Source organism: Rahnella sp. R3(2024) (genome assembly GCF_042920125.1).
In the GTDB taxonomy this organism is placed as follows: Bacteria; Pseudomonadota; Gammaproteobacteria; order Enterobacterales; family Enterobacteriaceae; genus Rahnella; species Rahnella rivi.
This window is the reverse complement of the sequence record NZ_JBHGBU010000002.1, coordinates 514,985-572,655: the sequence shown is the minus strand read 5'-3', so window position 1 is coordinate 572,655 and position 57,671 is coordinate 514,985. Positions and strand designations below refer to the sequence as shown.

At 53.8% G+C, this 57,671-nt stretch carries 49 protein-coding genes and 2 pseudogenes (1 of these 51 cut by a window edge); 19 read left to right on the top strand and 32 right to left on the bottom strand.

Annotated elements, in window-relative coordinates:
* Both ABSH60_RS23050 and ABSH60_RS23045 read left to right on the top strand, forming a co-directional pair.
* Nucleotides 1-5,785, top strand: partial view of a sacsin N-terminal ATP-binding-like domain-containing protein gene (locus ABSH60_RS23050; RefSeq protein WP_390976393.1) — the 3' portion only. The gene continues 1,715 nt to the left of window position 1, outside the view; 5,785 of the gene's 7,500 nt are visible here — the last part of the coding sequence; its start codon lies off the left edge, out of view; its stop codon occupies nucleotides 5,783-5,785.
* The gene (locus tag ABSH60_RS23045; protein ID WP_390976391.1) at nucleotides 5,775-8,483 is read left to right on the top strand and encodes an SNF2-related protein; all 2,709 of its coding nucleotides are present in this window, start codon (nucleotides 5,775-5,777) and stop codon (nucleotides 8,481-8,483) included. The genes ABSH60_RS23050 and ABSH60_RS23045 overlap by 11 nt, the downstream gene beginning before the upstream one ends.
* 379 nt (nucleotides 8,484-8,862) lie before the next feature.
* On the opposite strand, the gene ABSH60_RS23040 is transcribed toward ABSH60_RS23045, so the two are convergent.
* The 15 genes and pseudogenes from ABSH60_RS23040 to ABSH60_RS22970 form a co-directional block, all read right to left on the bottom strand.
* Entirely contained in the window at nucleotides 8,863-9,651 is a 789-nt protein-coding gene (locus ABSH60_RS23040; RefSeq protein ID WP_390976478.1) for a hypothetical protein, read from the bottom strand.
* A gap of 779 nt (nucleotides 9,652-10,430) precedes the next feature.
* A pseudogene (locus ABSH60_RS23035) lies at nucleotides 10,431-10,606 on the bottom strand (IS3 family transposase); the annotation flags it as partial.
* Between the two features lie 138 nt (nucleotides 10,607-10,744).
* Nucleotides 10,745-11,002, bottom strand: a complete 258-nt coding sequence (locus tag ABSH60_RS23030; RefSeq protein WP_369794810.1) for a cupin domain-containing protein — start codon at nucleotides 11,000-11,002, stop codon at nucleotides 10,745-10,747.
* Nucleotides 11,003-11,007: 5 nt separating this feature from the next.
* A complete protein-coding gene (locus ABSH60_RS23025) occupies nucleotides 11,008-11,304 on the bottom strand; it encodes an alpha/beta fold hydrolase (protein WP_390976389.1) in 297 nt (98 codons plus the stop codon).
* Between the two features lie 103 nt (nucleotides 11,305-11,407).
* The gene (gene grxB / locus ABSH60_RS23020; RefSeq protein ID WP_390976387.1) at nucleotides 11,408-12,055 is read right to left on the bottom strand and encodes a glutaredoxin 2; all 648 of its coding nucleotides are present in this window, start codon (nucleotides 12,053-12,055) and stop codon (nucleotides 11,408-11,410) included.
* A gap of 33 nt (nucleotides 12,056-12,088) precedes the next feature.
* Entirely contained in the window at nucleotides 12,089-12,442 is a 354-nt protein-coding gene (locus ABSH60_RS23015) for a putative quinol monooxygenase (protein ID WP_217203726.1), read from the bottom strand.
* 123 nt (nucleotides 12,443-12,565) lie between these two features.
* Nucleotides 12,566-12,763 carry a 4-oxalocrotonate tautomerase family protein gene (locus tag ABSH60_RS23010; protein WP_217203727.1) on the bottom strand — a complete coding sequence of 66 codons (198 nt, stop codon included), beginning with the start codon at nucleotides 12,761-12,763 and terminating at the stop codon, nucleotides 12,566-12,568.
* Between the two features lie 122 nt (nucleotides 12,764-12,885).
* Nucleotides 12,886-13,806, bottom strand: a complete 921-nt coding sequence (locus ABSH60_RS23005) for a LysR substrate-binding domain-containing protein (RefSeq protein ID WP_390976384.1) — start codon at nucleotides 13,804-13,806, stop codon at nucleotides 12,886-12,888.
* 269 nt (nucleotides 13,807-14,075) lie between these two features.
* Nucleotides 14,076-14,810, bottom strand: coding sequence for a hypothetical protein (locus tag ABSH60_RS23000; protein ID WP_217203729.1), 735 nt, complete (start codon nucleotides 14,808-14,810; stop codon nucleotides 14,076-14,078).
* 213 nt (nucleotides 14,811-15,023) lie between these two features.
* Nucleotides 15,024-16,151: a M20/M25/M40 family metallo-hydrolase gene (locus ABSH60_RS22995; RefSeq protein ID WP_390976382.1), complete on the bottom strand. Its 1,128-nt coding sequence runs from the start codon at nucleotides 16,149-16,151 to the stop codon at nucleotides 15,024-15,026.
* A complete protein-coding gene (locus ABSH60_RS22990; RefSeq protein ID WP_390976380.1) occupies nucleotides 16,151-16,906 on the bottom strand; it encodes a glutamine amidotransferase in 756 nt (251 codons plus the stop codon). The genes ABSH60_RS22995 and ABSH60_RS22990 overlap by 1 nt, the downstream gene beginning before the upstream one ends.
* A 10-nt stretch (nucleotides 16,907-16,916) precedes the next feature.
* A complete protein-coding gene (locus ABSH60_RS22985) occupies nucleotides 16,917-17,999 on the bottom strand; it encodes a phosphotriesterase (RefSeq protein ID WP_390976378.1) in 1,083 nt (360 codons plus the stop codon).
* 3 nt (nucleotides 18,000-18,002) lie between these two features.
* Nucleotides 18,003-19,004, bottom strand: coding sequence for an ABC transporter permease (locus ABSH60_RS22980; RefSeq protein WP_162997907.1), 1,002 nt, complete (start codon nucleotides 19,002-19,004; stop codon nucleotides 18,003-18,005).
* A 19-nt stretch (nucleotides 19,005-19,023) separates the two neighbouring features.
* Nucleotides 19,024-19,770, bottom strand: coding sequence for an ATP-binding cassette domain-containing protein (locus ABSH60_RS22975; RefSeq protein ID WP_162237796.1), 747 nt, complete (start codon nucleotides 19,768-19,770; stop codon nucleotides 19,024-19,026).
* A 355-nt stretch (nucleotides 19,771-20,125) separates the two neighbouring features.
* Complete coding sequence (locus ABSH60_RS22970; RefSeq protein ID WP_390976376.1) at nucleotides 20,126-21,184, bottom strand: substrate-binding domain-containing protein; 1,059 nt, start codon at nucleotides 21,182-21,184, stop codon at nucleotides 20,126-20,128.
* Nucleotides 21,185-21,511: 327 nt separating this feature from the next.
* Between ABSH60_RS22970 and ABSH60_RS22965 the strand changes: the two genes are divergently transcribed.
* Nucleotides 21,512-22,462 (top strand): substrate-binding domain-containing protein, encoded by a 951-nt coding sequence (locus ABSH60_RS22965; RefSeq protein WP_056772435.1) that lies wholly within the window; start codon nucleotides 21,512-21,514, stop codon nucleotides 22,460-22,462.
* A gap of 42 nt (nucleotides 22,463-22,504) precedes the next feature.
* Here ABSH60_RS22965 and ABSH60_RS22960 read toward each other — a convergent pair whose 3' ends face one another.
* Nucleotides 22,505-23,371, bottom strand: a complete 867-nt coding sequence (locus tag ABSH60_RS22960; RefSeq protein ID WP_390976374.1) for a PfkB family carbohydrate kinase — start codon at nucleotides 23,369-23,371, stop codon at nucleotides 22,505-22,507.
* Nucleotides 23,372-23,398: 27 nt separating this feature from the next.
* On the opposite strand from ABSH60_RS22960, the gene ABSH60_RS22955 reads away from it, so the two are divergent.
* Together ABSH60_RS22955 and ABSH60_RS22950 are read left to right on the top strand one after the other, a co-directional pair.
* Nucleotides 23,399-24,244 carry a BtpA/SgcQ family protein gene (locus tag ABSH60_RS22955; protein WP_390976372.1) on the top strand — a complete coding sequence of 282 codons (846 nt, stop codon included), beginning with the start codon at nucleotides 23,399-23,401 and terminating at the stop codon, nucleotides 24,242-24,244.
* Complete coding sequence (locus ABSH60_RS22950) at nucleotides 24,244-24,900, top strand: TenA family protein (protein ID WP_390976370.1); 657 nt, start codon at nucleotides 24,244-24,246, stop codon at nucleotides 24,898-24,900. The genes ABSH60_RS22955 and ABSH60_RS22950 overlap by 1 nt, the downstream gene beginning before the upstream one ends.
* A 58-nt stretch (nucleotides 24,901-24,958) precedes the next feature.
* Here ABSH60_RS22950 and ABSH60_RS22945 read toward each other — a convergent pair.
* Nucleotides 24,959-25,060: pseudogene (locus tag ABSH60_RS22945) on the bottom strand (LysR family transcriptional regulator); the annotation flags it as partial.
* Between the two features lie 207 nt (nucleotides 25,061-25,267).
* Between ABSH60_RS22945 and ABSH60_RS22940 the strand changes: the two are divergent.
* Nucleotides 25,268-25,786 (top strand): hypothetical protein, encoded by a 519-nt coding sequence (locus ABSH60_RS22940; RefSeq protein WP_390976368.1) that lies wholly within the window; start codon nucleotides 25,268-25,270, stop codon nucleotides 25,784-25,786.
* A gap of 95 nt (nucleotides 25,787-25,881) precedes the next feature.
* On the opposite strand, the gene ABSH60_RS22935 is transcribed toward ABSH60_RS22940, so the two are convergent.
* From ABSH60_RS22935 to ABSH60_RS22925, 3 genes are all read right to left on the bottom strand, one after another.
* Complete coding sequence (locus tag ABSH60_RS22935; RefSeq protein WP_217203736.1) at nucleotides 25,882-27,435, bottom strand: peptide MFS transporter; 1,554 nt, start codon at nucleotides 27,433-27,435, stop codon at nucleotides 25,882-25,884.
* Between the two features lie 326 nt (nucleotides 27,436-27,761).
* Nucleotides 27,762-28,046 (bottom strand): hypothetical protein, encoded by a 285-nt coding sequence (locus ABSH60_RS22930; protein ID WP_122096656.1) that lies wholly within the window; start codon nucleotides 28,044-28,046, stop codon nucleotides 27,762-27,764.
* On the bottom strand, nucleotides 28,043-28,537 hold the full coding sequence (locus ABSH60_RS22925; protein ID WP_235533420.1) for a MarR family winged helix-turn-helix transcriptional regulator: 495 nt from the start codon (nucleotides 28,535-28,537) through the stop codon (nucleotides 28,043-28,045). The genes ABSH60_RS22930 and ABSH60_RS22925 overlap by 4 nt, the downstream gene beginning before the upstream one ends.
* Nucleotides 28,538-28,593: 56 nt before the next feature.
* Between ABSH60_RS22925 and ABSH60_RS22920 the strand changes: the two genes are divergently transcribed.
* The gene (locus ABSH60_RS22920) at nucleotides 28,594-30,099 is read left to right on the top strand and encodes an FAD-dependent monooxygenase (protein WP_390976366.1); all 1,506 of its coding nucleotides are present in this window, start codon (nucleotides 28,594-28,596) and stop codon (nucleotides 30,097-30,099) included.
* Between the two features lie 123 nt (nucleotides 30,100-30,222).
* Complete coding sequence (locus ABSH60_RS22915; RefSeq protein WP_390976364.1) at nucleotides 30,223-31,464, top strand: EAL domain-containing protein; 1,242 nt, start codon at nucleotides 30,223-30,225, stop codon at nucleotides 31,462-31,464.
* A gap of 62 nt (nucleotides 31,465-31,526) precedes the next feature.
* Here the strand turns inward: ABSH60_RS22915 and ABSH60_RS22910 are convergent, their stop codons facing one another.
* The 5 genes from ABSH60_RS22910 to ABSH60_RS22890 form a co-directional block, all read right to left on the bottom strand.
* Entirely contained in the window at nucleotides 31,527-31,784 is a 258-nt protein-coding gene (locus ABSH60_RS22910) for a biofilm development regulator YmgB/AriR family protein (protein ID WP_056773983.1), read from the bottom strand.
* 27 nt (nucleotides 31,785-31,811) lie between these two features.
* A complete protein-coding gene (locus ABSH60_RS22905) occupies nucleotides 31,812-32,111 on the bottom strand; it encodes a biofilm/acid-resistance regulator YmgB/AriR (protein ID WP_371414322.1) in 300 nt (99 codons plus the stop codon).
* Between the two features lie 16 nt (nucleotides 32,112-32,127).
* On the bottom strand, nucleotides 32,128-32,451 hold the full coding sequence (locus tag ABSH60_RS22900) for a hypothetical protein (RefSeq protein WP_235533417.1): 324 nt from the start codon (nucleotides 32,449-32,451) through the stop codon (nucleotides 32,128-32,130).
* A 154-nt stretch (nucleotides 32,452-32,605) separates the two neighbouring features.
* Nucleotides 32,606-32,845 (bottom strand): regulatory protein YcgZ, encoded by a 240-nt coding sequence (gene ycgZ / locus ABSH60_RS22895; protein WP_056773978.1) that lies wholly within the window; start codon nucleotides 32,843-32,845, stop codon nucleotides 32,606-32,608.
* Nucleotides 32,846-33,077: 232 nt separating this feature from the next.
* Nucleotides 33,078-33,731 carry a DUF1028 domain-containing protein gene (locus ABSH60_RS22890; RefSeq protein WP_390976361.1) on the bottom strand — a complete coding sequence of 218 codons (654 nt, stop codon included), beginning with the start codon at nucleotides 33,729-33,731 and terminating at the stop codon, nucleotides 33,078-33,080.
* A 143-nt stretch (nucleotides 33,732-33,874) separates the two neighbouring features.
* Between ABSH60_RS22890 and ABSH60_RS22885 the strand changes: the two genes are divergently transcribed.
* From ABSH60_RS22885 to ABSH60_RS22865, 5 genes are read left to right on the top strand one after another with little or no spacing between them, the layout of a single operon-like run.
* Complete coding sequence (locus ABSH60_RS22885; protein ID WP_136376374.1) at nucleotides 33,875-35,449, top strand: ABC transporter substrate-binding protein; 1,575 nt, start codon at nucleotides 33,875-33,877, stop codon at nucleotides 35,447-35,449.
* Between the two features lie 12 nt (nucleotides 35,450-35,461).
* A complete protein-coding gene (locus ABSH60_RS22880) occupies nucleotides 35,462-36,409 on the top strand; it encodes an ABC transporter permease (protein ID WP_122096661.1) in 948 nt (315 codons plus the stop codon).
* Complete coding sequence (locus tag ABSH60_RS22875; protein WP_390976359.1) at nucleotides 36,406-38,202, top strand: ABC transporter permease subunit; 1,797 nt, start codon at nucleotides 36,406-36,408, stop codon at nucleotides 38,200-38,202. The genes ABSH60_RS22880 and ABSH60_RS22875 overlap by 4 nt, the downstream gene beginning before the upstream one ends.
* Entirely contained in the window at nucleotides 38,199-38,984 is a 786-nt protein-coding gene (locus tag ABSH60_RS22870; RefSeq protein WP_122096663.1) for an ATP-binding cassette domain-containing protein, read from the top strand. Before ABSH60_RS22875 ends, ABSH60_RS22870 begins: the two co-directional genes overlap by 4 nt.
* 16 nt (nucleotides 38,985-39,000) lie before the next feature.
* Nucleotides 39,001-39,768: a FadR/GntR family transcriptional regulator gene (locus ABSH60_RS22865; RefSeq protein ID WP_183849100.1), complete on the top strand. Its 768-nt coding sequence runs from the start codon at nucleotides 39,001-39,003 to the stop codon at nucleotides 39,766-39,768.
* A gap of 102 nt (nucleotides 39,769-39,870) precedes the next feature.
* Here ABSH60_RS22865 and ABSH60_RS22860 read toward each other — a convergent pair whose 3' ends face one another.
* The 3 genes from ABSH60_RS22860 to ABSH60_RS22850 form a co-directional block, all read right to left on the bottom strand.
* Nucleotides 39,871-41,343 (bottom strand): pyridoxal-dependent decarboxylase, encoded by a 1,473-nt coding sequence (locus ABSH60_RS22860; protein WP_390976356.1) that lies wholly within the window; start codon nucleotides 41,341-41,343, stop codon nucleotides 39,871-39,873.
* An 18-nt stretch (nucleotides 41,344-41,361) separates the two neighbouring features.
* Nucleotides 41,362-42,747 (bottom strand): diaminobutyrate--2-oxoglutarate transaminase, encoded by a 1,386-nt coding sequence (locus tag ABSH60_RS22855; protein ID WP_056773953.1) that lies wholly within the window; start codon nucleotides 42,745-42,747, stop codon nucleotides 41,362-41,364.
* Between the two features lie 422 nt (nucleotides 42,748-43,169).
* Nucleotides 43,170-43,958 (bottom strand): MipA/OmpV family protein, encoded by a 789-nt coding sequence (locus ABSH60_RS22850; RefSeq protein ID WP_390976354.1) that lies wholly within the window; start codon nucleotides 43,956-43,958, stop codon nucleotides 43,170-43,172.
* A gap of 126 nt (nucleotides 43,959-44,084) precedes the next feature.
* On the opposite strand from ABSH60_RS22850, the gene ABSH60_RS22845 reads away from it, so the two are divergent.
* The 4 genes from ABSH60_RS22845 (at nucleotide 44,085) to ABSH60_RS22830 (ending at nucleotide 50,264) form a co-directional block, all read left to right on the top strand.
* Nucleotides 44,085-44,780 carry a response regulator gene (locus ABSH60_RS22845; RefSeq protein WP_056773946.1) on the top strand — a complete coding sequence of 232 codons (696 nt, stop codon included), beginning with the start codon at nucleotides 44,085-44,087 and terminating at the stop codon, nucleotides 44,778-44,780.
* Nucleotides 44,777-45,946 carry an ATP-binding protein gene (locus tag ABSH60_RS22840; protein ID WP_390976352.1) on the top strand — a complete coding sequence of 390 codons (1,170 nt, stop codon included), beginning with the start codon at nucleotides 44,777-44,779 and terminating at the stop codon, nucleotides 45,944-45,946. Before ABSH60_RS22845 ends, ABSH60_RS22840 begins: the two co-directional genes overlap by 4 nt.
* A 119-nt stretch (nucleotides 45,947-46,065) precedes the next feature.
* Complete coding sequence (locus ABSH60_RS22835; RefSeq protein ID WP_390976350.1) at nucleotides 46,066-47,202, top strand: efflux RND transporter periplasmic adaptor subunit; 1,137 nt, start codon at nucleotides 46,066-46,068, stop codon at nucleotides 47,200-47,202.
* Entirely contained in the window at nucleotides 47,199-50,264 is a 3,066-nt protein-coding gene (locus tag ABSH60_RS22830) for an efflux RND transporter permease subunit (RefSeq protein WP_390976348.1), read from the top strand. Before ABSH60_RS22835 ends, ABSH60_RS22830 begins: the two co-directional genes overlap by 4 nt.
* Before the next feature lie 33 nt (nucleotides 50,265-50,297).
* On the opposite strand, the gene ABSH60_RS22825 is transcribed toward ABSH60_RS22830, so the two are convergent.
* Complete coding sequence (locus ABSH60_RS22825) at nucleotides 50,298-51,167, bottom strand: LysR substrate-binding domain-containing protein (protein WP_390976346.1); 870 nt, start codon at nucleotides 51,165-51,167, stop codon at nucleotides 50,298-50,300.
* Nucleotides 51,168-51,279: 112 nt separating this feature from the next.
* Here ABSH60_RS22825 and ABSH60_RS22820 point away from each other — a divergent pair, with 112 nt between their 5' ends.
* Nucleotides 51,280-52,272, top strand: coding sequence for a nitrilase-related carbon-nitrogen hydrolase (locus ABSH60_RS22820; protein ID WP_390976344.1), 993 nt, complete (start codon nucleotides 51,280-51,282; stop codon nucleotides 52,270-52,272).
* A 263-nt stretch (nucleotides 52,273-52,535) separates the two neighbouring features.
* Nucleotides 52,536-53,456, top strand: coding sequence for a hypothetical protein (locus tag ABSH60_RS22815; protein ID WP_390976342.1), 921 nt, complete (start codon nucleotides 52,536-52,538; stop codon nucleotides 53,454-53,456).
* Between the two features lie 118 nt (nucleotides 53,457-53,574).
* Here ABSH60_RS22815 and ABSH60_RS22810 read toward each other — a convergent pair whose 3' ends face one another.
* The 3 genes from ABSH60_RS22810 to otsB all read right to left on the bottom strand — a co-directional run bounded on the left by ABSH60_RS22810 (nucleotide 53,575) and on the right by otsB (nucleotide 57,541).
* A complete protein-coding gene (locus ABSH60_RS22810; RefSeq protein WP_136374673.1) occupies nucleotides 53,575-55,230 on the bottom strand; it encodes an alpha,alpha-trehalase in 1,656 nt (551 codons plus the stop codon).
* Nucleotides 55,231-55,310: 80 nt separating this feature from the next.
* Complete coding sequence (gene otsA / locus ABSH60_RS22805) at nucleotides 55,311-56,717, bottom strand: alpha,alpha-trehalose-phosphate synthase (protein ID WP_056773915.1); 1,407 nt, start codon at nucleotides 56,715-56,717, stop codon at nucleotides 55,311-55,313.
* The gene (gene otsB, locus ABSH60_RS22800) at nucleotides 56,714-57,541 is read right to left on the bottom strand and encodes a trehalose-phosphatase (RefSeq protein WP_390976339.1); all 828 of its coding nucleotides are present in this window, start codon (nucleotides 57,539-57,541) and stop codon (nucleotides 56,714-56,716) included. The genes otsA and otsB overlap by 4 nt, the downstream gene beginning before the upstream one ends.
* Nucleotides 57,542-57,671 lie beyond the last annotated feature (130 nt).

Below are 57,671 nucleotides of genomic sequence, written 5' to 3'. Positions count from 1 at the left end.
CTTCCTGGAGAGTCTTCCGGAGCCGTTTCTGAAGAATAATGAACGTTGCCTGAATGCCTTAATACGCCTGGCTAAAAGCTTTATGAGTGAAATTAGATTACCGGCGTTATCCGCAAACAAATCGGCGGTCTGGCGGTTCCTCTGTTTCATTCCGGGTACTTATCGCTGGGTATTTGGAATTGAAAGGGATGAGCAGCTCTTGTGGGACACCCTTCCGCTGAGTGAGACAGGTCGATTGATCATACCTGCTTGTATTGTTCCCGAGGGAGAGCCTGGCACAGGTACGCTGAATGTTGATGATGCAGAAAAATGCCTAGTCGCGATTGCCCAAAGCACCATTCAGGATGAGCGAAAAGAGAAAGCTTCGCTTGAATTTCTCTCTGCGCTGACACCATTCGACAGAGATGAAATACTTAAAAAACGCGATACGATAAAGCTATTCAGGGTTTATCGTCCGGGGCAATCCAGGGCATTTCTGGAGTCCCGACGGACGCTCCAGGAACTTTTCCAGCAGCGCCGCTTATTCCGACGCGGTGAGGTTGGAAACTATCAGCTTGGTGAGTTTCTCGAAGGTGCCTTAGCGGATCGTCAGGTTGTCTTCATCAATAAAGACGTAAACGACAAGTTGTTTAGCGGCAAAGTCACCTTGTGTGACACGCGGGCCGTGCTGCATTTACTTGAAAACAGACCGACGCTGGCAGTTGCAGAACGGCGCGCTCAACTGGTCTCGAAGCTCCAGATTGACCACGCGATAAGCGCCGAAGAACAGCTTGCTGTGCGGTATTTACTTCATGCCAGCAAGCTGGATATCGATCCGTCATGTGAGCTCTGGTCCGTTGTCCATGAAAATCCAGTCTGGTCCTTGCTGCATAAAGCGACGCTGGCCAGTAATGAGGACTGGCATATCATTCCTTCTGCTCTTTCTCGCGCCCTTAGGTTTAGCTACCAAGAAAGAGAACGTATCAATCTTAAAGAGATGGATGCCCACAATGTACTGGAGGCACTTGGCGAGGATATCCTGGCCGTAGATTTTTCTTCGCTGGTGCATACGCAGGAATATGCGGAGGAGATTCTGCGTTACATTGAAGATGACTCCATCTGGCGAAAGCTTCCTCTTCACAAAACGGTCAGCGGTGAATTTGTAGCCATTACAGACCAGTGTGCGCTTTACAGTGACTATCCGCTTCCGGAAACGCTGGCACAATCGGTCATCTGGATTGAACGCGCCTTGTCGCGAGAGGTTCAGAAACAGCAGGACAACTTTTTGCAGGGGATTGACGCGGATAAGGCGATTGCCCTCGCTCTCGGCCAGCAGATGCCATCACAATACAATCACTTTATTATTGAACAACTAAACCAGTCCGGTAGATTGCCAGGGCTGGACGAACTCAAAACAAAGCCCTGGCTACTGGCCAATGGCCACCCAATAGCACCTGCTTATGTCATTGCCGGGCAACCTGAAAACTGGCGAGCGTGTTATTTGCTGAGCAAAGAGAGCAACCAGATTTTCTTCGCCGGACAGATAGATACTGCCAGTACACATGATCTTGCCCTGATTACGCCACTTTTGCTAAACAGCGCGGATGAGATCGCTGCCGCTGCACTGAAAATAGCGGCAATCACGCCGGGTTATCAGATTGGCCAGTGCCAACCGACAGCGGAAGTGCTGAAACAAGCGGCGAATTATGCTGACGTCTTTAGCTCTCTCAGAGGCTGGAAACTACTCATTGAGTGTTTTAACTTTTCCAGCGAAGGCGTTATTCCGCCAGCTAGCGCGGGAGTGCTAACAGGAAACCAGGTTGATGCTGACCAACTGGTGCAGGCGCATGAGCGTCTGGTCTCTCTGGGCATCCCGGCAGAGGAGGTTGCGCAACTTCGGAGAGCCCTGCTGACCGCCATATGCGCCACTCCCAGGGTGCGTAATCTGTTGCCAACATTAACATTGCGCACCCAGGCGAACAGCTACGTGAACGCCACGCAGCTCTGTTACGGCGTTATCGGTGCAGCAGGGAAAACGCTGCTCCATGAGCAGGACTGGCAAATCATCAAATCAGCGCTGCCGGAGAGTGTACAAGAGTCTTCAGCGATGGAATCGTCCATCGGCCTGGCTGATAGTAAGGCCTTTTTGGGCACGGCCGGTATTCTGGAATCCTATTTCTCTCAATGGCACAGTCAGGTCACTAATGGGTTAGCGGTCGCGGCCAATATGCTGTTGATGTCCGGCACTCCGGGCGTCGAACATGTGAGTCTCCCCTATCTTGGGCAACATACTCCCGATGATCTTATTGGCAAAATGGGGGAAAACTGGAAGGTACTGACTTCTACTCCGGATAATCCTGTGCTCTTTCCGGGGAAATCGCTTCGGCAGGCTGTCTCCTCTATGACGTTTTCTCTGACCCAGTTTGAAGGTGACAGGGCAACGGTTCACTCGATCATGAACACCCCGATCGAAATTGAACTGGAATCCGACGCCCGGACGTTGTTCATCTGGGAAAGGCACCGCTTCGCAAGTTCGACAAAAATAGGACTCATGCTACGTAAGCTGCCGGTAATGGAAATGGGGGAGGCGCGTCTGCTTGAAATTCTCAAGCAGAGTGCCGAGCTGCTGTTAGAAAAAGTCTACGGTCAGCGACTCCCACTAGACCATATCTGGGGTAAATTCACAGGTGCCGAGCAGTTGGATATTTTGACAGCCAAAATAACCATGCTCGACAGTATCGTGTATCAGTTAGAAGAGCTTCGTCTGAACGATGCGCCACTGGCAACGCTGATAGAAGGATATTACCGGGCACGCGATCCGGAAAAAGGGCGCTTCAATGAAGTTGAACGTGCTCGGGCGCTTGAGAAAATTAGCTCTGAAATTGAGCGTCGTAACGACCTGCAGATAGCAATTCTGGAGGCTGTGCGCCATAAAATTACCCAGGCACAGTACCATCCGCAGAGTATTCCCTTCGAATTATTCCAGAATGCGGATGATGCGGTCATCGAACTGGCAAAATTGGGTGTTGGAGCGGATGAAATCAATGACCGCAGCGTGTTCAGAGTGCGATCTGGTCACGGTGAACTGCAATTTTTTAACTGGGGACGAGAAGTTAACCAGTTCCGGGCTGCGGGCAGCGCGATTGATGGTACAGAGTTCAGATTTAAAACCGATCTGGAGAAAATGATTGCCCGGAATCGGTCGAATAAAGATGAGAAAACCACCGGTAAATTTGGTCTGGGCTTTAAAAGCTGCCTGCTTGTTACCGACAAGCCGCATATCGTTTCAGGGCGTCTGGCTGTTCAGATTGAGGGCGGGATTTTACCCAAAGTCAGCGAGGATCATGATGCCTTGTTCAGGTTGGTACGGGAGGAGCGCCTTGAGGGAGTCTACAAACCGACGTTGGTGTCGTTACCACTGCAGGAAAAGTTTACTCCTGATATCGTGCTGCAGGCTTTCAACCGACACGTCGCACTACTGCCGGTCTTTGCCAGACAGATTCATACTATTCAACTCAACGGCGAGTCGTATCACTGGAAGCCAAAATCCAGCGAACTCATTGAAGGCTTGAGTTTTGGATCAGTGCGGGTTTCATCCTCAAAGCGTAAGAGTGATATGGCTATTGCAGCCCTGAAAACAGAGGCGGGGAGCTTTGTTTTCCGCCGGGGAGCGAAGGGCCCCATTCCATTAGGAAATAATTACAGCATACCGCGTCTCTGGAATCTCGCGCCGCTTCTGGGAGAGATCAAACTCGGCTTTGCGATCAATGCGAATTTCGATGTGGATATTGGCCGAAATCAGTTGGCGATCACTTCGGCTCATAACCGGCGACTCTTCACTCTTCTTGGCGGTAAGCTTGCGGTTTTCCTGGCACAGTTATTCCAGCGCAGCCAGCAAAACTGGCGGGCGATTAAATCGGAGTGGGAACTGGATGATGAGACTGACTTCGTCACGTTTTGGGGAAACCTGTGGCAGGTGCTGCAGGAGAGCATTCCCGGCGTAAAAAGCCAGGCGGGGAGTGACGGCGATGTTGATTCTTATGCTGATTTGATTCTGCAAATGTTCAGCGCTGAGGCTGGAGGGATCTTGTCGTTCTATCACTCGCATAAAGCGCTGCCCACCGATATGAGCGATGCATCAGCTCCTCTTATCTCGATGACGACAGTAACCCACCGGGCAAGCGAATTACTGAGTAATATCTCTTCACAGGTTTCAGGGCTTTCAGCCTTACAGCGCTACTTCAAGAATGAGCAATTGGTAAGCTATACGGTAGGGCGTTCCCTTTTCGATTTAGGCCTGCCAGTTCCTGCACTGGAACTGGAGACATTACTGGACGAAGAGCTGGATCACAGCTACCTGTCACCGTCTAAAGCCGCGCAGCTTCAGCCAATTTTTGATGAAACCTTTGATAACCTGCTAAACAAAGAGAAGGCGACTCAGGAACAGGTTGAACGATTCAAAGAACGATTGGCGAAAGTGACCTTATTGATGGAAAACCATGCCCACCGACCGGTTAAAGAAGCGCTATTGCGGCAGGTACAAAATCCCGCTGGGGATGAAAATTTAGTCATTGATTTTGCTCCACAATCTTTCATTTTGTCGTCTCAGTATAGTGACAATGATATTCGATTTATCGAGAGATGCCGGCGTGCTACCCGGCCATACGATGCAAAAACACTGGATAAGTGGGCGCAGTTACCGGAGGTTGAATCTGATCCCCGCAAACAAAAAGCGCTGTGCCGGTATCTTGTAAATGGGTTGTACGGTGAGGCGCTCGCCGATGGCTTCAAGGCAACACGCGCTCCTCACTGGCTGTTTACTATCGATGTTCAGCATTTGGATAAATGGGGCTGGAAGAAAAAAGATATAGATATCTTCCGTAACGTTCGTATGGTGACGGACAATGAACGTAACAAACGAATAAATGAGCAGCTCATTAAAGAGGGCCGATCATCACTGGGCTTAACTGATGCACTGGAGCATATTTATGATTGGTGGGAGAAAGAGGCTCCAGAACGCACAGAGTATGAAAGCCAGCTTTATCCGGATGGCCAGTTTGACTGGTTAGCGATTAAAGAGGATGACAACCCTGAACGTTTCAACAAGGCATGGCTCCAGCTGCTGTTTTTGGGCTCCTGCCAGACTTTGGGACGTACACGGGAGTATCAACATCGTGATGCGCTGAAATACTTCAGCCAGCAAAAATGGTGGGATGTTTTCGTCCGTACGGATAATGCGGATGAGTGGTTTGAGGTTATGGATCGCTATCTGGCTAAGTCCATCACCGGTGAGGCATACCGGGTATGGCTGCAGATACTGCCGCTGTATCGTTTCTCCAGTAACATGACGGATTATATTGATCTCTTTTGGTCTGCAGAATCGGGGTTGCCGAACATTAACGACCTTATCCGGCCAGGACAGAGTGCAATGTTGTCCGGTAGCAATTTTGCGCCACCCGAGTTGAAATCAACGCTTGGCATCGGAGTGAATTTTATCTTACGTGAGCTGTGCCGCCATAATGTTTATGAAGATCACTCACTCGCACCCCATTGCTATATGGCCTCTGCTGGGGTCCGTGATTTGCTAAGTCATCGGCTACCGGAAGGGGGATTACAGCTGGATTCAGCCTCTGCGGAACATTCAAAGGTAATTCACGCTTTTCTCTGTCAACACATGGGTGAAGAAAAGGCCACGTTTAACGGTGCTTTTGATATTCCGTTACGCGTCCTTGCCAGAAGTGAAAATCGAGAGTGCCTTGCAGATATTCTGAAAATTGGCAGCTGGAACGAGAAAAATGATGAGTGATGACGAAATTATCTTAAGTGCAGGCAGCCAGGTCAGACATCCTCGCTTTGGGATTGGCGAGGTGCAACTGGTCCGAAATGGAACTGCGCTGGTCCGGTTTGAAAGCGGTTTTCAGGAACGCCCGGTTAACGAGCTTGAACTCGTTAAAAGTTCCATTGATGCCATCGCCGAGGGCCAGTTTGATAACCTCCGTGAAGTCATTGCCCGCTGTCAGGCACTGGCCATTCGCTCGATCAATGATAGCTGGGGAGTCTTTTCGACGTCACGTATCAACCTGCTGCCGCATCAGCTATGGGTATGCCACAACGTTCTGCGGAAATGGCCGGTTCAGAAATTAATTGCAGATGATGTTGGCCTGGGAAAGACCATTGAAGCCGGTTTAATCTTATGGCCGCTGATTGCGAAAAAGCGAGTGCGGCGTTTGCTGGTGTTAACACCGGCTTCGCTGGTATCGCAATGGCAGGAACGACTCCGTCTGATGTTTGATATCAGGCTGACGCTATATTCTCCGGATATCGATACGGAGCGTTCTGATTACTGGAATACACACGATCTGGTCGTGGCATCATTGCCCACATTGCGCAAAGACAGCCATGGCCGGCATGATCGAATGCTCAATGCCGAAAACTGGGATCTGTTGATCGTGGATGAAGCCCATCATCTCAACAATCAGGAAGATACGGGTGCAACACTGGGCTATCGTTTTATCCAGAACTTAATAGAGCATAATAAATTTGAGTCACGGCTGTTTTTTACCGCCACGCCCCATCGCGGCAAAGACTACGGCTTTTTCGCATTGCTACACCTGCTGCGGCCCGATCTGTTTGAACCTAATAAAGCGGCTGACGCTCAGCTTCAGGGCGTTAAACAAGTCGTCATCAGAAATAACAAGCAGCAAGTCACTGACATGGAAGGGAATAAGCTGTTTAAACCCGTCCAGGTCGGTTCCAGACCGTATATGTTCGCTGCCGTCGAACAAGCTTTTTATGACAAATTAACCAACTTTATTCTAACCGGCCAGGCTTACGCATCCTCTCTGACGAAAGTCGATCAGCGCGCCGTTCAACTTGTGCTGATCGCGATGCAAAAACTTGCTGCCAGCTCGGTTGCCGCAATTTACGCGGCAATCAGCGGCCGTATTCGTCGACTAGGAGACAGTAAGCTTCGGTTACAGGACATTGGGCAGGCGTTATTGCTTCTTGCTGAAGAGCTTGAAGCTCCCGAACTGGATGACCATTACGTCGAACTGGAAGAAGAGTACGCCAGTGTGTCGGTACAGGTGGCACTCATGGAGAATGAGCTGCCAATGCTTGAAGAGCTGCAGCTCCTGGCCTCAGAGGTTCAACAGGAAACAAAGATCCAAACGCTAATCGATGTGCTTGAAAATGAATTCAAGAACCGAACGGTTGTCTTCTTCACGGAATATAAGGCTACCCAGGCACTTATCGCCAATACTTTACATCAACGCTACGGCTTTGGTTCAGTCGGTTTTATCAATGGAGAAGGGCGACTGGAGGGCATTTTTAATGAATCTGGAGAGCGCTTCAGTTGGACGATGAACCGCTATGATGCTGCGGGGAAATTTAAAGAGGGAAGCATCAGATTTATTATTTGTACCGAAGCCGGTGGGGAAGGGATCGACCTGCAGGATAATTGCTATTCCATGATTCATGTTGACCTTCCATGGAATCCCATGCGCCTGCACCAACGTGTTGGACGACTTAATCGCTATGGCCAACGCCAGCAGGTAGAAGTCATCGCTTTACGCAACCCGGACACCGTAGAGTCAAGGATCTGGGATTTGTTAAATACAAAAATTGAAAACGTTATGCGCTCTTTAGGCGCTGCCATGGAAGAACCGGAAGACCTGTTGCAGCTCATTCTTGGTATGACGGATAAAGGCTTTTTCAATGCGCTTTTCTCAGAGGGATTTGCTGAGGATCCTGAAAGCTTAAAAAAATGGTTCGACTCCAGAACGGGAACGTTTGGCGGACAGTCTGCCGTGAGTGTGGTTAAAAATCTGATTGGTCATGCAGAAAAGTTTGAATACCAGAATCTCGACGAGGTCCCCAAACTGGATCTTATCAATATGCAGGGCTTCTTTGACAATATGCTTAAGCTGAACGGACATCGTCTTGAGATGAGTGACGAGGGTCTAATGAGCTTTAAAACGCCTAAAATCTGGAGTAATCAGTTTGGCATAAGGCGCCGGTACGATTCTCTCTCATTTGACCGTTCAGTGAAGGATAAAAAAATCGAAATCCTTGGAGTGGGCCATCCCATTTTCGATAAAGCCATAAACCAGGCAGAGCAATTTGATGCCACAGCGGCTATTGCAAAAGGTATAGAGGCTCCGCTATTCGTATATTTGCTGCGAGATCAAGTTACCGGTGATAACGGCAATCAGTCATTTACTATTGTTGGTTTGAGTGCAGGCCCAGAATTCAAACTGCTTATCAATGAAGAACTCATGCTTGAACTTTCCAGTCTTTACGAAAATATTCCCAGAAATGTCAGAGATGTGTTCTGGGATACAGAATATCTCTTTGATCACACGTCGTGCCTTGCCGGGGTAGAAAAAGAGCTTGAAGAAAGGTTACCAATGATGAGTCTGCCCTATGAGCATATCACTTACTCGTTGATAGCGACTTTTTTGCCTTATGAAGACAATGAGACAAACTCTGATCACTCAGGCTAACCGAGCGCGTTGTCTGTAAACTCGGATCAAGCTAGGTGAAGATACAGGACGCGATGTTCTGGTTAATACTACAACGCTCATTGCACAATCATATGAACACATGAGTTCAGTGCTCAAGCGGCCGGACTCAGAAAAAGCATAAAGAAAAGGCAGTGGATGCTTCGCGCCGCTTAGTTGGGTGTTAGCTTAATTAGTGATCGGGGGGCAGGTCAAGGCGTCATGTTGACTTTCCCGCTCTAAAACGTGTTTCCTGGAATGATCCTGAGATGGCATATAACAACCTGTTACTAAATTTTGGAGGTTATCTGGCTGCTTTCTTGTGCAAATGCTACAAAACATCAACAAGAAAGCACTCTTCTAACGTGAAGAACATCAAAGCTTAATTACTATCAACATTGCCTAGGAACTTATTCATAACCCTGTTATCAAGCGGTATTGGTGTAGCCAATAAAACCAGAGTCCTTCGAAGTGCTAGTGAACCTTTAGCATACAGAAACAACAAGTCTTCGTGTTTGACCTCATAATTTTTACCATTATCCGACCAGGCATGGGTACATGGTTCCTGGGAGCCAGTGACACCGAATTCATTTTTATGATAATTATTCAAATCTGTTTTGGAAAAATAGATTGCTTTGCTATTTCTAGGCCCTGTAATTTCTTGTGTTGGTAGAATGCCTCGTTGTGCTAATGCCTTGGAAGTTTTGTCTCTAAGTCCCGCACGCCCTCGAAAATCAGATGTAGTTTGCACAATATGCATAACAACATCGTCCAACTCTACAAGCTCACCGGGTAAGTTATTAATAGCCAATGGAAGGAAATCTGTAAATGCTTTTGAACGAAGGTAAATAAGATGGCTACGCATCGATGTAGTAAGTATTTTGACTGCGCTGAAGATGCTTTCAACAAGCGGCACGGCTAGTGGTTCAACCCAGTGTGTGCGTTGACCAGCACCCTTTACACCGATATAGCGAATACCAAGGAAGTAATCGGGCAACCCTTTATCATGAAGTCGCTTGCATATAGCAGGATCATCAATCTGCCGTTTAACCAACGCGTCCTGGCGAAGGTTAAACGCTTCAACGGAACGGAAGCCTGTGATAATAAGCAATAGTAGGCAATTTAACGCAATTTTTTCGGCATCTATTCCCTTCACCATATCACCAGTCATGCTCTTAAATTGACCATAATCTGATTGACGACCGGGTTGTAACGCCCTGTAGCCATCTTTACAAATTCGTAATCGAGTATGAAGCCGAGAGGAAATGTGAGAAATATCCTTTAATGAGCCATCATGATATATAGGTGAAATATATGTATTTATCAAAAAGGCAATAAACTGTATTACTGAACGAATCCTTGCTGCATTAGTGAATCCATTTGAATATGGAGTTCTGGGTAATGGCAGTAGGCCATACTGACAGGAGCGACCATTTTCCAAGTATTGAAAAAATGCCGTCAATTCATTAAGTGCTATTGATGGATCATGACCTGATTCATGAAAGCTATAGCAAAACGTTACTCCATGTTTTTTCTCCCAAAAGTCGTAAAAGAACTTAAGAGCCTGCAGCGAAGAGAACTGGGTTGATAAAGAACGAAACGAAAGGTTGTCAATGTGATATCTGAGCGGGTAAAGAAGAGGTAAGTAAGTTATTCCATCCATTAGAATCCACATACGTTTTCGATTCACACAAATCTGAATTAGAGAGTACATAACAAAGCACCACATATGTGTGATTAAAATATGAACTAAATGTAGTTAGAACATAACGTAGAAAAGGAGATCCGTATCATAAATAGCTAAAATATTGATATAAAAATAATTCTGGTTGGGATATGAAGTAATGAACCCTCGTAGATCATTTAACATAATATACATTATGCGCATCAAAGTTGTCAGCGCAAAGCGATAATGTCGTGTTCGGAGATGCGGATGTTTTGTTGGATTGGTTATGTTGTGATCCCCAGATGCTGCCGGTACTTACCGGACTCATTGCACCCAATGATACTTGGACGCAGATAAATTCTTCCTGCGTCGTGCTTGCCCAGTTTCTGCCATAGCACATTTCATTTTTGCCCCGCCCGAAGATGCCTTCACTCGCCGCGTTATCCGACGACCAACCTTTGCGCACATGGACTTTTTAAGACCCGATGAGAAAAAATCAAACACTCATGCCCTTTTAAATCTTCCGGTTTGTTAAACACTGTTGCGCTGGCTAAATTATGTTTAAAAAGCATACTTTAGAAGTATGCTTTAGGTAAGATCAGGAGTTATAGGGTTCTGAAAGTTCTTGTCCTTCAACCCCGGCATAGACAATGATCACTTCGACCGGCTCATCTGTGGTAAAACCGCGATGTACGTCGTCTACAGATTCATTAAAAGCTTCACCAGCTTTAAACTTATGACTTGTACCTGTTTCTTTATCTTCAATGGTCAAGGATCCAGAAATAATATAGGCAACATTAGGCATCGGGTGAGTGTGCCAGGGCAAAGTGGTATTTGCCTCAAAGTGCATTTTCATGACGGTTATTTTCCGTGTCCACGGGTGTTCACCAAAATGACCAGGTGATTGTTTTTAAGTTTGTCAGCAAATTCGCCCATTTCTGCCATGGAGCCGACAATTCCTCCGTGCAGCAAGACCACAGGTTCACCAGAACCGTAAACCTCATAATAAATTTTAGCATCACCAGACTGCACATAGTGTCCGGCTTTCGTGTTATTGCCGTAAGGGGTGGCACTTTGGTAGCTATTTGACTGCTGTCCGAACCATTGCAAAGGTTGATTTGGGCGTATTTCAGCAGCGTGTGCTGTGATTGCAGACATACACAGTCCTATAAACGTTGTGAACATTCTGTTCATTCAGATGATCCTTCCCACTCTGATTGGGGGCATAAATCCCTATACTGAAAGAGTGACAGACATGGGTTCACGTAGCGATGTCGTCATTGAGATTAACCCGGGTTCCCAGGGCCATCTCTCTCCGCCATGCATCAATCTGTGGCGGCCAGTGAATCCCTTTTACGATAGATAATGAGCGCAGCAGCGGAAAAAGACGGATATCCGTGAGCGAAAAATACTCAGAGTCTCTCTCTTGCTGTGCGAACAGCCCTTCAAGAATCTCAAGCTGTACATTCATTTCGTTAACCATGATTTCGGTTTGTTCCAGCAAACGTTGGAACGGACCGAAAACAGCTTCTTTTTTGTTGACGAAATATTGTCTCGCAGCATCTTGTCGGAATTCTTCAAAGTCCGAGTTTGCCCAGCGCGGGATTGCCAGCGGATATATCAGTTTTGTTGCTTCTTCCATCCAGGTTTCGATTTCTGGATTATCAGACATTTTCAGGACAGACGAACCGTAAGTCTCATCAATGTATTTGACGATGTCCAGGCTCTCACCCATCGCTTCATTGCTTTCAGTGACAAGGACGGGAAGCATTTTTTTGCCAATGAGGCGCGCTGGCGTTTCTTCATCATCGTTTGGCAGAGTAATGATTTCACACGCAACCTCTTTCAAGCCAAAAATCATGCGTGAACGTACGCAGAAGGGGCAATGATCGTAAACGTAAAGTTTCATAGCAGAATCTTTCATCACTTTAAATCTAAAAAATTAACGGGTAAATCCATCAAAGGGTGTCATATACACGGCACCAAACGCATCTAACCGTTTGCGGATTTCATCATCGGGTTCGCCATAAACTGTCAGGCCGGTAATGGTGACTAAAGAGAGAAATGTTTCGGCAAAAGGTGCGAACGTGTGATCAACATGGCTCACCACATCTTCCTGACGATAACGCTCAACGATGTGTGCCGTTTGCTGATCTTCACTGACGCTGTAGACATAACTCAGCGTGCCGGGCTCTTTACGGGTGGCGTCCACCACGCGTGATACTAATTCTTTGAATGCAGGGAATTGTCCGTCACGGACGGCCAGGTTAAACACGCAGGTAATTTCATTTTTCATTGTAATCTCCAAAATAAGGGCGGCAGGAAAGTGGGCAAAGAAGAGCGGGAGACATTCGCCGCAAGAGGAATACGCCGTTATGCGCGAAGCATAACGGCGGATAAAATCAAGAAACGCAGGATGTCAGTTCGATTTTTTCAGTGTTTCAGAAAAAAGCTCACCTGAAATGGCCCAGTTATCAGTGGTGACGTCGTTGAAAATGACATAGACATACTGAGGATCAACGTTGGCATGAGTGGCGATAGCGTCGGTCACGGCTTTTGCGATAGCAGGTTTAGCCTCATCACGACCTTCAAACATCTGGATATTGACTACAGGCATGGCAGAACTCCTTCAGGTATGGATAAAAGGTCAGTCAGGCTGACGTTGAAGAAATCCTACGCGGATAGCTTAAGTGGATAAACAGGGTAAAAGAGGACATAGTGTAGAACTGGAGTCTACAATCACTCGAATGCTTTCCGCGCGGCTAACTCAATTAACTCATCAATAATAAAGCGAACACCAGGCAGCAAATGCCGGGCGCGTGGCCATATCACATTGAGTTCGGTGGGCGCGGGATTGCAGGTGCTCAGCAGCGGCACTAACCTGCCACTCTGAATATGCGGACGCAGTAACGCTTCGGGAAACTGAATTAAACCGGCTCCGGCAATACAAGCATCTATCATTGCATCGCCATCACTGATTTGATGAAAAGGCGTAGGTTTAAGTCTGATCTCCTTCCCACCCTCATCACGGATCCGCCAGCTAAGCGGCGCCCCACCCCGCCAGGCCAGAATGCAGCGGTGGTGTGCAAGATCGGCCAGCGTGTCAGGGGTGCCGTAAGTAGTAATATAGGCAGGAGACGCGCAGATAATCAGATGCTGATCGTTGAGTTTGCGGGCGATGAGATCGGTGGTGTCTTTCACCGGACCAAAGCGGATGGCGAGGTCAAAACCTATATCCAGCGGGTCTATGATGCGGTCATTAAACGTGATGGTCAGCTTCAGATGCGGATAGCGTTTTGTCATGTCCATCAGCACCGGCATCATCACCGAGCGGCCAAAAGCCGCAGGCAAATCGATCCTCACGGTGCCTGTGGGTTCAGTGAGCTTAGAACGCAGCGCCATTTCTGCCATTTGCAGCGTTTCAAGTGCACTCTGGCAGCTCGCCAGATAGGCCTCGCCCTCAGTAGTCAGACTTATCTTACGCGTGGTGCGATGAAATAGCGGGATCCCGAGGTTGTGCTCAAGCCGCTGTATACTCTTGCCAATTGCCGATTTGGAGACGCCCAACTGCTCAGCCGCTTCGGTAAAGCTTCTTGAGTTTGCAGCCGTCACAAAATGGACGATGTTGCTAAAAGATTCGGTAGAAATGACGGTTGACATCGGTTACGCCAGGACAAGTAACAAAAAGATACGTTAGCGTAAAGCCGAAACGTAAAAAAACGCAAGCGAAGGGGTAGCGCCGTTCCCAGATTTTACTCCAGTAATCTGATACTTTCCCAATGGCTGATTTAGAGATACCCAACTTATACGCAGGTTCGGTAAAACCCTGGGCATGAGCCGCCATCACAAAATGCACAATGCGTGGGAAAGAATCAAAAGATGAAAGTACAGGGATTATATATTTCAGGCTCGCCAAAACGTCATGATTTTTATTCTACCTTCTGAGGATGTGCATCTGGTAATTCGCTGCTGATTTTCAGGTCCTTGAAATATGCAATCGTGCCAGATTCGATCCATACCCCGACACCTCCACGTGCTTCACTGCCTAATTTCAGGTCATTGACGATTAAAGCAGGTTTAGGACTATGATCCAGATACAACCTGGCCTGCTGGCCAGAAACGGTAATTTTCATATGAATCCACCGTTCGGTGGCAATATCAGCATAGGTTTCGTACTTTTCCGGTGTCTCTTTCCTCAGTCGTTCAAAGGTGTAATCCGGATAAGCGAAGTATTGCACCGAATGGTTTCGCCGAACCTGATCGTCAGCCTGACTGTTTGTTGGACGCAGATAGATATTCTCAAACCGTTCTTCTTTATCAATTCGAAATGATAAGCCGAGGAAGCCTCGGGCATAAGCCGGGGCATCGTGAGCTAGCGTGCTGGCAATATCCGCCTCGATTGTCCCGTTATGAAAATCAACCGGCAACCATGCCATGAATGTTCTGTCTGTAAGCACTTCTTTTGCTGGATCCTGAAACTTTTCGGAAGGCATTTGCATTTTTATCGCTTTTTTTCCCAGATAATCCTCATGCTTCAAAGAAACCCCCGCGCGCATAAAATCAGATAACGGGAATGTCTTTTGTGACGCAAGATGTTCGGCTGATTGTGCTGCCACGAATGAAGAAAATCCTGTCATAAGAACAAGTAACAAATTGTTTTTCATAATACACCTTACTTTATGGTTAGGTATGCCGAAGCTGATTTTCATGCCCCACAGGAAAGGGATAGTTAGATATCTTAACTCCAGGGTATTGCGGGGATAAAGACTGATAAAGGTTAGGCATTTGAAATGAACTGTTTCTAATCAACATCAGGCCGGTATTCCCCCATAATATACTATCCCAGTCGCAGAACGCGTCCGGGAGTAGCCACGATTTCAGACTTCCTCCGAACTCTGCCAGTCCGTAATCAGCTCGCCATAGATAATTTCCGCTTCCTCCAGACGGCTCAGCAGACAATATTCATCCGTCTGATGCGCCATGCCCGGTTCGCCTGGCCCGAGAATAATGCACGGTGGATGCTCGAGCGCCGGTAACAGCAGTGACGCATCGGTGAAGTACGGCATGATTTTCGCCTCCAGCGTGGCGGAGTGCAGCTTCTGACAACGCCGGTAAACGCCGCTTATCCAGCCGTTTTCCTGCGGGCTGAGCACTGCGGGTAAATCCACCAGCGTTGAAATAGTGACGTTGTCACCGAGTGCTGTCGTGAGATTCTGCCGGATGGTCGCATGTTGCAGATTTGGCGCGGTACGGATATCCACATCAAATTCGGTGTGATCAGGCACCGAATTGATATTCAGCCCGCCACGAATGCGCCCGACGTTCAGCGTCGGCTTTTTCATCAGCGGGTGAGCCGCACCCGGTTCGAAATGCTGGATTTTCCCCAGCGCCTCGGTGGCGAGATAAATGGCGTTGATCCCCAGTTCAGGCATCGCGCCGTGCGCCGTTTTTCCGCGCGTTTCACAGCGCAACCACAGCGCACCTTTATGGCCGATGACCGGATAGTTGGCCGTCGGTTCCCCGACGATCAGCGCGCCCACCGGCGGCAGTTCGCCCGCGTCGATCAGCGCTTTTGCGCCGTCACAGCCGGTTTCTTCTCCGCCGGTAATGATCATCACAACGCCCTTTCCTGCCCGGATGGCGGCCTGATGTGTCACGCAGGCCACAGCAAACGCGGCTACGGCGGCCTTCATATCGCTCGAACCGCGACCGTACAACCGGTCGGACGTCAGGTCAGAACCGAACGGATCGTACTGCCAGGTCTGATTACCCAAGGGCACGGTATCCAGATGCCCGGTAAAAGCCAGCGGTTTGCCCGGTTTGCTGCCGTGAAGACGGGCGATCAGATTGAAACGTTTTTCGCCAAAGCTGCTGAGCGTAACGTCAAAACCCTGCACCTGTAGCCAGTCGGCAAAAAACGCCATGCAGGCCGCCTCATCGCCGGGTGGATTGATGGTGTTGAAACCCAGAAGTTGTTGTGTGAGTGACAAGGTAGCGCCGGTCATTAAGCTTTCTCCGTCAGCCAGTCCAGACAATTCACCCACAACTGGCGGTAGCCCGGCCAGGCAGCAAATTCAGCCGGCAGCCAGTGCGCGGACATATCACTGGTCCACACCAGCGATCTTCCCTGCTGATACTCCCGTATCGCGACCAGCGGATGCGGCGTCCCGGCCACGGTCGCCAGCAGTTTGCCTTCCGGGTGCATTTCTACTTCGTTGTAGCCCAGCAACCACGGCCAGTCACCGGCGATATCACTGAATACCGCATGTGGTTCTTTGATCTCAGGATAGATGCCTTCCGGCGTTTCGATTCGGTCATCCCAGGCCAGACAGCGCACCGGTAAAACCTTTTCCACCGCCGTATTGTGATAACGCGCCCCGCCGTTGATCCCCTGGAAACTGTAATAGCCGCCGATCATCATCAGGCTGCCACCTGCGGCCACGTAATCGTGGATCAGCGTCAGGCGGTTGGCGGTGCGTTGGCTTTTAAGCCAGGTGTCCGGGTGCAGCAGCAACGTGTTGGCACCGATATCCGAAAGAATGATCGCATCCCACTGCTGTAATTCCGCCAGCGTGAGCGGAAAACTGACCGGCGCTTCGTGGGCAGTCATGTGCGTGATGTCGTAGTGGCTGTCCGCCAGCGCGGCGAGAAAATCGGTCGCGCCGTTGTGCCAGGTTGCTGTAGCAAACTGGTCGAAACCTTTGATATGCGTGGATGTGCTGGTCCAGGATTCACCGACCAGCAGGATTTTCTTGTTCATCACCTTCTCCTTATTCTCCGCCAAAGACACGCTGCGGGTTATTAATCATTATGTTTTCAAGCTGCTCGCCGCTGACGCCATGCCGGCGCAAACGGGGAACAAAATGCTTCAGGATGTAGCCGTAACCGTGGCCGCCGTAGCGAGTCAGCATGGTTTTTAAAAACACGTCCTGCGACAGCAGAATTTGTCCGATGAAACCATCATCAATCAGCTCGCGGATCGCCCGCGCGTTCTCTTCGTCCGACGGCGACTGCGCAGATTCATCGGCGTAGTAGTAGCTCATGCCGATCATGTCGTACTCGAGGAACGCGCCGCGCTGCGCCAGCTCGCGCTGATAGCGTTTGTCGGCAAAGCTCGGGTTCATATGGCACAGCACGGTGTGGCGCAGATCCGCCCCTTCGTGCTCGAGGATATCCAGCACCTTGTGGCCGAGGCGTTCCCAGCCCGGCAGATGCACTTCGATCGGCACGCCGGTAGCCGCGCTCGCCCGGCCTGCGGCGCGCAGCGATTTCTCCTCATCCGGCGTAAAGCGGCTGGAAACACCGATTTCGCCAATAAGCCCGGCAATGACTTCCGGCTTATTCTCTGCGCCGCCGACGTCATAAATCAGCTTTTCGGTTAGCTGTTCCAGCGAGATGCTTTTCACCCATTCCGGGTGTGAAGGCTCAAGATACAGGCCGGTGCCCATTACAATATTGAGGCCGGTGAGGCGCGAAATCCTTTGCAAGGCTTTGGGGTCACGCCCGATGCCGATATTGGTGGGATCGACCACCGTTTGCCCACCCAGCGCGCGGTACTTCATCAGTTCATCAATCGCCACATCCACATCAAACAGCTGGCAGTTATCGCGGCTCATCAGCGGATTGAGCGACAGTTCACCCAGATTCTCGATAGACACCGGCATTTCGGCGACGTGACGATCGCTGCAACAGCACGGTGCGACCCACTTGCCCGAGGCATCCAGCAGAATATGTTCGTGCATCAGCGTAACGCCCATTTCGGCTAACGGGAGCGGCCCGAGTACGGTCATCACATGACCGCTGCCAATGCCGACCGGTAAGGGATCCGCGTGGCGAAAAATAGATCCTTTCATTGGCTATCCTTTCGACGGCGTTCGCGCCGGGTTGAGAATGCGGGTGTTCAGCCAGATGGCCAGCAGGATGATCGTCCCGGTGGCGATTTGGGTGTAGAACGGGGAAATGTGCGACAGAATCAGGCCGTTCTGGATAATCGCAATCGACATCGCGCCCAGCAGCGTGCCGATGATGGTGCCGAAACCGCCGAACAGGCTGGTGCTGCCGAGAACAACGGCGGCGATCACTTGCAATTCAAACCCTTCGCCCTGATTCGAGGATCCGCTGCCAAGACGTGCAGTAATAATCATCCCGGCAAGTGCTGCCGCCATGCCGCTGATGATATACACGCGCATCGTGACCGCCTTAGTGTTGATTCCGCTGCGGCGTGCGCCTTCGGCGTTAGCACCAATCGCCGTGACGTAGCGGCCAAAGCGCATGTGATTCAGCACGATATGTCCGATACCCAGAGCAAAAATGGCAATCAGCGCGGGCATCGGAATGCCGACCACCCAGGCGCGTCCCATAAAGGCGAACAGGCTGTCTTGCGGGATCGGTATGGAATAACCCTGGGTAATCAGCAGTGCAACACCGCGCACCACCGCCAGCATGGCGAGTGTCACGATAAATGCCGGAATCCCCTCGTAGGCGATGAAAAACCCGTTTATCGCCCCCACCAGCCCGCCGAGCACCAGCCCGCCGATTAACACAACCGGCCACGGCAACCCCCAGTAGTTCAGCGCAATCGCGGAGAGCGCGCCGACCAGCGCCAGCGTCGAGCCGACCGACAGATCGATACCGCCGGTCGTGATCACCAGCGTCATGGCCGTCGCGACGATCAGCAGCGGTGCGCTCTGACGAACGATATTCAGCCAGTTAGCGCTGCTGAGAAAGTTATTGGTGATAAGCGAAAACACCACGCAGCAGAAGATGAAAAACAGCGCAATGCTCACCACGCCTGAGTGGTTGTGCAGTATGCGGCGCGGCAGCGAATGCCGGATAACACGTGAACCGCTTAAATTGATCATACTCATCCTGTTTACCTCAATGCGCGGCGGCAGATTGCGCGGTGAATTTCTCACCGACAATAAGATTGACGATGTCTCCCAGACTGGTGTCGGCCACCCTGCGGTCCGCGACGTTGGTGCCTTCGTACATCACCATGATGCGGTCGCAGACCAGGAACAGATCCTGCAACCGGTGAGTGATTAAAATTACGCTAACGCCTCTGGCACTGACGCGGCGGATCAACTCCAGCACCGCTTCCACTTCGGCTACCGCAAGCGCAGCGGTCGGTTCATCCATGATCAGCACTTTCGGGTCGAACGCGGCAGCGCGGGCAATCGCAATCGCCTGTCGCTGTCCGCCGGAGAGATTGCGCACCAGCAGATGCGTATCAGGGATCGAAATTCCCAGCCCTTTCAGCATCTCGCGTGCATCAGCGTGCATTTTTGTCTGGTCAAGAAAGGGAATGCCGAGCACGTGTTTCAGCGGCTCGCGCCCCATGAATAAATTACCGGCCACATCCACGGTGTCGCACAGCGACAGATCCTGATACACCATCTCGATATGGCAGCGGCGGGCATCCGCCGGATTGGTAAAGTGCATCACTTCGCCATCCACGCGGATAGCGCCACTGGTCGGTACAACCGCACCGGACAACACTTTGGTCAGCGTCGATTTCCCCGCGCCGTTATCCCCCACCAGCCCCAGCACTTCGCCCGGTTCCAGCTTGAGATTCACGCCGCGCAGTGAACGAATTGACCCGTAAGTCTTGGTGATATTGACCATTTCTACCCGCGGTATGCCGGGTTTAGCCTGTTGCATCTGGAACTCCTGTCACCCGATATCGGTTATTAGGGGTTGGATGGCGCGGAGAAAAAGGTTCTGTTATTCACGGCTTACACCCTTGTAAACCGGTTTACCTGAATAACAGAACTGTCTCCAGTGCCCGTGGGACAAAACGCTTCACTACTTGTTAGCCACAGTGAACTAAGCAGCTTCCATGCCAGAGCGCAGGTAAAGGGGAATCGAAGATTTTTAACTGTCTGTAATTGCGATGAATAAATTTTAATCGCGAGGTAAACCGGTTTACCCGATCAGGCTATGCGAACACTTCATGCGCTAAAATCGTGCGCAATTTGCGCTATTTTGGATCGGGTGAGCGTTGCTGGATGGAATCACGCCCTACCCAGCTAACGGGCAGACGGGTTTCAGCGGGGACATTTTCTTCGCCGTTGAGCAGCCGCAACATCAGGCTGACCGCCGTCCGCCCCAGTTCCCGTGCGGGCTGGCGGATGGTGGAGATCCGTGGCTGGGTGAAGTCGGCATAGCTGGCATCATCGAAACCCACCAGCGACAGCGCCTCCGGCGCGCGCAGCCCCAAATCGCGCAAACCATCGAGCAGGCCGAGCACCAGAAAATCGCTGGCGGCGAACGCGGCGGTCGGGCGTTTTGTGTGGCTGAACAGCTTGTGCAAGGCGTGCTGACCGAATTCTCGCCGGTAGTCGCCATACATCACCCACTCCGGCGGACAGCTCAGACCGGCCTGCGCCAGCGCGGTGCAGAAGCCCTGATAACGTTCGCGCACGCTCATCAGTGCGTCCGGCCCGCCGATAAAGGCGATGTCGCGGTGCCCGGCGGCAATCAGTTCCTGTGTAGCGAGCATGCCACCCTGCACGTTGTCGGCAAAAACCTTCGGCGCAAAACTGCCGGGAATATCTTCATCGAGCAGGACAATGCGCTGATGGCGCTGGATTTCTTTGCATAGCGATCCGTTATCCGGTCGGTTAGTGGCAAACAGCAAACCATCGACCTGGCAGGTATCCAGCCAGCGAATGAACTGACTTTCTTTCTCGGGATTGTTGCGGGTAATACATAAAACCAGGCTGTAGCCGTGTTCGAATGCCGCCTCTTCGGCCGCATCCGCGAGTTCGGCGAAGAAGGGGTTGGTGATGTCCGACAGCACCAGACCGAGGGTTTCGCTTCCGCCCTTACTCAGGCGACGGGCAAGGCTGTTCCCCCGGTAATCGAGCTGTGCGATTGCGGATTCAATCCGGCTGACCGTGTTCTGAGGCAATACGATGCTGTTGTTCATGTAGCGCGACACGGTGGCCTTGGAAAGACCGGCAAGGTTTGCCACATCGGATAACAGCACGCGTTTTTTCATCATCTGGCCACGTTGGATAAAAGGTATCAGTAACATAATTGAGCGTGATTGTTATAGCATTTTCCGCCCTCAACGCGACGCAAAAAAATAGCACTTGACAAAAAATCCGAGTCAGAGAATTGTAATAGCCAGTTTACCTGCACCACCCGGGAAGCAATTCCCAACCGGTAAAACGCATTTTATCCACGCACCGAAACGGACCGGTTGCTTAAATGCTTTTTTACCGGCCTCAGCAATCAGCCTGTCTTTTTAACAGGTTTACGACGATCACTTTGCTATTTGTCCTGCCAACACATTCTGTGCTCAGCGATTATTCGCCCGGGCAATGCTGGTTATATCTCAATCCCAATGAGGACAAAAACAATGATATTCAACACCGGAAAATTTCGTGTTTTAGCGCTCGTCACAGCATTATTTTCTTCAGGTACTTACATGTCTGGTGCAATAGCCGCAGAACCCACTTATGCCCTGGTGCAAATTAACCAACAGGCGTTATTCTTTAATCTCATGAATAAAGGCGCGACGGATGCAGCCAAGGCCAGCGGCAAAAATCTGGTAATTTTTAATGCCACGGATAATCCGGTGGCACAGAATGACGCTATCGAAAACTATATTCAGCAAGGTGTGAAAGGCATTCTGGTCGATGCCATCGACGTCAACGGTATTATGCCAGCCATTAAGGAAGCGGCAGCGGCGCACATTCCGGTGATCGCCATTGATGCCGTGCTGCCGGACGGGCCGCAGGCGGCGCAGGTCGGCGTGGATAATATCGAAGGCGGTAAGATCCTCGGTAAATACTTCCTTGAATACGTGAAAAAAAATATGAATGACACAGCGCACGTCGGCATTGTGGGTGCGCTGAACTCTGCCATTCAAAACGATCGCCAGAAAGGTTTCACAGACACCCTCAAAGCTAACAAGAAGATCACCGTGGCTGATGTGGTGGATGGCCGCAACGTGCAGGACAGTGCGATGACCGCCGCGGAAAACCTCATCACGGCCAACCCTGACCTCACCGCCATCTACGCCACGGGTGAACCGGCATTGCTGGGCGCGATTGCCGCGGTCGAAAACCAGGGACGTCAGAAAGATATCAAGGTATTTGGCTGGGATCTGACGGCGAAAGCCATCAGTGGCATTGATGGCGGTTACGTCGCGGCAGTGCTGCAACAGGATCCTGAGCAGATGGGCGCTCAGGCACTGAAGGCGCTAAATGACATCACCGCCGGGAAAACCGTACCGAAGAAAATTCTGGTACCGGCCACCGTGGTCACCAAAACCAACGTTGATACCTATCGCTCACTGTTTAAATAACACCGGATACCGGCCCGCATTATGCGGGTCGGTGCTGGCGTTTCAGACGGCAGGGTTCAGTAAGGTGTGCAGTTCGGCACAGGTGGGGAACGCGCTGTAGGTACCCCAGCGGCTGACGGTAATGGCGGCGGCCTGGCTGGCGTGTGTCAGTGACAGTTCATCAATGCCGCTGTTGCGCAGCAGCGATGAGGCCAGCATCACGGCCAGAAAGGTATCGCCGGCACCGGTGGTATCCACCGCCTGAGTCACCGCGGCCGGACAAAACGTTTGCTGAGTATCCGTGAGCAGTGTGGCACCCTGCGCCCCCTGGGTTATCACCAGATTTGTGACGCCTGTGGGGTGCAATTCCTCCGCCTCCAGCTGGTTGAGCACCGCGATATCTACCCACGGCCAGAGGTGGCAGAAGTCAGGTTTCACCGGGGATGGGTTGAACACAGTGGTCATGCCGCGTGCTCTCGCCAGCCGGAACAGATGGCGGGTTTTCTCAAAGGAGAAGTTACCCTGCATCAGCATCATGTCGCCGGGCACGGCATCTGCCAGCGCCAGAGTGATGGCTTCTGCGGTGAGGGAATCCGCTGCTGTGGTGGTAGTAATAATGGCATTGTCGCCATCGGCACAATTAAATATCAGCGACATATCGCTGTTACAGGGAGAAAAAGAGACGGGTAAATGACGCAGGGTTTCGTGACGAATTTTTTCCGCCATCCAGCGGCCATTGACGTCATTTCCCATAGCGGCAATTAAGGTGGTGTTTATTCCACAGCGGGAAAGCAGGATTGCCTGATTAGCCCCCTTTCCGCCAATGTCTTGCGAGACTTTATTTCCATGAATGGATGAGCCTTTTGTGGGAATATCGGCAATCGCCCAGTTTTCATCGACAGTAATATTACCGATAACATAAACACGCATAGTGTTTCCTTGAACAGGATGAATAAGATGGTTTCTATATCAGCAGAAAAAGTTAACGCAATACAAGCTATTTTTTCACGTAAGAAAGCCGTGATTGGTGTTATTCATTGCGACCCTTTCCCTGGCACACCAAAATACAGCGGTAAATCAATCAGCGATATTATTGAGCGCGCACTGCGAGATGCTGATAATTATATTTCCGGCGGTGTGCATGGTCTGATTATTGAAAACCACGGCGATATTCCTTTTTCCAAACCCGAAGATATCGGCCCTGAAACTTCCGCGCTGATGGCGGTAATCACCGACCGCATCCGCACCCGCTTTGATGTGCCGCTGGGCATCAACGTGCTGGCGAATGCCGCGATCCCCGCGCTGGCAACCGCGCTCTCCGGTGGAGCCGATTTCGTGCGCGTCAACCAGTGGGCAAACGCGTATATCGCCAACGAAGGTTTCATCGAAGGCGCAGCGGCAAAAGCGTTACGCTATCGCAGCTTGCTGCGTGCCGAGCATATCCGCGTTTTTGCTGACAGCCACGTCAAACACGGCAGCCACGCGATCGTCGCAGACCGCTCCATCAAAGAGCTGACGCGGGACGTCGATTTCTTCGAGGCGGATGCAGTGATCGCCACCGGTCAGCGCACCGGAGATACCGCCACCCTGAGCGAGATCGACGAAATCCGCAGCGCGACCGAGTTGCCTCTGCTGGTGGGTTCGGGCGTTACGCCGGACAACGTCGGGGAAATCCTCACCCGCACTCAGGGTGTGATCGTCGCCAGCGCATTAAAAGTGGACGGCGTGTGGTGGAATGACGTCGAACTGGCACGGGTGAAACATTTCATGGAAGCCGCACGTGCCGTGCTGGAGGATGAGTGATGGAAACCTTCACCGACCGGCTTTTGCGCGACCATCACAATGTGTGGCAAAGGATGCAGCAACATCCGTTTGTCTGCGACATTGAGCGCGATACGCTTCCCGCCGCTGTGTTTAACCGTTATCTGGTTTTCGAAGGTCAGTTTGTCGCCACGGCGATTGCTATCTTTGCACTAGGCATCAGTAAAGCACCGCATCTCCGCCCGCAACGCTGGCTGATTGGAGTGCTGAACGCGCTGGTGGATACGCAGATCGCCTGGTTTGAAACCGTACTGGCAAAGCGGCAGGTGAACCCGGCAGAGTATCCCGACGATCTTCCCGGCGTGAGAAACTTCAGCGACAACATGCTCAGCGTGGCGCAGCGTGGCAGCTATGAAGAAATCATCACGCTGATGTTTGGCGCGGAATGGATGTACTACGCCTGGTGCAAACGCGTGAGTGAGAAAACGCAGATTGATGAGGATCTCCGCCGCTGGGTGGAACTGCATGCCGAAGAGTCGTTTTATCAGCAGGCATGCTGGCTGAAAACGGAGCTGGACCGCTGTGCCGAAACGTTGAGTACCGCGCAGCAGCAAGCGCTTTCCGCGTTATACTGCCAGGTGCTGACGTGGGAGATTGATTTTCACAGTGCAGCGTATTGGGATAAACCCGCTGGTTAAGCTGAAACGAAAGCTTCTGTCGCAAAAAAGCCGCATGGATGCGGCCACATCATCGCCTTTAAGACTGATACTTCTTTTCAAAGACATCCGCGAACCAGTCGATAAATACCCGGACTTTCGGTGAAAGGTAGCGCCGGTCAGGGTACAAAATGGATACGGGAGTGGTCTTTAAGGATTTTTGCGCTGTATTCTCCGTCTCCGGCACAGTGCTCCAGCCCCTTCGTTAAGTGACTCATCTCCTCGTCTTCCCGCCCGTTTTGGACAAAATTCCATCCTGTCTTAAAATAATAAGTGTGCGATCTATTACACCCGTGGACGTTACCGCACGTAAAAAATTACGCCTTAGTAATCAAAGAGATTATTCAACATGCTAAAAAACATTAGCCAGATTTTCTGTTTGTTCTTACTGGTCGTTACCGTCGGGATCCACGCGGGCGAAATCAATTTATACTCTTTCAACACCGGTTCGTTCGTCTACCATCTGACCGGTAACTACGGGCAATACAATGAGTTTTTCGACAATAAATTCATGTCCGTTGAAAGAAAATTCTCAGAAGACTCCAAATACAGCGCCCTGCTGGGCACGATGGATAACAGTTTTGGCGATCGCTGTATCGCGATGGGGCTGAGAAGGGACTGGGCATCCGGGGAGTCGGGGTGGGTGTTCAAAGGCGTTTATGGTTATACCGGCGAGTTCTTTTTTAATGCCTTCAAGGATTGCGGTGACCATGGCTCTTACAACGATTTTAAGAAAGTCTCCGGCATTGGCTTCTCCCCTTACATCTATCACGCCATTCAATACAACTTCACCGACTATTTCGGCGTGGAAAGCGGGATCATTATTCCGTCTGTTTTTGTCATCAGCGTGCAGTGGAGTTTCAGGTAGGGGCTGGCCGGAAATGACTGAGGCAAATCTTTCGATCTGCCTCAGTGAAGGATTACCTTATTGAGCGGCTATTTGCGCGCAACAGCGTTAACGCCTCAGGCATGGCTGACAGGTTTTTGCCCGGTCTTAACGTCGGCATTTTCCAGCATCCGTCGGACAGGGATGATCAGCAGGAACAGCACCGCAGCGCAGATAAGCAATGCGATGGAACAACGCGCGAAGAGATTCGGCAGCATGTCCAGTTGGTCGGCTTTGACGTGGCCGCCAATCAAACCTGCAGCGAGGTTACCCAGCGCGCTGGCGCAGAACCACAGCCCCATCATCTGACCACGCATTCTTTCCGGCGCCAGCAGCGTCATGGTCGCCAGCCCAATCGGGCTGAGACAGAGTTCACCCAGCGTCAGCATCAGAATACTGCCCACCAGCCACAACGGTGACACCCCTGCTCCGCCGTTGTTCAGCACGTTTTGCGCCGCCAGCATCATGATCCCAAAGCCCGCCGCCGCACACAGAATGCCGATGATGAACTTAGTGATGCTGCTTGGACGCACTTTTTTCCGTGCCAGCATTGGCCATGCCCAGCTAAATACCGGTGCCAGCAGAATGATAAACAGCGCATTGATGGACTGGAACCAGACGGCAGGGATCTCAAAATCGCCGATCATGCGGTTGGTATAGTCGTTCGCAAACAGGTTAAACGAGGTCGGTTTCTGCTCAAACGCAGACCAGAAGAAAGCGGCGGAAACCAGCAGGATGAAGCACACCAGCAGGCGCGCCCGTTCTTTGCGGTTAAGACCGGCAAACAAGAAAAGATAGACAAAATAGAGGATGACCGAAGCAGCGATCACGTACACCAGCGTACTGGCGACGGCGACCGGGTTGATCACAATCACGCCCTGCGCGATCAGCGTCACCACGACAACCACACCTGCCGCCAGTGCCAGCAGCCAGCCGCCAACACCCTTTTTCTTCGCCACCGGATTGTTCCAGGTGGAATCCAGCCCGACTTCGCTGTCGTAACGTTTCATTGCCGGAACGGCGTAAACGCGGAAGATAATCAGGGCCACCAGCATACCGATACCACCGATACCAAAGCCCCAGTGCCAGCCGTGGGTTTTAATCAGCCAGCCGGAAATCAGCGGCGCGATAAAGGAGCCCATGTTGATGCCCATATAGAACAGCGAAAAACCGCCGTCGCGACGCGCATCCCCTTTTTTATACAGCGTGCCGACCATGACCGAGATACAGGTCTTGAACAGACCGGAGCCGAGCACGATAAACATCAGGCCGATAAAGAACAGGTTGTCGCCCAGCACAGCGGATAATGCGATGGACAAGTGCCCGAGCGCGATAAGAATCGAACCGTACCACACCGCTCTCTGCTGCCCGAGCCAGTTATCCGCCAGCCAGCCACCCGGCAACGCCGCGAGATACATACAGCCTGCAAAGATACCGACGATGGCCGACGCGCTTTCCCGCGCCAGCCCCATGCCGCCGTCGTAAACCGTGGCGGCCATAAACAGAATCAGTAAAGGGCGAATCCCGTAAAACGAGAACCGCTCCCACATCTCAGTGAAAAACAGTGAACCCAGCGGATATGGATGGCCGAAAAAGGTTCGGCTCTCGTTTTTGTTAACAGAGGAATGCATAAATTCTCCAGAGAAAGTCGGTCGGAATGTGTGTGCAAAGCGCCCTGTCCGGCGGCTGTCATGCAGCCGCTCTTGAAGACTCAGCAGGTTAAGATCATTGCTGAATACGGGTATTGTTTGGCGCTGAGGGCAGGACTTTAAGATGAAAAGTCGACGATTGTCCACTTTTAAAGACGTTACGGCGGTTATTTTGCGTACGGAATAGGTATAAATGCGATGAATAGTCTAATTATCACGTATTCATGTGGGTGATTTTCTTTCAACGAGTGACTTTTCCTGAAAAACTGAAACGCAAAAAGCAGCCACTCCGGTGGCTGCTTTCAATCTCACCACCCTCCGCTCAGGTTCAGCATCAGCGCAAACACCACAAGCGTGACGAGAATTGCCACAACGCTTTCCCCGAAAAGCTGTGTTCTGCCGTAGCCGCGTAACAGTGTTGTTTTAGAGGGAGCCGCCCGCTGCGGGTCGCCGGGTCTGGCGCTCTTTAACCATTCCCGCGTGTGCCGGTAAAGCCGTATCCACAATGTGGCGACAATCAGCAGCAACACCGTGAATACCACGATGCTATTCAGTTGAAACTGCGTTCCCCAATGCCAGTTTGTATTGTTCATGACGGTTGATCCTGTGTATTGACCGGCGCTTCGTCTTTTATGTCGTCAGCAAATCTGCGCATCAGTCGCGCCAGTCCGACAATATCCTCGTTTTCCCAGCGGGAGAAAATACCCTGAGCAATTCTGTTGCGCGCCTCATCGATGCGTGCGGTCATGGCTTTGCCTTGCGCAGTCACAACGGCTTCGCGCACGCGGCGGTCGCTGGCATTGGCCTGCCGGGTGATAAGCCCGAGCGTTTCCATTTTAGCCACCTGCCTGCTGACGGTGGTGTAGTCGCGCCCCACTCTGTCTGCCAGCTCGACAACGCCGATCGGGCCGAGCCGTTCCACCAGCACTAACAGCGGAAACAGTGCACGATCCAGCGCGATACCGGCTTCCCGGATCATGGCTTCGTCACGCTGCGGGCGGTTCATGACGCCGACGATTTCCAGTAACGCCCCGTGCAGTTCACGGAGCGTTTCTTCAATATGTGTATTTTGCACGTTTTTAATTGACAATGGTCTTCCCCTCTGACTAATGTGTGCATATTACACATAAGAGGTGAGCGATGGAAAAAATATTAAAGACAGATGTGCTGATTTGCGGCGCGGGCGCGGCAGGTTTAACACTGGCTATCGAACTGGCGCGCCGGGGTATTGCCTTTCATCTGATTGAAAAGAGCCCGGCGCCGTTCGGTGGGTCCAGGGGCAAAGGCATTCAGCCACGTACCCTGGAGATATTCGAGGATCTGGGTATTCTCGAACAGATCGCGGCCGCGGGAGGCGTTTATCCGCCTATGCGCCATTACGCTGAAGGGGGCGGCTACCGCGATGAGGAGGTGATTGAGCACGCACCGCCGACGCCTGCTGAGCCTTATCCGCACCCGCTGATGGTGCCGCAGTTTATGACCGAACGGATCATGCGCGAACGGTTACTCGGGCTGGGGCATCAGCCTGAATTTGGCTGCGAACTGCTCAGTGTTGAACAAAATGCACAGGGCGTAATTGCAAAAGTCATCAGCGATACGCAGGAAAGAACGCTGTCTGCACGCTGGCTGGTCGCGGCTGACGGTGGCCGCAGCAGGATACGGCAGGCGCTGGACATTCCCTTCCCCGGTAAAACGCTCGGGGTGCGGGCGATCGTCGCCGATGTCACGCTCAGCGGATTAACGCGCGATGCCTGGCACTGTTTTCATCAGGGCGATATGGCGCGACAAATAATGCTTTGCCCGCTCGCCGGCACCGCCCTGTTTCAGGTGCAGGGGCCGGTACCTGCTCAGGGCGAGATTGATTTAACCGCCGAAGGGTTAGATGCCCTCGTCGCAGAACGCACCGGGCGCAGTGATATTCGTATCCGGTCAGTTTCCTGGGCATCGGCCTACAACATGAATGCGCGGCTGGCAGAGCAGTATCGCGTTGGCCGTATTTTTCTGGTCGGCGATGCGGCTCACGTTCACCCGCCAACCGGCGGACAGGGGCTCAATACCAGCGTGCAGGATGCTTATAATCTTGGCTGGAAACTGGCAGCCGTTGCCGGTGGCGCGCCGGATGCCCTGCTCGATACCTATGAGGAGGAACGCAGGCCTGTCGCGGCGGGGATGCTCGGGCTGGCGACGCACCTTCTGGAAGCGCAGAAACGCGGTGACATGCGGCGCGGTCGCGAAGTGCATCAGCTGGATATCGGCTACGCCGGTTCTTCCCTTGCGCAGGAAGACACGGGGCGTCAGCGCACCCTCCTCGCCGGTGACCGTGCGCCGGATGCGCGGGTTCGCCGTGCATCCGGCGAAAGCGTACGGCTGTTTGATCTGCTAAAAGGAACCCACTGGACGTTACTCGGCGTGGAAATCCCTGCCGGGCAGATCGCCCCTCTCCCCGGCGTACACCTGCATATACTGGGCGCGGGCGGTGATCTGACGGATGAATGGGGTGAATTTAATCAGGCGTACGATCTTGTTGCGGGTGAAGTTTTGCTGGTCCGCCCTGACGGGTATATTGCCGCCATCGTGACGGCGAAAAATAGCGCGTTTCCCGAAGAGTATTTCGCTAAGTTTTTGACCCATCAGGGAAAGCATTAACAGACGGATGGGCAGACATTTGCAAAATAAAAGTTAAGAAAATCTGATTGATCAAGAATTTTCCATAACAAAAATTTATCTGATATTGTGTCGCTTCTGAGAAGATTCACACTGGAAGATCGAATGCTGTTAACCCTCGTTTATCGCAGTCATGTCAGCGAGCATGTTCAGTCCGCCTCCCTTGCGGGGTTGGTGACACAAGCGAGTTTAAAGAATGAACTGTCAGGTATCACCGGTATCCTGCTTTTTGACGGAACGCATTTCTTCCAGTTGCTGGAAGGTCCCGAAGACGCGGTCGATGCGCTTTATTACACCATCAGTCAGGACCGCCGGCACCATAACGTCGTCGAACTGATGCGAGATTATGCGCATTCCCGGCGGTTCGGTAATGTCGGTATGGAACTTTTTGATCTGCGATCTCATCATGAAGATGTGGTGCTTCAGGCGGTGCTGGATAAGGGAACGTCGAAATATCAGCTGACCTATGATGACCGCGCATTGCAGTTCTTATGCACTTTTGTGCAGGCGCGTGAAAAGGAGAATTATCTCGAAATTCTTCCTGCGGGCACCTGGTCGTTTCTGCCTGAAGAACAGCCGGAAGCTGAAGTAGAATTTATCTTTCCGGAAATGCAGGACTACAGCTTTGCGTTCCAGCCGATTATTGATCCGCTGAGCCGTGAGATCATTTCGTACGAGGCGACCTTGCGCGGGCCGGACGGTGGTTCGCCGATGGGCTATTTCTCTAAGCTTTCGCGCATGACCATTTATGAAGCAGATCTTAAATCTAAAAAGCTGGCCTTCGCGCTGGCCAATCAGATGGGTCTGAACAGCAAAACGCTGACGGTCAAACTCCTGCCCATGACGCTGGTGATGGTGCCCGGTGCCGTTGAGTTTCTGATTCAGGAAATCACGGCAAACGGTCTGGTGCCGGAGCAGATTGTCGTTGCGATCACCGAGAACGGTGTCATTACCCGCGAAGATAAATTCACCGCAGCAATGAAACAGCTGAAAGCCTCGGGAATGCGTCTGGCGATTGATGATTTTGGTGCGGGATCGGCGGGGTTATTGCTGCTGACGCAGTGCCAGCCTGACAGCATCATGATTGACCGTAATATCATCTGCGACGTTCACACCAGCGGGCCGAAGCAAGCGGTTGTGCAGGCGATCATCAGGTTCTGTTCTTCACTCGAGATATCGGTGATTGCGACCGGTGTGGAAAAACCGGAAGAATGGATGTGGCTGGATGCCGCAGGGATATGTAATTTTCAGGGTGAGTTGTTTACCACGCCACGGGTTAATGCCCTGCCGGTGGTCGCCTGGCCTGAAATTTTGCAGGAAGATCAGTTACTCAATCAGAATTTTTAAGACATGCAGGGTCGTGGAAACACGTCCCTGCATCAGGACTGACAAAACATGTCCGGGAACGCTTATTCAATATCATCGTCCGAGGTGCGGTAAACCACATATTCCAGCGCTTCTAAATAAACATCCTGCTTATCCGCGTCACTTTCCTGTTCAATCTTCTGAATCAGACAAAGAATAATATCTTTGTGGGTGACATGCCCTGTCTGGCTTTTTAACGTATTGTAGATACGGATGACTGTTTCATTACCCACCAGAAGCTCAGGATCTTCCGTCAGAATATAATCAGCCAATTTCACATGAGTATAAGACACGTCTTGCATTTTAATACTCTCCGTCACTGAGTTTAATTAAAAACCGGAATCATCAGGGGTGTATCCCACCACTAATTCCAGGGTTTTACGCAGAACATCCAGTTGCACGATATCGGATGTACTTTCGAGCTGATTAATCAGGTGCAAAATGATGGCTTTATTCGTCACCACACCGTTGCTTGCCAGAATAAGGCGAATTGCCGCACCCAGCACTTCGGTTTCGCTGGAGTAAAGTTCACCGGCTTTCTCGAAATGTTTATACATCACCGTATGACTGGCTGAATCAATCATCGAATGAGAGTGGTTTGAGGGCATCGTTTCGTTGTAATGAGTCATAACAGAATCAGATGGCTCAATGTTTTTTCTTGTCATCGGACGGCCCTTCAGCGTTGAAAAAGTGTCGAACATTGTCGACGTCACGAACCTCATAACTGATTTGCCCGCGCTTTTGCGCAATGTTATGGCGAATCTCGTTAATAACCTGTTCGCACGCACTTTTTCGGTTAATGGAATCCGCACTTACAGCCATATACTGTAATTGCGCAATGAGTTTATCGGTCGATATTTGTTTTTTGCTTTTAAGCAAAGAAACAACGGCCTCACCTATCAGTTTGTCCGTCAATTTTTCTTCGTTACTTCTGTACATATTATCAGCCTCTGAATTTACGCCGGCCATAAGGCCTCGGCAGATTAGCTTCAGGTTCAGAGTTATTACCTTGCGCCGTAAGCGGTAAAGGGTTTTAAGGCGATGAATAAATCAGGCCCGCATAATATGTCGAACTGAATAGCTAATATAACCAATCTTTACTTAATAAAATAACTGCCCGACATTAAGAATCACGTTCAAGTACCAGGTGGATAAGCTTCATATAATGCTTCTCCTCCGCTTCGCTTCCGGCCATTTCCACGCGGCTTAAAAGCTTGGAACATAAGGCTTTGCGATTCAGGTTTTTGCCTGCTTCCAGAATTTCAACGACAACGCGGCCCATCGTTTCTTCCTCAGAAAAAACCTGAGTGTACAGTGAAGAAAATGTGTCAGAAGACGATGGATTGAGTTTATTCTGTCGCATGATTAACCCTTATGTTAATACGTGTGTGAATAATAATTGCTGGTGTGACCATAAAGTTATACAAGATATGCAAAGTTGTACAGGTATTTTAGGAAAAAAAAGCTAGCAATGAAACTATCTGGCAACAGTATTGTCATAACTGGCTGAAATTTATGTGTTTCCCGGATTTTTCTGCAAAGCCGTTTCCGTGTAAAAAAGCGTCACCTGTCTTTGCTACGATCCTTGTATCGATTTAACCGCCTGATTGCCCTTTCGGCAGTGCGGCGAAAAAGTCTGCATGCGCGGGCGCGCGGGTTTGTTGCAGGATTTCCGCCAGCATCTCCAGCGGTGAATCCGACCAGTCGGCGCGCAAATCGACGCTGGCATACTGCCGGTCGCACCAGACTTTCAGCGCAGCGGATTTCAGCCCGCGACGATCACCGCCTGCGGCCGCTCCGGCGTTCATCGCCGCCAGCAGGCGATCGGCGAGAGGCAAGCCGTCACTGTCCTGATAAGTGGCCAGCATCGCCTCCAGCGTTTTCGCCCCCGTCAGTAAATTGCCACCGACCACGCACCCCGTTCCTTCAAGGCTTCCCGCCCAGCCACCGCACTGGGCGCCGCTCCAGCGTGCACAGCGGCCCTGACTGTCGACGATCAGCACCTGCCTTTTGGCCGCGTCGGCATCGTTTTCAAGGATCATGTTCAGCGCACTGGCCGCGTCTTCACCTTGCTGCAACAGCGCCAGCCCCTGCCCGCCGTAGAGCGGGTTGGTCATAGCCTGGGTGGCAATCGCGCCGCACTGCGCCCGCCCGTGAACTACCAGCGCCCCCACTGCCGGACCGGCGGTGGCGGTAGCGACGCCCAGCGCCCCTGAGAGCGGATCGCGCGCGACGATCGAAAAGGTCATAAATACTCCGTGACGGTCTGGTTAAATTTATGCGTATAAATTATTGCAATTCAGTTTATTTATACGCATAAATAATAAACAGGACAACGCCTGATTTCCCAAAAAGGTGTTCATCACAGGCTTTACAACGCGACGAGGTCGATATGCTGCCAGCTTTGCGAACGTTAGTTATCCCGCTCTGTCTTTGTCTTGGCACACTGTCGTGGCAGGCTTCGGTGCAGGCGAAAACCCCGGCGGATGCGCTGTTAATCGGTCAGGTGGCGGAGCCGCAGTCTCTGGATCCGCAGGTCGCCACGGCGGCCAACGATTCCCGCATTCTGGTGAATATCTTCGACGGGCTGGTGCGTAACGGCGAAGGCAAGCTGGATATTGAACCCGCGCTCGCCACCCGCTGGGAAATCAGCCCCGATGGCCTGACGTACCGTTTTCATCTGCGTGAAGGGGTTTCGTTTCAGGATGGCACACCGTTTAATGCCGCCGCGGTGAAATTCACTTTCGACCGGATGCTGGATGATAAAAATCCGTGGCACAACACCGGCCCGTTCCCGCTGTCGTTCTTCTTCTCGTCGATTAACTCCATCGACACACCCGACGAAAACACGGTGGTGTTCACGCTGAAAGAGCCCTTCTCGCCTTTTCTTTCCAACCTCGCCACGCCGACCGGCCTGATTGTTTCGCCGGAGGCAGTGAAAAAGTACGGTAAAGACGCAGGCCGCCATCCGGTGGGGACCGGTGCGTTTCGTTTTGCCGAGTGGAAAGCCAATCAGCGGGTGGTGCTGACGGCCAATGACGCGTACTGGGATGGCAAACCGGCGGTCAAAAACGTGGTGTTCAGGCCGATTACCGACGGCAATACGCGGGTGGCGGAAATGCTTTCCGGCGGCATTGACGCCATGGTGGAAGTGCCGCCCGATACGGTCAAACTGTTTGCGCAAAAAAGCAATCGCTTCCGTCTCTATCAGACCACCGGCCCGCACGTCTGGTACGTGATGCTCAATACGCAGGTACCGCCGTTTAACGATGTGCGCGTGCGTCAGGCGGTGAATTATGCGGTTAACAAACAGTCGCTGGCTGACAATATTTTGCAGGGTTCAGCCGACGTCGCCGACGGGCCGATCCCGCGCGCGTTTAACTGGGCCGCCAACAAAGACGTTTCCCCTTATCCCTATGATCCCGCCAAAGCCCGCGCCCTGCTCAAAGCGGCCGGTGCCGAAGGCGCCTCGCTGACATTTTATGTGACTGAGGGAGGTTCGGGCATGCTGGATCCTATTCCGATGGCGACCGCCATTCAGGCGGATCTCAAAGCGGTCGGGCTGAAGGTGACCATCCAAACCTATGAGTGGAATACCTATCTGTCGAAGGTCAATGCCGGTCTGGATAACCATACCCAGATGGCAGAAATGGCGTGGATGACCAACGATCCGGACACCCTGCCGTTCCTGACCTTACGCACCGACGCCTGGCCGAAAAAAGGCGGATTTAACTCCGGGTATTACAGCAATCCGCAGGTCGACATCCTGTTGCAGAAAGCCCGTCTGACCACGGACACCGCCGCCCGCGCCGCCCTTTACCGCGAAGTACAGCAGCGCGTACACGACGATGCCCCCTGGATTTTTGTCGCTAACTGGAAGCAGAACGCCGTGACCTCCACGCGTATTCAGCATTTCGCGCTGCAACCTAATTTCAACCTGTTGCTCAACCGGGTAACCAAACAGTAATCGGAGATGTTTATGGGGAGTTACGTGCTTAAAAGGCTGTTCTCGACCATTCCGGTGTTTATCGGGTTGTCGTTAATTGTTTTTCTGATCATGGCGATGATTCCGGGGAACCCGGCGCAGGCGCTGTTGGGTGCCTGGGCAACGCCGGAAAACGTGGCGCGCATTAACCGCGAGCTGGGGCTGAACAAGCCGCTGTATCAGCAATATCTGATCTGGGCGGGCAATATTCTGCACGGCGACTTTGGCCGCTCCTATGTGCTGAACCGGCCAGTCATTGATGAAGTGATGGAGCGTTTCAGTGCAACGCTGCTGCTCGGCGGCTGCGCGCTGTTACTCAGCACCGTACTGGGACTGCTGGCAGGGATTTTCTCGGCGGTCAGGCAGTTCGGCTGGGGCGACCGCATCATCACGCTGCTGGTGCTGCTGGGCATTTCTATGCCGTCGTTCTGGATAGGCTTGCTGATGATCATGTTGTTCGCCGTGCAGCTGCAATGGTTCCCGGCGTCCGGGATGTATGCGGTCTGGGGCGGCGGTGACGTGGCAGATCTGCTGCACCACCTGGCGCTGCCCGCCGTGACGCTGGCGATAGTCGCCACCGGTGTGATCGCCCGCCTTACCCGCACCGCGATGCTGGAAGTGCTGCGTCAGGACTTTATCCGTACCGCCCGCGCCAAAGGGCTGTCTGAACGCAAAGTGATTTACAAGCATGCGTTCCGGATGGCGCTGGTGTCGGTTATCCCGGTGATCGGCATTCAGGCAGGCTTCGTGCTCGGCGGCGCAGTGTATATCGAGACGGTGTTCCAGTGGCCGGGGCTGGGCGCGATGATGGTGAAAGCCGTTGCCACCCGTGATCTGCTGCTGGTTCAGGGCGGCGTGCTGGTCGCCGCTGCAGCCTATGTATTGATCAACCTGTGCGCAGACATTCTGCAGGCGCTTCTCGACCCGAGGTTAAAATCATGAGCCAGACCATCACTTCCCCCGCGCCGCGCTACCGCCAGTCTTTGTGGGCGCTGCTGCTGGCTAACCGCCTGGCAACGCTCGGCCTGACGCTGCTGGTTATTGCCGTGGCCGCTGCCCTCGCCGCCCCGCTGTTGCCGATACCTGATCCGGACGCGACGGATTTACTTAACCGGCTGTTGCCCCCGTTTTCGCCCGGCCACTGGCTGGGAACCGATCCGCTGGGGCGCGATATGCTTTCACGTCTGCTGTGGGGAACGCGGGTGTCGCTGGCGGTCGGGATATGCGCCACGCTGCTGGCCGCGCTGCTGGGGACGCTGATCGGGCTGGTTGCCGGGTACGCCGGTGGCAAAACCGACAGCCTGCTGATGCGGCTGATCGACATGCTGATGGCTTTCCCCTACATCCTGCTGGCGCTGGTGATCGTCGCGGTGCTCGGCCCCGGCCTGCTGAATGCGCTGTACGCCATCGCCGTGGTCAATATTCCCTTCTTCGCCCGTAACATTCGCGGGCTGACCGTCGGCCTGCGCCAGCGCGACTTTATCCAGGCGGCGCGGCTGTCCGGTAAAAATCATCTGCAAATTTTGCTCACCGAAGTGCTGCCCAACGTGATGCCCGTGGTGGTGGTCACCATGTCGACCACCGTCGGCTGGATGATTTTAGAAACCGCCGGGTTGTCATTCCTCGGGCTGGGCACGCAACCGCCAAATGCAGATCTCGGCTCGATGCTCGGTCAGGGGCGCGCGCAAATGTTCAGTGCGCCGCACGTCTCCGTGGTGCCGGGATTGATGATTTTCCTGCTGGTGATGAGTTTTAACCTGCTCGGCGACGGCATCCGCGATCTGCTGGATCCGCGTCTTAAATCCGGTATTTTGCTGCGTGCCCGCGCGGTGACCACCGTAACGCGTTCCGCCGTGCCGCCCGCCGTAAAGGGAAGCGACGCCCTGCTGGAAGTGGTGGATTTGCAGGTCAGCTTCCGCTCAGGCCGGCAATCAGTGGCGGCGGTAAAAGGGGTCAGCTTCCACGTGGCAAAAGGCGAATGTTTGGGGCTGATTGGCGAAAGCGGCTCAGGTAAAAGCGTCACCGCGCTGTCGGTGATGGGGCTGGTCTCGTCACCGCCGGGTGAAATCACCGGAGGCGCCATTTATGTCGGCGCAGAAGAGATGCTCGGGCTGTCGCAAGGCCAGCTGCAACAGAGGCGTGGCGCGCGCGTGGCCTACATTTTCCAGGATCCGCTGACCACGCTGCACCCGCAGTTCAGCATTGGTGCGCAGATCATCGAATCCATTCAGGCGCATCAGGCGATGCCAAACCGTGCAGCGAAAGACAAAGCGCTGTCGCTGCTGGTCAGCGTAGGCATTGAGGATGCCGCGGCGCGCTTTGATGCGTTTCCACACCAGTTGTCAGGCGGTCAGCGGCAGCGCGTGGGCATCGCAATGGCGCTGGCGAATGACCCGGAAATCATCATTGCCGATGAACCGACCACCGCGCTGGATGTCACCGTGCAGGCCCGTATTCTCGATTTACTGCAACAGTTACGGCGCGAACGCGGCCTGACGCTGCTGTTCATTACTCACGATTTCGGCGTGATTGCGCAGATTTGTGACCGCGTGGCGGTAATGCGGAACGGCGAAATCGTGGAAAGCGGCGATACCCGCTCGGTGCTGCGTGATCCGCAACATGATTACACCCGCAGACTGATCGCAAGCGTGCCCAAACTCGGTCAGGGGCGCGGTTTTCTTAAACAGGTCGGCGAACTGTATGCCACACAAAAACCGCAGCCGGAGGCACTATGAACAATGTCATTGAAGTCAGCGGATTGGTGAAAACCTTCGGCAGCCGTTCAGGCTGGTTCTCCGGTAAAAAACATCAGGTGGAAGCGGTTAAAGGTGTCTCTTTCCATCTTGCCGAAGGCGAGACGCTGGCGGTGGTGGGCGAAAGTGGCTCCGGGAAAAGCACGCTGGCGCGGATGCTGGTCGGGCTGGAGCGGCCAACCTCCGGCTCGGTGACACTGATGGGCGAAGAGATGTCGGCGCACAGTAAACGCGGCGATAAAGCCTTTGGCCGGATGATCCAATATGTGTTTCAGGATCCGGTGGCCTCACTGAATCCGCGCAAAACCATCGCGGATACGCTGGACGTGCCGCTGCGTTATCTGTGCGGCTACCCTGCCGCGCGGCGACAGGCGCGGATGCGCGAGCTTATGGACGCGGTACAGATGCCTGCGGACGCCCTTACCGGTTATCCGCATGAGTTTTCCGGCGGACAGGCGCAGCGGCTGGCTATCGCCCGCGCACTGGCGGCGGAGGCGCGCATACTGGTGCTCGACGAGCCGGTCAGCGCGCTGGATGTCTCGGTGCAGGCGCAGGTGTTATTGCTGCTCGATCAGCTTAAACGTGATTTCGGCCTCTCCTATCTGTTTATCAGCCATGATTTAGCGGTGGTAGAGTCGATAGCCGATCGCGTGGCGGTGATGTATCACGGAGATTTGGTAGAATGCGCGGATAATGACATGCTGTTCAACGCGCCTCAGCACGACTATACCCAACGTCTGCTGGCCAGCGCGCCCAGGGTTTGAGCCAATGAAGGGATGTATGAGCACTGAAACGTCACACCAGCCCGAACCGGTACGCCGCAAGCGCACCGACGAAATCGTCGATGCCATTAAAGAGAGCATCATCAGCGAAAACCTGCTGCCGGGCGACCGTCTGCCGCAGGAAAAAGACCTGATCACCCGCTACGCGGCGGGCAAAGGCACGGTGCGCGAGGCGCTGAAATCCCTTGAAGTTCAGGGGCTGATCCGCACCAAAACCGGCCCCGGTGGCGGTGCGTTTATCGATTCGATGACCGAATCGCGTGCCATGAGTTTGCTGTCCAATTATCTGTTTACGCGCCAGCTTTCCATCAGCAATATCTACGCGCTGCGTAAAGCGCTGGAGCCGCTGGTGGCGGTGAGCGCCATCGGCAATATCGACGCCAAAGGCTTTGAGCAGTTGCATCAGCTGATCGCGGTCTACGATCATGAACCCGCCGACGAAAACGAACGCTGGGAACAGCGTATGGCCGAACTCGATTTCCACGGTGTGGTCGCCAGCTACTCCGATAACGTCCTGCTGGCGTTTATCTGCCACTTCCTGCAACGCCTGCTCAAAGATCTGGCCGTTTGCAAAGACATCTACCAGCGCCCCGAACCGGTAGCGCGCCGTGCCGGTATCGATTATCAGTACCGTCTGATCGACGCCATGCGCCGTCAGGACGCCGACGCAGTACAACAGATCATGACCGAACATATGCAACACGCCGAAGACGCCATGCTCGGTTTAGAAGCCACGCTGGAGGATCGTTTTTTGAGTGAGAGATGAGGCCGTCATCAGACGATTTCAGGCTGACATGCAGACACAAAAAAGCCGGCAGCATTTTCATGCTACCGGCTTTTTCATACGCTTTTACCGCGGAACTAAACCTTACGCGTTCAGCAGTTGCTGCGCCGTTTTCTCTACCAGCGCCAGCAGAACTTTGACGTCGTCCAGCGTGACGGTCGGGTTCAGCAGGGTCAGCTTCAGGCAGGTCACGCCGTTATGCTCGGTGACACCCACGTTGGCGCGGCCTGAATCCAGCAACGCATCGCCGATCTTCTGGTTCAGCAGGGCGACAGCGGCATCGCTGCTGTTTGCCAGTTGTTCAGGACGGTAGCGGAACAGCACGCTTGCCAGCTGTGGCTGCATCACCAGTTCCAGCGCGGCTTCAGACGTCACATACAGCGCGACGTCCTGTGCCAGCGTCACACCGTGATCGATGATCGCGGCGTACTGTTTCTGCCCTAACGCTTCCAGCCCCATCCACAGTTTCAGTGCATCGAAACGGCGGGTGGTTTGAAGTGATTTAGACACCAGGTTTGGCACGCCCGCCTCTTCGTCAAACTCAGAGTTCAGGTAAGCCGCCTGATAACGCATCAGCTCATAGTGACGCGCTTCTTTCAGCAGGAACGCGCCGCAGCTGATGGTCTGGAAGAACTGTTTGTGGAAGTCCAGCGTGATGGAATCCACTAACTCGATGCCATCCAGATAGTCGCGGTATTTTTCGGACAGCAACAGAGCACCGCCCCACGCCGCATCCACGTGAACCCAAATCTGATGCTCAGCCGCCAGTTCAGCGATAGCGCGCAACGGGTCGATCGCACCGGCGTCCGTGGTACCGGCAGTCGCCACGATGGCCAGGATCTGATCGCCATTGGCTTGCGCCTGTGCCACTTTCTCGCGCAAATCGTTGAGATCCATACGGGCAAACTCATCGGTTTTCACCAGCGTCACGCACTGATAGCCGAGGCCGAGCAATGCCATGTTCTTCTGCACGGAGAAGTGTGCATTTTCAGAACATAACACCTTAATTTTACGCAGGTTGCCGACGAGGCCGTCCTGCTGCACAGAGTGTCCCTGACGGGCGAAGAAGGCGTCACGCGCCAGCATCAGCCCCATCAGATTGCTCTGGGTGCCGCCGCTGGTGAACACGCCCGCGTCGCCAGCCTGATAACCTACCTGAGTGCGCAGCCATTCGATCAGCTTCATCTCAATGATGGTGGCTGACGGGCTTTGGTCCCAGGAGTCCATGCTCTGGTTAGTGGCGTTGATCAGCACTTCCGCGGCCTGGCTTACCACCAGGCTCGGGCAATGCAAATGCGCAACACATTGCGGGTGGTGCACAGACAGACTGTCTTTTAAAAAGTATTCAATGGCGCGTTCAATCGCGGCCTGGTTACCCAGGCCGTTTGGATTGAAGTCCAGTTTGATACGTTCACGCAGCTCAGCAACGGTTTTGCCCTGATACATCTCAGGTTGTTGCAGCCACTGCACAACAGCTTCACTGCTCTGTGCAATGGCCTGCTGGTAGGCTTCAGTGCTTTGCGCTGAGCCTGCCAGAATCGGGTTTAACTCGGACATCAGAATCTCTTACTCCGCTCAGACAGGTTTGACGCCAGCCGCTAACAGCGCCTGCTCAAACTTATCGAGGAAAATACCCAGCTCATCATTGGTGATCAGCAGGGAAGGCAACAGGCGCAGAACGCAACCGTTACGGCCACCGCGCTCGAGGATCAGGCCCGCTTCGAAGCATTTTTTCTGCAACAGGGCGGACAGATCGCCATCGGCCGGGTAACAACCCATGTGATCCTGCGCTTCGTCAGGTTTAACAATCTCGATACCGATCATTAAGCCCAGGCCGCGCACATTACCGATGACCGGGTAACGTTTTTGCATCTCGGCCAGTTTGCCTTTCAGCCATTCGCCCTGTTCAGCGACTTTGCCTGCGATGTTGTTGTCTTTCAGATGCTTCAGCGTGGTCAGGCCGGTCGCCATTGCCAGCTGGTTGCCACGGAACGTGCCGGTATGGTGACCCGGTGCCCATGCATCGAACTGTTTTTTGATACCCAGAACAGCCAGTGGCAAGCCACCGCCGACCGCTTTCGACATCACGATGATGTCCGGCTCAATGCCCGCGTGTTCGAAGGCAAATGGTTTGCCGGTACGGCAGAAACCCGCCTGCACTTCGTCGAGGATCAACAGAATGCCGTGTTCCTGAGTGACTTTACGGATGCGCTGTAACCATTCGGCAGGAGCCGGGTTAACGCCGCCTTCACCCTGAACGGCTTCCAGAATGACGGCCGCAGGTTTGCGTACGCCACTTTCGACGTCATTGATCAGGTTATCGAAGTAATAGGTTAATGCTTTAACGCCAGCGTCACCGCCAATGCCCAGCGGGCAACGGTACTGGTGCGGATAAGGCATAAACTGCACTTCTGGCATCATGCCGTTGACGGCTTCTTTCGGAGACAGGTTACCTGTTACCGCCAGTGCGCCATGGGTCATGCCGTGATAGCCGCCGGAGAAGCTGATCACGCCGGAACGTCCGGTGTATTTTTTTGCCAGTTTCAGCGCGGCTTCCACCGCATCGGCGCCAGACGGGCCGGTGAACTGTAAGCAATACTCTTTGCCCTGTTGCGGCAATAAAGAAAGCAGATATTCAGAGAACTGATCTTTCAACGGGGTTGTCAGATCCAGTGTATGTAACGGCAAGCCGCTGGTAATGACATTTTGGATGCTTTGCAGCACGTCAGGGTGGTTGTGTCCAAGCGCTAACGTTCCTGCGCCTGCCAGACAGTCAAGATATTGATTATTCTCAACATCGGTGATCCACACGCCGTTGGCTTTCGCAATCGCTAACGGTAACTTACGTGGATAACTCCTGACATTCGATTCAAATTCAGCTTGTCTTGCCAAATAGGTTTCATTGTTTCCATTTAATGAATTCGCACCTAAATTATCAATACGGACTTTATCCGTCATCATATCTCTCCTACAACCGGGGGTTATCGCTAACGCCTAAGTTGAATAATTGAATAAAAGAAGTCACTACCGTGAAAAAACGCGGCCAATATATGGCTTTTTTGCCCCCGGCTCAATAACTTATTTTGTATAGAATTGTTTATTCTTTTTCATATGAATCAATAACATGCTGATTTTATGACCGATAATGCTGCCATAACTCTGTTACGCGGGCATTAATAAGGCACTAAATTGCTGTTAAATGGGCAGGCAGACACCGCCGGAGGGCGGTATTCAGAAGGCCTGACGACGATAAAAGGGGGGGAACCCCCCTGTCTGTCAGGCGCGGAAAAAGACAAAAAATACGCTGTTTAAGAGCGCATACAGCAGCAATATAAGCAGTATAACCCGTGTATCGATATTCATCCTGCGCTCTGTCCGGAGGGTTAAAAGGTGTAGAGCAGCGCCGCGGAGGCGGTGGCCTGATTGCGGCGAAACACAATCGGGCTGTCGGCGGCGTGATCGTCAAGCCAGGTATATCCGCCGATTAACACCGTCGCCCAGTGCGGTGAAAACTGATGGCTCCAGGTTAAATTCGTATTGATGCCGTAAAACCCGCCGCCCGGCTGATAGCGTGCATAACCGCTGCGTTCACTCTGGGCGCTGTTCACCCCGTAAAACGTCTGCATGTAACGGCTGTCACCAAACAGCGCCGCCGATTGCAGCGCCACGGTATCCGTCTCGTCCTGCCACGGCAGCACCGTCAGCGATGCCTGATATTGTCCGCCCTGCCCGTCGGTCAGCGGCAAGGTGGCTTTCCCCTCCAGCGAAAACCAGCTGGTGGCCTGCCAGCCAACCGCCACGGAGGTGTTCATCGCCGCTTTGATGGAGCCCATGCCCTTCAGCTCTTTTGAACCGTCTCGCCAGGTGGAGTCCTTTTCGGTTCGTCCGAGGCTGTAACCCAAAGTGTGCTCCAGATATAACCCGTTATCGCTTTGCAGGTCGTAGCCGATGCCTTTCAGGCCGTCGAAGAAAAACGCGCCGTCGCGCGCCTGAATCACCGGGGCTATGAGCGTGTGGCGCTTGTCTGAACCGCTGTATTTCGGCGCATTCTGCACGCCGACGCCGAGCGTGACACTTGACGCCGGTGTACTGCTGTCTTCTGCCCAGGCGACCGTTGCGGTGGTGGTGAATGCAACACATGTCATGTGCATGATCAGTTTTCTGGTTATCATGAATTCCTCGTTACCCGATGTTTGACGGCCAGGAAGGGGTTCAGGGCACGTCCGAAGCGGGAAGTATGGAGAGGCAGTGTCAATAAACTGCTTGGGAATTATGAAGAAACTGTCAAGGTCACCTCAATGCAGACTAAACGAGTGCTGGTTATAGAAGATGATGCCGATGCGGCGGGCGTTCTTGAGGCCTACCTGAAACGTGAAAATTATGAGGTGAAGGTGGCGGGCGACGGGTTGCTGGGGCTGGAGATGGTAAGCAGCTGGAAGCCTGATCTGATCCTGCTCGACGTGATGTTGCCCGGCATGAACGGGACTGAAGTGCTCTCGACCCTGCGCCGTACCCGTGATACGCCGGTGATTATGGTCACCGCCATGGGCGATGCGCCTGACCGCATTGGCGCGCTGCGTTACGGCGCGGATGATTATGTGGTGAAGCCTTATAATCCCGGCGAAGTGGTGGCGCGCGTTCAGGCCGTTCTGCGCCGTGCCGCACCGAAAACCCGGCAGGCCGAACTCCTGCGCTGGCAGGGGCTTGAGGTGGATACCGAATCGCTCACCACCACGGTGACTGACGCTGACGGCATGCCGAAAAGCCTCGAGCTGACGCCCACTGAATTCGCGCTGTTAGTGATACTGATGGGCGCCCCCACGCGCCCCTTTACCCGTCAGCAACTGCTGGAACGCTGCCTGCCGGAAAGCGAAGCGCTGGAGCGCGTGGTGGATACCCACATCTATAACCTGCGTAAAAAACTTGAGCTGGCAGGCATTCTGAATGTCCTGATCAACGTGCGCGGTATCGGTTACAGGTTCAGACAGCCATGAAAAAGCCACAACATCAGTCTTTGTGGCGCTGGATCTGCCTGCGTGTTCTGACGCTGGCGATCGGATCCGTGGTGCTTATCGCCTTGTGCATGTGGCTGAGGTTTGTCATCCAGAATTTATGGATCCTCCACCATATGCCTGTCTCGATGAGAGAGGAGTTTGCCCTGCTGCGCGAACAGCCCGCGCTGAATCTGGCGCGTTTTCACCAGATTGTCGATGAGCGCTGGGGGATCCGCTACTCCGATCCCAGCATTGCGTCTTCGGACTGGATCACCGTCGGCGTGCTGGTGCTGACCGTCATTCCTTTTATCGTTGTACTCGGGTTGCGCGCTGCGCGCCCGCTTTCGGCGCAGGTGAGCAGGCTGGCGGCGGCGGCGGGATCGGTGGCGCGCGGGGAATTCAGCACGCGCGCTGAAAAGGTGGAAAAGGCACCGGCGGAGCTTATCCAGCTGACGGAAAACTTTAACGCCATGACCGGGCAACTGGAACGTTACGATCGTGAACTGCGGGCCTCCCATGTGGCGATGGCGCATGAATTACGCTCGCCGCTGACCGCCGCCATTGGCCGGTTGCAGGGCATGATCGACGGTGTGTTTGAGCCGGAACCTCAGCAGCTGAATATGGTGATGAAGCAGCTTCGCCACCTCAGCCGTCTGACAGACGAACTTCACCTGCTTTCGCTGGCCGACGCCGGACAACTCCAGCTGACGCCTGTCACGCTTAATCTCACCGATCTGCTGCTCGAACGCGCCGCCTGGCTTAAACCGCAGGCCGAAGCGGCGGGCATGGCGATTGAGATAAACCCGTCACAGCCTTATACCTGCGTCGGCGATCCGTTCCGCCTTGCGCAGGTGTTCACCATCCTGATGGAGAATGCCCTGCGCTACGCCGCAGAAGGCGCGCGTCTGGAGGTGAACGTCCGCAAGCTGGCGGGCGGGATAGAGATTGCGTTTCGTGACTTCGGGCCAGGCGTCACGACGGGCTTTTTGCCTGATATGTTCGAGCGTTTCACCCGCGCAGAATCCTCGCGCGCCCGCGATTCCGGCGGCAGCGGGCTGGGGCTGTCAATCGCCAGGGCGATCTGCGTGGCGCACGGCGGCACCATCCGCGCTACCCTGCCGGACAGCGGCGGCCTGCAAATTTCAGTATTCCTTCCTGACGCCTGACGCGTTTTCAACAAGACGGGCAAATAAATTGCCCGTCTTGAATTTTCCTTGATGAAACATACAGGGAATCTGGACATAACCCGGTTTGAATAGCGCCATCTCAATTCAGGAACCGGGTCATGACAGACACATTCACCGATTACGCCAGCCGGGCCATTTGCCACCTCACCGGCTCACAACGCCTGCGCGCCCTGTGGCCTTTTTTGCTGCTGATCCCGCTCGGGTTAGCGCTCACCGCCTGTCATGATCAGAAGAAAAAATCTGAAGCCCCTGTGCGGCCGGTGCGGTTTATCATCGCGCCTGCCCCTTCGGGGGCCAGCACCCTGCTGCAAACCGGTGAAATCCGCGCTCATGACGACGTCACGCTGAGTTTCCGGCAAGACGGACGTCTGCTCAGCCGCGCCGTTGACGTGGGTGACCACGTGCGCGCCGGGCAGTTACTGGCCACGCAGGAAAGCGATACCAGCCAGAATCAGCTCAGCAGCGCCAGGGCCGATCTGAACAGCGCACGCGCCGCCGAACGGGTGGCGGCGCTGAATCTGCATCGGATGACACTGCTGATGCCGCAAGGGGCGATATCCCGCGCACAGTTTGATACTGCGCAGTCAGACTGGCAGGCCGCGTTGTCGCGCCGTCAGAGCAGCGAATCCAGCCTGAAAACGGCGCAGGATAATCTGGCATGGACGCGGCTGACCGCCCCGGACGACGGCGTGATCACCGCCGTCAGCGCCTCTGCGGGCCAGGTGGTCAGCAGCGGTCAGGCGGTGGTGACAGTGGCAGGCAGCAACGCACGCGATGCGGTGTTTAACGTCGCCACACCGCAAGCCCTGACGCAACAGAGCGCGGTGTCCGTTTCCCTGCTCTCCGATCCCGCCGTTCGCACGACCGGGCATCTGCGCGACATCAGCCCGCAGGCCGATCCACAAACCCGCACCTGGCGGGTGCGGGTGACGCTGGATAATCCGCCACCGGCCATGGCGCTGGGTGCCAGCGTTCAGGGCGCGTGGCAGCAATCCGGCCAGACGATGATTTCCCTGCCCGCCTCGGCCCTCACCCGCATTGGCAATAAACCGGCGGTGTTTGTGGTTGACCGCGCGAGCCAGCGTTTGCAACTGCGCGAAGTGACTCTTGGCCGCTACACCACCGATGACATCTCTGTCTGCGCCGGGATCGTCGCCGGAGACGCGGTGGTCACCGCGGGCGTCAGCAAACTGCGTCAGGGTGAAAAAGTCATCGCTCAGGAGAGCAATCCATGAGCCCGCGTTCCCTTAAAGAGACGTTTAACCTTTCCGGCTGGGCGCTGGGGCATCAGCAGCTGATGATCTTTTTCATGCTGATGATCATGGTGGCGGGCGTGCTCAGTTATGAGAATCTGCCGCGCAACGAAGATCCGGCGTTTACCATAAAAACGGCGGTGGTCTCGGCGCAGTGGCCGGGTGCCAGCGTCCATGACACGGTCAGCCTGCTCACCGATCCGCTGGAGAAAAAACTTCAGGAGACGCCACATCTGGATTACGTGCAAAGCGAAACCCGCGCCGGGCAGACGATCATTATGGTCAATCTTCGCGACGACACGCCGCCCGCCGCGGTGGCAGATATCTGGTATCAGGTCCGTAAAAAAATGCAGGATATCAGCCCGTCACTGCCGCAGGGCGTGCAGGCCGTCGCGGTCAACGATGAGTTCGCCGACACCTTTGGCACCCTCTACGGGTTTACCGCAGAAGGTTACAGCATGCGGGAGCTGCGCGATCAGGTGGAAGGGATCCGCCGCAGCCTGATGTCCGTGCCGGACATCGGCAAAGTCAGTCTGCTCGGTGAACAGGAAGAGCAAATCGTCATCGCCTTTTCGCCGCGTAAGCTGGCCGGAATGGGAATTGATTTACAGCAGGTGACCAGTGCGCTGAAAGCACAGAATGCGGTGGTGCCCGCCGGAACAATACGCAGTGACAAAGAGAATATTTCGCTGCGGGTCAGCGGCGCGCTGAATTCGGAAGAAAATCTGCGCGATGTGACGCTGCATATCAACGACCGCTATATTCCGCTGACCGATATCGCCACCCTCAGCCGCCAGAGTCAGTCGCCGCCTGCCCTCGCCTTTCGGGTGAACGGCCAGCCCGCCATTGGTCTGGCGATATCGATGGCCGCCAGCGGCAACATGACAGACTTCGGCCAGGCGGTTAACCAGCAGATGACCGATATCGGCAAACGCCTGCCGCACGGGATCGAAATGACCAAAGTCGCCGATCAGTCCGCCGTGGTGGCGCAGGCGGTCAGCGGATTTGTGCGGGTGCTGCTCGAGGCGATTGCCATCGTGCTGGCGGTGTCTTTTGTGTCGCTGGGCACCCGCGCCGGTCTGGTGGTGGCGGCGGCGATCCCGCTGGTGCTGGCGATGACCTTCACCGGCATGCTGCTGGCCAATATCGGCCTGCAACGCATCTCCCTCGGCGCGCTGATCATTGCGCTCGGCCTGCTGGTGGATGACGCGATGATCACCGTGGAGGCGATGGTGTCACGGCTTGAAGCGGGCGACAGCCGCTGGCGCGCGGCCACCTATGCTTTCGAAACCACCGCATTCCCGATGCTGACCGGCACGCTGGTGATGATCGCCGGCTTTATTCCGGTGGGGTTTGCTGCCTCCAGCGCCGGAGAATATTGTTTATCGCTGTTTGCCGTGGTGCTGATTTCCCTGCTCAGCTCGTGGGTGGTGGCGATTCTGTTTTCGCCACTGATGGGCACCTGGCTGCTTTCCTCGCAGGTAAAACATCCTCACGCCGGACCGGGCAGGCTGATGCGTTTTTATCAGCGGTTACTGCTTACTGCGCTGCGTCACCGCCTGCTGACCGTGGCGTGCGCGGTGGCGGCGCTGCTGATTGCCCTTTACGGCACGACGTTTATGCAGGGTGAATTCTTTCCGGCCTCCGATCGCCCTGAATTGCTGGTCAGCCTGACGTTACCGGCAAATGCGTCGCAGACAGAAACCGCGCGGCAGACCGAAAAACTGGAGCGCACCCTGCGCGGAAACCGCAACGTCGATCACTACTCCAGTTATGTGGGCGGCGGTGCGATTCGTTTTTATCTGCCGATGGATGTGCTGAGCGACAATGAAAATACGGCGCAGCTGGTGGTGGTCGCCAAAGATCTTGAGGCGCGTGACCGCCTGCGGCAACAACTGGAAACCGAGCTGGCGCGCCATTTCAGCGATCTGACCACCCGCGTTTCACCGCTGGAGCTGGGCCCGCCGGTTGGCTGGCCGCTGAGATATCGGGTCAGCGGCGCGGATTATGCCAAAGTCCAGACCATCGCCCGCCAGCTGGCGACCCTGGCCGGAAATAACCCCGGCGCGCGCGAGGTGAACCTCACCGCGGGCGAGCCGGAGCGCGCCATTACCCTGCGCGTCAACCAGACTGCCGCACGGGCTGCGGGCGTCTCTTCCGAATCGCTGGCGGAAACGCTCAACACCCTCTATTCCGGCAGCACCATCACCACGGTGCGGGATCGTAACCGGCTGGTGGACGTGATCATGCGCGGCAACGACGCAGAGCGTCAGGACATTGACACGATTTCAGGCATGATGCTGACCACTTCCGGCGGAGCAAAAATCCCGCTGGCGCAGGTCGCTACGCCGGAATGGGGCATTGATGAACCGGTGATCTGGCGGTATCAGCTGCTGCCGTTCATCACGGTGCAAACCGATCTCGCGCCGGGCATGAGTGCAGAGACGCTTTCCCGGCAACTGTCTGCGCAGGTGTCGCGCCTGCAGGCCTCACTGCCTGCCGGTTATCACATTGAGGAAGGCGGTACGGTGGCTGAATCAGACAAGGGCAACCGTTCGGTGTACGCCATGCTGCCGGTGACGTTGTGCGCGATGCTTATCCTGCTGATGATCCAGCTTCAGCGTTTTTCCCGCATGCTGCTGGCGTTAATGATGGCGCCATTTGGGCTGATCGGCATTGTGCTGGCGATGCTGCCGACCGGCACGCCGATGGGATTTGTCGCGCTGCTGGGGGTGATTGCTCTGGCGGGGATGATTATCCGCAATGCGGTGATCCTCATTAATGAAGTCGATCACAACAGCCGCAACGGCATGGAGAACAACGCCACGATTATCGCCGCCGCCTCACACCGCGCCCGCCCTATCCTGCTGACCGCCTGCGCGGCGATCCTCGGGATGATCCCGATTTCCCACCAGGTATTCTGGGGGCCGATGGCCTTCGCGATCATTGGCGGACTGATGGTCGCCACGCTGGTAACGCTGACGGTGCTGCCTGCGGCAATGAGCCTGGTGATGGAAATGGAAGGAAAGAATAAGCCATCGTGAAAGAAGCCAGCCCCGCCGAAGGGGCTGCGGTGTCTACTCGCTTTCAGCCACGCAGGCGTTCACCATCTTCACAAAATTATCGCGGATGACATCCGTGGTCTGCGGGTCCCACGCGATCCCCACTTCCCAGCAGGTTGCGCTGCCGGTCAGCGGCAGAATGTTCAGCCCCGGCGGTGCGATGTGCGTGACGCTTTGCGGTAACAGCGCCACGCCAATGCCGGCAATCACCAGCGCCACCAGCGTCTGGATATCTTCCGCCTGCTGCGTGGCACATACCTCAAGCCGGTTTTCTTCAAGAAAGCGGTCGGTCTGTGCATTCAGACCGCGCCCGCGTTCATTGTAGAGCCGCAGTAAAGGCAATTTTTTCAGCCACTCTGCGGCGCTCAGTTCGTTTTTATGAGGTGTGATTAACACCAGCCGGTCTTCAAACAAGGTGTGATAGCTGAGTTGTGCGGGCGCCGGGGTGCGGACAAAGCCTGCCTGCAACTCGCCGGTTTGCAGCATTTCGTATTGCTTAGCGGAAGGCAGATCTTCCAGGGTGAACGCCACCCCCGGATATTCCGACCTGAATCGTGCAATGCACTGAGGCGCAAAGAGAAAACTCGACAGCCCGAATCCGGCGGCAATCACCCCTTCGCGGCCTCTGGCGACCTGATCGGCGTGGTGTAAAAACACGGCGGTTTGCCTGAGGGCTTTCTGCGCTTGCGGGAGGAGTAATTTCCCTCCGGCGGTCAGGCATGTGCCGTGCCTTCCGCGCGCAAACAGCGTCACACTGAGCATCGATTCCAGCAGGTTTATTTGCTTGGTCAGCGCCGGTTGAGAGATGGAAAGTAGGTCGGCGGCGCTGGCGTAATTCTGTTTTTCAGCCAGAACCACAAAAGCGTTAAGTAAACGAAGGTTCATTTGTCATTCCGGTTGGTTATCAGGGATGGAAAATCATTCATTATAAAGTTATCAATGTCATTGCTGTAATACCAGCGTCAACAGATAAACCTGAAACGACCGGAGAACAGTGATGCATGAAGAACAGTTAATCAAGACAGCAGTGATTCAGTTCCAGCATCAGGCGGGTGACAAGAAATATAACCTGATGATGATGGAGAAATTTATCGGCCAGGCGGCCATTGAAGGGGTGAAAATCCTCGCGTTTCCCGAGATGTGTATCACGGGCTACTGGCATGTGCCAAAACTCAGCGTGGCAGGCGTAGAAGCGCTGGCGGAACCGGTGGAAACCGGCCCGTCTGTCGGCCTTATCCGCGCCCTTGCCATGAAACATCAGATGCTGATTGGCACGGGATTGATCGAGCGCGCCCCGGACGGGCGTCTCTATAACGCCTACGTGGCCTGCATGCCGGACGGTTCGCTGCATACCCACCGCAAGCTGCACGCCTTTGAACATCCGGCAATCAGCAGCGGCGAGGGCTTTACGGTATTTGATACGCCGTGGGGCGTGAAGGTGGGCATTCTGATCTGCTGGGATAATAATCTGGTGGAAAACGTGCGTGCCACCGCGCTGCTCGGCGCGGATATTCTGCTGGCCCCGCATCAGACCGGCGGAACGCATTCCCGCAGCCCGCATGGCATGAAGCCGATCCCTCTGGAACTTTGGGCGCAACGCGCTGAGCGCAAGGCCGAAATCACCGCAGCGTTTAAAGGCCCCAGCGGTCGTGAATGGCTGATGCGCTGGCTCCCTGCCCGCGCGCATGATAACGGGCTGTTTATTCTGTTCAGCAATGGCGTCGGGGCTGACGATGACGAAGTGCGCACCGGTAATGCGATGATCCTCGACCCGTATGGCCGCATTGTGCGGGAAACCTGGGCAGCGGCTGACGCGATGGTGTGTGCGGAGCTCGATCTCTCATTAATTCCCATGTGTACCGGGCGCCGCTGGATGTCAGGACGCCGTCCCGAGCTGTATAAGATCCTGACTGAGCGTCAGGGCTATGAGCGCGATGCGATAACGGTGCGGTTCTCAGAAGCGCTGCCGGGAATAAAACAGCAGGAATGATGATTGACAGGACATTGCAATACCCTTTCTTTTTGCCGTGTCAGTCACATTGTGACCTTATTTTATAAATAAATGATGCGTCAATCAGATCGTTGTTATTTTTTTTCATCGTGATTAATTCGGGATTTGTTATTTTTAGTTTGATGATTATTTTTGTGTTGCGTAATCATTAGTTCTTAAACTTCTCCGGTAGTAATTTGCACCCATCAAATGTTGTGCCTGTTTCATTTCAATCTACTATTAACGCTAACAAAGGAATCACTATGTCCAGATCAACATGGTCTAAAGTTGAAGAATTTGCAGTAAGACTGCCTTCTGGTGAAAGTTCAACGACTGTCACGGCGAATGGAAATCAACAGATTGAAGTCATTGTCGATATTAAAGTTGTCGATGCTAAAGGCTATCCGGTTCAGCTGACAGAATTTGATATTAACCATCTGAATTTAATCGACTCTAATAAAAGCGACCGCTTTGTTTACGACTGGTCTTTTAGAAAATCAGCAAAACCGAATAATAATCCTGTCTCCCCTGCGACAGCCGTCTCGGGAGCCGGTCCATTGTCTGGCGTTCAGTCTTTCAGTTTTTGGGTGAGTACCGTGGTGGCGGAGCCTGTCTCTATCGGCGCCTCTGTTCTCATGCCTGATGAGTCGCTTGTCACCACTATTACAGACCCTTTTAGTAGTCACGTCAGTTGTCGTGGCACAGCGCCAATTTCCTATACTGTAGCGGATGTTAATTTCGTATATGAGAACACCTCTAACTCGAAGCCTTTCGCTGATGGCGTGACGATGGATCAGGATAATTACTATCTAACATTGAAAAATGGTAATCCGATTGTTTCTGTTGAGTGGAATTATGGTGTTCTCAATATGTTTGCACTTTACAATGAGCCAATCCGTTGCGTTCAGCAATTTGCCTGGCCGCTGGACAGTGCGGAAAAACAGACAATTACCTATCAGTCTGCAACGGCAACAGACAGTTATGAAATCAAGGTAAATAACCGCGCGGGCACGGTCTGTTTCACCCGGATGTCTATTAAAGACACGGCGAATCCTTCAGTGGAAACGTTTGAATATCCGGTCACATTCCGTATTATTGATGATCAAGGTAACTATGGTGATTTCACCGCGTCAGCATCAGATGACTTTAATAACATCAAGCTTTCTGATTATCCGCAGAGTTAAATTCTGTTCTGATTAATATTAAAGTGCAATATTAATTTGTTGCGTCTACTCACTCCCGGAATCATTATTTTCCGGGAGTGAAACATTTTTTTTAAATGTCGGTTGCTATTTGCAGCGGTTACTCGTAATTCTCACCATACAAACCAATCAACCGACGAACCACTCCATTCGTCCAGCCGAAGCCGTCCTGTAGCGGATATTCGCCGCCACCGCCCGCCCGTGAGGCGTCGCCGGAGATATGGTATTTCTCGATCAGTTTATGATGCTGCTGATAATACTGGTTTACGGTTTTCAGCCAGCTGCGGGCAATCTGGTCGCCGAGCGCGTCATTGCCGTAAAGTTTAAAGCCCTGAATGGCCATCCACTGCAGCGGTGCCCAGCCATTGGGTTTATCCCATTGTTCGCCGGTGTCATATTCCGTCGCCAGAATACCGCCCGGCGTGAGCAGACGTTCCTGCACCGCGGTCGCCAGCCGTTCCGCCTGCGCGTGCGTGGCAAGCCCGACGTAAAGCGGCACCACGCTTGCCGCAGAGAACAGCGCCATGTGCTGCTGGTGCCAGTCGTAATCGCGGAAGCACCCGCCGTCTTCATCCCACAGATAGCGGTTGATGGCCTCGCGACGCACCTCGGCTTTTTCGCGAAAACGGACCTGAGTGGTTTTATCGCCCTTCAGCCCGGAAATATTGGCGATCGCGCTTTCCAGTTTGTACAGGAACGCATTGAGATCGACCGGAATAAACTGCGTGGTGCGGATACTGGCGAGGCGGTCGGCGTCGCGCAGCCAGCGCGAGGAGTAATCCCAGCCGGATTCTGCCCCTGCGCGCAGGTCGCGGTAGACTTCGTTTGCCGGGCGGCTCGACAGCCTGGCGGTTTCCACATCTTCCCGCCAGGATTCATCTCGCGGAGTATCACGGTCATCCCAGTAACGGTTGAGCAGCGTGCCATCCGGCAGGCAGACCACGTGACGATAGGCCTGATTCGGCGTCAGCGACTCGGCGCCGTCCATCCAGAATTCGTACTCCATCAGCAGATGATCGAGATAACGTTTTGCGCCGCGCACACCGTCTTCTTCAAACAGTTCCACCATCAGCGCAAAGATCGGCGGCTGCGAGCGGCTGAGGTAATAGGTGCGGTTACCGTTAGGGATGTGGCCATAAATCTCGATCATCCAGGCGAAGTTATCCGCCATGGTGCGCAGCAGATCGTTACGGCCGCTTTCCGCCAGACCGAGCATGGTGAAGTAGGAATCCCAGTAATAGGTTTCACTGAAACGCCCGCCCGGCACGACATACGCCTGCGGCAGTGGCAGCAGCGAGGACCAGGGCACATGATCTTCCGGCTGACGGGTGAGGACAGGCCAGAGTTTGTCGATGTGTTCTTTCAGGGAATCGCCCGGATCGCTGACATACTCGTCGCTGTGGTTGGCGGGCAGCGAAAAGTGGGCATCCACGAAACGCTGCAAATTGAATCCGGGATGGTTTTTGATCCGGCGGTAGCGCAATAAAATGTCCAGCGGATCCATTTTCGGCGGGCAGTCGGGGAAGGTTTTACTGTCTTCAAACAGGTGCGAGGACTGTACCGCCACAAACAGTTCGAGATAACGGTCAGCGGGCGTCAGCGCATCCGAGTGCGGCAAGCCTTCGATCATTTCCGGTTCCGGCTCGGCGTCCATCATCCTTTCGAGGATCAGTTCAATGGGTTCAAGCTCAGTCAGGCGATCGTCTGCCACCTCAGTTTCATTCGCTTCCTTCATCGGAAATTGTGTATTTTCCATATGCTACAAGCCTCTGCATTGCTGAAAAGAATACAGCCCGGACTCAGGGCTGTATCAAAAGGGTGAAGGCGACGAAAACCTTATGCCACAGCGTCATGACCGATGCTGTGAGCGGAAATGGCGTTCAAATCTTTCAGATAGGTGTCGCCCCAGTTCGCGATGTCGTTTTTGCGCAAAACGTCCATCATGTCGTTGTAACGTTCAATACGCTCTTCCAGCGGCATGGTCAGCGCTTTATCCAGCGCCGCCGCCACATCGTCACGGTCGTAAGGGTTGACGATGAGTGCTGCGGTCAGTTCAGTCGCCGCACCGGCAAACTGTGAAAGTACCAGCACACCAGGGTCTTTCGGATCCTGTGCGGCCACATACTCTTTCGCCACCAGATTCATGCCATCGCGCAGCGGCGTCACCAGCCCGACGTCGGTCAGGCGGAACAGTTTCATCAGCAAACTGCGCTGGAAATGCTGGTTGAGATAGAACAGCGGCGTCTGGTTCAGGCTGCCGTACTTGCCGTTGATGCGCCCCACTTCTGTCTCCAGCTGATGACGCAGATCCTGATAGGCCTGCACATCACCGCGCGACGTCGGGGCGATTTGCGAATAACGCACTTTGCCGCGGTGCTGCGGGAATTTCTCCAGCAACGCTTCGAACGCCAGAAAACGCTCCGGCAACCCTTTGGTGTAATCAAGGCGTTCACAGGAAATGATGTTCTGGGCTTCGCGCAGCTCCTGCTCCATCGCTGCCAGTTTTGAAGGCAGCGGCCCTTCGGCCATCTCTTTGATGCTGTCCGGCGCGATGCTGATCGGGTACACGCCGGTGCTGAACGTGTTGCCAAACGCCTGATGCATGTAAGTGCCGGTAGGCTGCAAGGTGGTCAGTTCACCCAGATTATCCAGAAATGCCAGACGGTCGCCTTCGGTCTGGAAACCGAGCAGATCATACTGGGACATCATTTCCAGCAGTTCATTGTGCGGCGGCACGGCGTTGAAAATTTCCGGCGTTGGGAACGGAATGTGCAGGAAGAACCCGATGCGGTTAGTCACGCCCAGTTTGCGAAGCGCGGCGGCAAACGGCAGTAAATGATAATCGTGGATCCACAGAATATCGTCCGGTTTCAGCAGCGGAAGTAATCTTCTCGCCAGCAGGTCATTGACCCGGCAATAGCCTTCCCAGGCTTCACGCTGGTAATCCACCAGATCGATACGGTAATGCAGCGCGGGCCACAGAACGGCATTGGAGAACTGGCAGTAATAGAGATCGTAATCGTTTTGATTGAGCGGAACGGAGGCATAAGTAATGCCGTCGTCTTCCACCACGCTCATGTCATCGTCTTCGTTCTCAGAAATTTCGCTGATCTCACCGTTCCAGCCAAACCACAGACCTGAGGTATTTTTCAACGCATCCACAATACCTACGGCCAGACCTCCCGCAGATTTTGACCCGTCAGGGATAGCAATACGGTTAGAAACAACAACCAGGCGGCTCATAAACTGGACTCCTTTTCTTGTTCATTATTTTCATTATTGAGGGTGTGACGTTGTAACGTTGCCTGTTCAAGGATCTGTGCAATCCACGCGTGAACATCTGCAACCCGGCTGAGGCGAAAACGCGCATGGCTTTGCCCTTCACCGACTTTTACCGTAATACCGTGCAAGGCACTCACGGCCTGAAACCCTTTCTCGTCCGTCAGGTCATCCCCGACAAAAACCGGGGTGCGCCCGGCGAAAGGTGCCTGCTTCATAAAGGCAGCGATGGCCGCACCTTTGTCATTGCCACGCGGCTTGATTTCAGCCACGCATTTTCCACGCTGAAGCATCAGCTCAGGAAACTTCGCCACGGCGGCTTCTGCCAGCTGCAAAACCTGCTGCTGATAGTTTTCCGCCTGACGGTAATGCAGTGCGAACGCCATGCCTTTGGCTTCGAGCAGTGTGCCAGGCATGGCGGCCATGCCCTGCTCCAGCATCTGAGCCAGCGGTCCGGCGACGCCCTCGGGCAGGCTGACGCGGTGGAAATTTCCCGCGCTGTCGCGCATTTCTGCGCCATGTACACCGGCTGCCGGGAAAATCAGCGGCGCGGCGAGCTGATCCAGTTGCTCAATCGGGCGACCGGAAATCAGCGCGACTGCGCCGCCACAGGCCGCCGAGAGGCTGTGCAGATTGTTTCGTACGCTGACCGGGATCGTAACGGCGTCAGGCTCGGGGCAAATTTCAGCCAGGGTGCCATCGACATCGAAGAAGAAAGCATAATCCCCGCCGCAAATGGCGGGATTGGGGGGTGTTTCCGCGGTGGTGTCCTGCGTGATAGTCGTCAAAGTAATGCTCCTGTTTGTGAGGCCGGGCACAATCAGATGCTGTGCCTCTTGCTTTTTGCAATCCATTAACTATAGCCCCTTATGACCGCCTCACCGGGATTATCAGATTATTCCAGACAGGAGCAGCGGG

Excerpts from the sequence above, each read along its gene's own strand:
- ABSH60_RS23045 (WP_390976391.1), top strand. The coding sequence starts at position 5,775 with ATGATGAGTGATGACGAAATTATCTTAAGTGCAGGCAGCCAGGTCAGA.
- ABSH60_RS23040 (WP_390976478.1), bottom strand. The coding sequence starts at position 9,651 with ATGACTGGTGATATGGTGAAGGGAATAGATGCCGAAAAAATTGCGTTA.
- ABSH60_RS23030 (WP_369794810.1), bottom strand. The coding sequence starts at position 11,002 with ATGAAAATGCACTTTGAGGCAAATACCACTTTGCCCTGGCACACTCAC.
- ABSH60_RS23025 (WP_390976389.1), bottom strand. The coding sequence starts at position 11,304 with ATGTCTGCAATCACAGCACACGCTGCTGAAATACGCCCAAATCAACCT.
- grxB (WP_390976387.1), bottom strand. The coding sequence starts at position 12,055 with ATGAAACTTTACGTTTACGATCATTGCCCCTTCTGCGTACGTTCACGC.
- ABSH60_RS23015 (WP_217203726.1), bottom strand. The coding sequence starts at position 12,442 with ATGAAAAATGAAATTACCTGCGTGTTTAACCTGGCCGTCCGTGACGGA.
- ABSH60_RS23010 (WP_217203727.1), bottom strand. The coding sequence starts at position 12,763 with ATGCCTGTAGTCAATATCCAGATGTTTGAAGGTCGTGATGAGGCTAAA.
- ABSH60_RS23005 (WP_390976384.1), bottom strand. The coding sequence starts at position 13,806 with ATGTCAACCGTCATTTCTACCGAATCTTTTAGCAACATCGTCCATTTT.
- ABSH60_RS23000 (WP_217203729.1), bottom strand. The coding sequence starts at position 14,810 with ATGAAAAACAATTTGTTACTTGTTCTTATGACAGGATTTTCTTCATTC.
- ABSH60_RS22995 (WP_390976382.1), bottom strand. The coding sequence starts at position 16,151 with ATGACCGGCGCTACCTTGTCACTCACACAACAACTTCTGGGTTTCAAC.
- ABSH60_RS22990 (WP_390976380.1), bottom strand. The coding sequence starts at position 16,906 with ATGAACAAGAAAATCCTGCTGGTCGGTGAATCCTGGACCAGCACATCC.
- ABSH60_RS22985 (WP_390976378.1), bottom strand. The coding sequence starts at position 17,999 with ATGAAAGGATCTATTTTTCGCCACGCGGATCCCTTACCGGTCGGCATT.
- ABSH60_RS22975 (WP_162237796.1), bottom strand. The coding sequence starts at position 19,770 with ATGGTCAATATCACCAAGACTTACGGGTCAATTCGTTCACTGCGCGGC.
- ABSH60_RS22970 (WP_390976376.1), bottom strand. The coding sequence starts at position 21,184 with ATGTTACTGATACCTTTTATCCAACGTGGCCAGATGATGAAAAAACGC.
- ABSH60_RS22965 (WP_056772435.1), top strand. The coding sequence starts at position 21,512 with ATGATATTCAACACCGGAAAATTTCGTGTTTTAGCGCTCGTCACAGCA.
- ABSH60_RS22960 (WP_390976374.1), bottom strand. The coding sequence starts at position 23,371 with ATGCGTGTTTATGTTATCGGTAATATTACTGTCGATGAAAACTGGGCG.
- ABSH60_RS22955 (WP_390976372.1), top strand. The coding sequence starts at position 23,399 with ATGGTTTCTATATCAGCAGAAAAAGTTAACGCAATACAAGCTATTTTT.
- ABSH60_RS22950 (WP_390976370.1), top strand. The coding sequence starts at position 24,244 with ATGGAAACCTTCACCGACCGGCTTTTGCGCGACCATCACAATGTGTGG.
- ABSH60_RS22940 (WP_390976368.1), top strand. The coding sequence starts at position 25,268 with ATGCTAAAAAACATTAGCCAGATTTTCTGTTTGTTCTTACTGGTCGTT.
- ABSH60_RS22935 (WP_217203736.1), bottom strand. The coding sequence starts at position 27,435 with ATGCATTCCTCTGTTAACAAAAACGAGAGCCGAACCTTTTTCGGCCAT.
- ABSH60_RS22930 (WP_122096656.1), bottom strand. The coding sequence starts at position 28,046 with ATGAACAATACAAACTGGCATTGGGGAACGCAGTTTCAACTGAATAGC.
- ABSH60_RS22920 (WP_390976366.1), top strand. The coding sequence starts at position 28,594 with ATGGAAAAAATATTAAAGACAGATGTGCTGATTTGCGGCGCGGGCGCG.
- ABSH60_RS22915 (WP_390976364.1), top strand. The coding sequence starts at position 30,223 with ATGCTGTTAACCCTCGTTTATCGCAGTCATGTCAGCGAGCATGTTCAG.
- ABSH60_RS22910 (WP_056773983.1), bottom strand. The coding sequence starts at position 31,784 with ATGCAAGACGTGTCTTATACTCATGTGAAATTGGCTGATTATATTCTG.
- ABSH60_RS22905 (WP_371414322.1), bottom strand. The coding sequence starts at position 32,111 with ATGACTCATTACAACGAAACGATGCCCTCAAACCACTCTCATTCGATG.
- ABSH60_RS22900 (WP_235533417.1), bottom strand. The coding sequence starts at position 32,451 with ATGGCCGGCGTAAATTCAGAGGCTGATAATATGTACAGAAGTAACGAA.
- ycgZ (WP_056773978.1), bottom strand. The coding sequence starts at position 32,845 with ATGCGACAGAATAAACTCAATCCATCGTCTTCTGACACATTTTCTTCA.
- ABSH60_RS22890 (WP_390976361.1), bottom strand. The coding sequence starts at position 33,731 with ATGACCTTTTCGATCGTCGCGCGCGATCCGCTCTCAGGGGCGCTGGGC.
- ABSH60_RS22885 (WP_136376374.1), top strand. The coding sequence starts at position 33,875 with ATGCTGCCAGCTTTGCGAACGTTAGTTATCCCGCTCTGTCTTTGTCTT.
- ABSH60_RS22880 (WP_122096661.1), top strand. The coding sequence starts at position 35,462 with ATGGGGAGTTACGTGCTTAAAAGGCTGTTCTCGACCATTCCGGTGTTT.
- ABSH60_RS22875 (WP_390976359.1), top strand. The coding sequence starts at position 36,406 with ATGAGCCAGACCATCACTTCCCCCGCGCCGCGCTACCGCCAGTCTTTG.
- ABSH60_RS22870 (WP_122096663.1), top strand. The coding sequence starts at position 38,199 with ATGAACAATGTCATTGAAGTCAGCGGATTGGTGAAAACCTTCGGCAGC.
- ABSH60_RS22865 (WP_183849100.1), top strand. The coding sequence starts at position 39,001 with ATGAGCACTGAAACGTCACACCAGCCCGAACCGGTACGCCGCAAGCGC.
- ABSH60_RS22860 (WP_390976356.1), bottom strand. The coding sequence starts at position 41,343 with ATGTCCGAGTTAAACCCGATTCTGGCAGGCTCAGCGCAAAGCACTGAA.
- ABSH60_RS22855 (WP_056773953.1), bottom strand. The coding sequence starts at position 42,747 with ATGATGACGGATAAAGTCCGTATTGATAATTTAGGTGCGAATTCATTA.
- ABSH60_RS22850 (WP_390976354.1), bottom strand. The coding sequence starts at position 43,958 with ATGATAACCAGAAAACTGATCATGCACATGACATGTGTTGCATTCACC.
- ABSH60_RS22845 (WP_056773946.1), top strand. The coding sequence starts at position 44,085 with ATGCAGACTAAACGAGTGCTGGTTATAGAAGATGATGCCGATGCGGCG.
- ABSH60_RS22840 (WP_390976352.1), top strand. The coding sequence starts at position 44,777 with ATGAAAAAGCCACAACATCAGTCTTTGTGGCGCTGGATCTGCCTGCGT.
- ABSH60_RS22835 (WP_390976350.1), top strand. The coding sequence starts at position 46,066 with ATGACAGACACATTCACCGATTACGCCAGCCGGGCCATTTGCCACCTC.
- ABSH60_RS22830 (WP_390976348.1), top strand. The coding sequence starts at position 47,199 with ATGAGCCCGCGTTCCCTTAAAGAGACGTTTAACCTTTCCGGCTGGGCG.
- ABSH60_RS22825 (WP_390976346.1), bottom strand. The coding sequence starts at position 51,167 with ATGAACCTTCGTTTACTTAACGCTTTTGTGGTTCTGGCTGAAAAACAG.
- ABSH60_RS22820 (WP_390976344.1), top strand. The coding sequence starts at position 51,280 with ATGCATGAAGAACAGTTAATCAAGACAGCAGTGATTCAGTTCCAGCAT.
- ABSH60_RS22815 (WP_390976342.1), top strand. The coding sequence starts at position 52,536 with ATGTCCAGATCAACATGGTCTAAAGTTGAAGAATTTGCAGTAAGACTG.
- ABSH60_RS22810 (WP_136374673.1), bottom strand. The coding sequence starts at position 55,230 with ATGGAAAATACACAATTTCCGATGAAGGAAGCGAATGAAACTGAGGTG.
- otsA (WP_056773915.1), bottom strand. The coding sequence starts at position 56,717 with ATGAGCCGCCTGGTTGTTGTTTCTAACCGTATTGCTATCCCTGACGGG.